Raw genomic sequence first — 56,532 nt, 5'->3', positions numbered from 1 at the left:
CCGCGGGAACAGGGCGACGGTCGATTCGGAGCCTGAAGTCACAATGGTCGTCCTTGAGGTAGGGGTGTGCGCAGCGCCGGGCCGGTACGGCGGACGGGGCACGGTGAGACACCACGCCCCGTCCGCTCCCCCCTGACCGGCCGAGCTGCTGCTACCAGCCGACGAGGCGGTCCAGCACCAGCGACGTGCTGGAGAAGTAGTCGCCGTAGCCGCCGCGGAAGAACAGCAGCGGGGTCTTGTCCGACTCGGCGCGCAGGGCGTGGACCCGCCCCACGGCCAGGTGGTGGTCGCCGATCTCCACGACCTCCCCCAGCTCACAGTCGATCCAGGCGACGACACCGTCGAGCACGGGGTTTCCCAACGGGGACGGCTGCCAGGAGCTGCCGGCGAACCGGTCGGCGCCCCTGGTCGCCATCGACCGGCACAGGACTTCCTGGTCGGCCGCCAGCGCGTTGACGCAGAAGCGGCCGGCCTCGCGGATCCTCGGGAACGTCCTCGAAGAGCGGTCCGCCAGAAACGCCACCAGGGGCGGTTCGAGGGAGACCGAGGTGAACGACCCGACGATCATCGCCTCGGGGCGGCCGTCCGGCATTCCCGCGGTGATCGCCACCACGCTGGTGGGGAAGTTCCCCAGCACCTTGCGGAAGTGGTTGTGGTCGTGGGGGGAGTCCGGGGAACCGGGGGAAGAGGGATGGGTGGCTTCCTCGGCGTGCATGTGCGTCCTCCTCACCCGCAGGAGCAGCGGATCAGATCATCACGCGCAGATGCGGGGGCAGTTCCACGCCCATCTGCGCCAGGGAGTTGGCGTGGTACGCCGACCCCGGAACATGGATCATGTGGGCGAGGCCGACGTGCGCGTCCCGCCAGTAGCGCTGCAGCGGGTTGCTGCGCCGGATCACGTTGCCCCCGGACCTGTTGAAGATCTCGTCGAGGGCGGAGACCGCCCGCCAGGCGCAGCGCACCTGGTTGCGCCGGATGTCCGAACGTTCCTCGAGCGACACCATCTCTCCAGCCGCGACCCGGTCGTAGACCCGGCTGATGCCGTCGATCAACTGCGCCCGGGAGGCGGCGATCTCCGCGGCGGCCTCGCCTGCCGCGTAGAGCACGTAAGGGTCGTCGCGGACCTGGACTCCGGTCACCGTGACCCGCTCGCGTTGCTGGGCCAGGTGGACGGCGAGGGCACCCTCGCAGATGCCGATGACGGCGGAGGTGATCCCGAGGGGGAACATCGAGGTGAACGGCAACTGGTAGAGGGCCTCGTTGACACCGTTGCTCGCCGCGGCCTGGCCGTCCGAGACCTCGTCCTGGTTGACGGTCCGGTAGGCGGGGATGAACGCGTCGTCGACCACCACGTCCTTGCTGCCGGTGCCGTTCAGGCCGACGACGTCCCAGGAGTCGTCGATGATCTCGTACGACGACCTGGGGAGAATCACGTGCAGGACGTTCGGCGGCGTGGCCGGCCTGCCCTTGCCGTCTCCGACGAGCGCGCCGAGGAAGACCCAGTCGCAGTGGTCGGTGCCCGAGGAGAAGGGCCAACGCCCGGTGAGCATGTACCCTCCCTCCACCGGCTCGGCGATCCCGTTGGGCATGTAGGGGGAGGCGATCCAGGTCTCCGGGTTCTCGCCCCAGATCTCCTGGGCGACCCGCGGGTCCATCTGCGCGGCTTCCCAGGGGTGCACCCCCACGACCCCGCAGACCCAGCCAGCGGCACCGTCATGACGGGCCACGGCCATGACGGCCTCGGCGAAGTCACGGGGATGGGCCGCGTAACCGCCGAACTTGGTGGGCTGCAACAGGCGCATCACCCCGGCGGAGCGCAGGAGACCGACGGTCTCGTCGCTCAGCTTGCCCAGTTTCTCGTTCCCGGCGGCCAGTTCCGCCAGCTTCGGACCGTAACTCTCGACTCTCTCTACGACGTCATGCGCCATGCCTCGCACCTTCCACTTCCTCGTCGGTCGCCTCCCGGCGGCGTGGAATATCCGTCATTGTCATTCCTTGTGCTGTCTGCGGGCCGGCGCGTCCCGCGAGGCGGGAACTGCGAGGCCTCCACCGCAGGAGCCGGTGCCGTGGTCCCGTGTCGGCGGCCCCGGCTCACTGCGGTCACGGCTCATCAGGGGCTGGAGCCCGATGCCTTGCGGGTCAGGAACTCCAGCACCACCCGTTCGAACTCGGTCTTCCGCTCGACCTGCACCCAGTGACCGCAGCGGGCGAACGTGTGCAGTTCGGCATCGGGCAGCCACCGGGCGGCAAAGTGCGCCTGGTCGTAGGGGAGCATGCGGTCGTCTCGTCCCCACAGCAGCAGGGTCGGGGTGGCGAAGGCCGCCGCCCTGGTCCACAGCGGTGTGTAGGAGGCGCGCCGCCTTGGATCGAACATCGAGCCGATGATCGCCCTGGTCCTGTCGATCACGCCCTCCCGCAGGGCGTTGTCCAGGCGCTCGTCGATGAGTTCGTCGGTGATCGTGCGGTGATCGCTGACCATCGTCTTCACCCATGCGATCATGCGCTCGCGTGTCGGATCGTCGAGGAACTCGAAGAGCCGGACGAACCCTTCGCTGGGGTCGGGATTGAACAGCCCGACGGACAGTCCGCCGGACCCCATGAGGGCCAGCCTGCGGACCCGCTCGGGATGCAAGGCCGCGAGTTCCGCCGCGACCGCGCCGCCCATGGAGTTGCCGACGAACAGCGCGGACTCGATGCCCAGTTCGTCCATGAAGCGGGCGATCCAGCGCGCCGCGACCACCGGGTAGACCTCGTCGAGGTCCGGCAGGCCACTTCCGCCGAACCCCGGAAGGTCGGGCGCGACCGTGCGGAACTGCTCGGCGAAGACGGGCAGGTTGTAGCGGAAGTTCGACCAGGCGCTGACGCCTGGCCCCGACCCGTGCAGCAGGATCAGCGGCTTACCGTCACCGGCCTCGTGGTAGGCGAAGGTGAGCCCGTCGACGTCCTTGGTGGCCCTCGTCGACTCGTGGGTGAGAGCGGTCATCGTCCGTCACCACTCACTTGGTCAGGCCCGCGGAAGGCGACGTGGACAGGAACTGTCCGCCCGGGCCGACGTCGAGGACATCGCCGTACCAGGTCTGCCCGAACTCCAGCTCGGGCAGCTTCCACTCAAGGGCCGCCCAGTCCGGGTCGAAGATGTGGTAGCCGCCGGAGTACAGCTCGATGCGGTGGCCGGAGCCGGGGTCGTGTACGTAGAGGTACATCGCCTGCCCGATCCCGTGCTTGCCCGGGCCGTGACCGTATGCGATGTCCAGGTCGCGGATCTCGTCGGCGGCCCTGAGCACGTCGTGGAAGTTCTCCACGTTGAAGGCGACGTGGTGGAACCGGCCGGGTTCGTCGTCAGCGCTCACGCCGATGGCCAGGTCGTGCACCTGCGGCGTCACCGACAGCCAGGACGCCAGGATGACGTCGGGCGCCTGCGGCAGCATGGCGAACTCACGCCGCCTGAACCCGAGGGAGCTGCGCAGCCAGTTCTCGGCCTCGTTGACGGTGCCGGCGCTCGTCTGCAGATTGATGTGGTCCAGGCGGCGGACGCCGAGCCCGCGGCGGCGCGAGCTGTTGCTCGGCAGCTTGGACCGCAGGGACTCCTCCGCGAGCGGCCGCTCGATGTCGTAGTAGAACTCGAAGGGGTGCTCACTGCCCGGGACGAGGAAGCGCACGGCCTCGCCGCGGCCGATCTCGTCGCCGGCGGCGAGCTCCACGGACTGCACGCCCTCGGACTCGAACTGCTTGTGGAACAGCTCGACGTCCTGCTTTCGCTTGACCCGGAACCCGTAGGAATTCACCCGGGCCTCGTCCTGCTGGGTGAGGACCAGCGAGTGGTGGACGAGCTCCTGGTATCCGCGCAGATAGGCGACGCCGCCCGACTGGGCGACCACCTCCATGCCGAGCACGTCCCGGAAGAACCAGAGGGACCGCTCGAGATCGGGGGTACCGAGGTTGATGCTGCCAGCGTAGGCGACCTGGGGACCGGGGTCGTATGCGGATTCGGGCATGTCTGTGCCTCCCTAACATGACAAGACAGCAATGAGTGACGAGTTCGTCCGGCTCGGCCGGACGGGACGGGCTGGGCCCGCGGGACGTCCGGGTGGCGGAACGTCAGGACTTCTGGCTCTGGAGTGTCAGCGCGATGTCGATCAGCATGTCCTCCTGGCCGCCGACCAGTTGGCGGCGGCCCGCCTCGACGAGGATCTCCCGGGTGTCCACCCCGTAGAGCCGCGCCGCGTTCTCGGCGTGGCGCAGGAAGCTGCCGTAGACCCCGGCGTAGCCGATGGTGAGGGTCTCCCGGTCGACTCGGACCGGGCGGTCCTGGAGCGGTCGTACGAGGTCGTCGGCGGCGTCCTCCAGCGTGAACAGGTCGCAGCCCGTCTTCCAGCCCTTGAGGTTGGCCACCGCGACGAAGGGCTCGATGGGAGCGTTGCCCGCGGCGGCGCCCTGTCCGGCCAGGGACGCGTCGACGCGGTACACGCCTTCCTCCACCGCGGCCACCGAGTTCGCCACCCCGAGCGAGAGGTTCTCGTGGGCGTGGATGCCGATCTGGGTGTCGTCGCCGAGGGCGTCGCGGTAGGCCCTGACCCGGTCGCGGATGTCGTCCGAGGTGAGCCGGCCGGCGGAGTCGGTGATGTAGACGCAGTGCGCCCCGTAGGACTCCATCAGCTGTGCCTGCCGGGCGAGTTCGGCCGGCGGGAGCATATGGCTCATCATCAGGAACCCGGAGACATCCATACCGAGTTCGCGTGCCTCGTTGATGTGCTGCGCCGCCACGTCGGCCTCGGTGCAGTGAGTGGCCACCCTCACCGAGCGCACACCGAGGTCGTAGGCCCTGCGGAGTTCGGTGATGGTACCGACGCCCGGCAGGAGCAAGGTGGTGATCACCGCGCGGGGGGCATTGGCGACGGCGGCCTCGATCCACTGCCAGTCAGTGTGGCTGCCGGGCCCGTAGTTGAGGCTCGCGCCGGCCAGTCCGTCGCCGTGGCTGACCTCGATCGCCGCGACTCCCGCCCGGTCGAGGGCGGCGACGATCCGGCCGACCTGCTCGGGCTCGATGCGGTGCCGGATGGCGTGCATCCCGTCGCGCAGGGTCACATCCTGGACGTAGATCTCGGTCATCGGGCCACCAGCTCCGCGTGTTCGACGATCCGCTCGGCGACGCGCATCGCGGCGGAGGTCATGATGTCGAGGTTGCCCGCGTAGGCGGGAAGGTAGTGCGCGGCTCCCTCGACCTCCAGGAACACCGACACCTTGGTGTCGACCGGGCCCGCGCCCTCGGGCAGGAGGGTGGCGGCCTCACCCGGTTCGATCGGGGTGAACTGGACCTTCTGCACCAGGCGGTAGCCCGGCACGTAGGTGGCCACCTCCGCCACCATCCGCTCGATCGACTGGCGGATCTCCTCCTGGTCGGCCTGGCCGACCAGGCAGAACACCGTGTCCCGCATGATGAGCGGCGGTTCGGCGGGGTTGAGGATGATGATCGCCTTGCCGCGGCGGGCGCCCCCCACCGTCTCGATGGCGTGCGCCGTGGTCTCGGTGAACTCGTCGATGTTCGCCCGGGTGCCGGGGCCGGCGGAGCGGGAGGCGACGGACGCGACGATCTCCGCGTACGGCACCTCGGTCACCCGGGACACGGCGGCCACGATCGGGATGGTGGCCTGTCCGCCGCAGGTGACCATGTTGATGTTGGGGGCGTCGAGATGTTCGCCGAGGTTGACCGGCGGGATCACGAAGGGACCGAGCGCCGCCGGCGTCAGGTCCACCAGCCGCCGACCGTGGGGCTCCAGCACGCGCGCGTTGGCGACGTGGGCGGCGGCGCTGGTGGCGTCGAGCACGATACGGACCCGCTCGAACTCCGGCATGCGGATCAGGCCCTCGACTCCTTCCGCCGTCGTGGCCACGCCGAGGCGGGCGGCGCGGGCAAGGCCGTCCGACTTCGGGTCGATGCCGACCATGGCCAGCACCTCGAGGTTCTTCGAGGCACGCTTGATCTTGATCAGGAGGTCGGTTCCGATGTTTCCGGATCCGATGATCGCCACTCCGACGTTGTCCGTCATCACTCTCCCTTCTTCGAGAAGCGGGCGGTGATGGTGCCGAGCGGCTCGATCGTCACCTCGAAGACGTCTCCGGGGTGCACCGGAACCATCGGCCCCAGTGCTCCGGACAGCACGAGGTCTCCGGCGCGCAGCGGTGAGCCGAACTCGATCGCGGTGGCAGCGAGCCAGCCGAGGGCGTTGAGCGGGTCTCCGAGGCAGTCTCGCCCGGTACCGTGGGACACGACCTTCCCGTCGCGTCGCATCGTCATGACCGTGTCCCCCGGCTCGAAGCCTCCCGGCGACCTTCCCTGCTCGCCGATCACGAAGACCCCGGAGGAGGCGTTGTCGGCCACCGTGTCGGTGATGCCGATCTTCCAGTCGGCGATGCGACTGTCGACGATCTCCACGGCCGGGTAGGCCAGTTCCACGGCGTCGCGCAGCTTGGAGAGGTCCTCGGCGCTGGTGAGGTCGCGGCTGAGCAGAAACGCGACCTCGGCCTCCGCCTGGGGCTGCAGCAGCCTGCCGTAGGGCACGACGTCACCGTCGGCGTAGCGCATGTCGTCGAAGAGGACACCGAAGTCGGGCCGGTCGACGCCCACCTGTGACTGCACGGCCGCGGAGGTCAGTCCGATCTTCCGCCCGATCAGCCGGGCACCGGCGGCCAGCCTGTGTTCTGTGACGATCTGCTGCACCCGGTAGGCGGTCGCGATGTCGGTCCCGCCGATGAGGTCGGTGATCGGCCCGCATGCCAGACCCGTGGCACTCGCGCGTTCCAGCCGCGCGGCAGCCGCCATCACGGCTTCCGTCTCGGATGTCATGAGCGCCCTCCGGTACCTGCGGTCCCGCTGAAGGTCGGCCTGCACGGCCGGCGGTTCACGGCCGGTGCCGCTGGTCGCGGGCTCGCGGTCATCACCGCTTCGTCCATCACGCACTCATCGTCCTGTGTCGGCCACCGCGGCGGACGCCATGTGTCCGCTGAGCGGGACAGAAGTGATCAGAGGGCGCGGACGCGAGCGCGGGGTGGACGTCGCCATCAGACGACGGGATATCTCGGCGGCTATCCACTTGACCCGGAACTTCAACTCGTCGACGCGGATACGTTCCTTGGGGCCGCACACCGAGATACCGGCGATCGCCTGGTCCATGACGAGGATGGGTGCAGCCACGCACGACACCGTGGACACGGCCTCGCCGATGTCGGTGGCGTATCCGGTGCTGCGGATCCTGGTGAGAGCGCCTTCCAGGCTCTGCGGCGTGGCGATGCTCGCGTCGGTACGGCGGCACAGGCCGCTCCAGAGGTACTCGTCCACCATGTCCCTCGGGGAGTACGCGAGGATCGCCTTGCCCACCGCGGTGCAGTGGGCCGGGAGACGGCCTCCCACCCGGGAGGGCAGGGTGCTGGCGAACGCCCCGCCGATCCGCTCCAGGTAGACGACGTCCTGCTGGTTGAGCACCGCCAGATGCACCACATGTCCCGTGGCCGCGCACAGTTCCTGCAACAAGGGCCTGGCGGCATCGCTCATCCGAGTGCGGTGCACGACCAGGCTGCCGATCTCGAACATGCGTAGTCCGAGCCGGTACTCATTGTCATACCTGCTCAACAGGCGTGCGTTGACCAGCTGCTGCAGTATGCGGTGCACGGAGGAGCGCGGGAGACCGCTGCGGGCGCTGATCTGCCCCAGATTGAGCGGTCCGGAGGACCGCTCGAAGACACCCAGGATCATGACGACCCTGTCGACCATGCTGGAGGGGGATTCGGACACGGTGACCTCCTGAGCATCCCTGGACGGCGGACCGTGCGGCGCCGGGCGTCGTCCAACGGGTCCCTCATGGGAAAGACTTCATCGGCTCTGCGTCGTCAGATCACTGCGGGCTCCGCGCGGAGCCCGCTCTTGGTCGGAGCGGCTCGCTCTGACTGGTCGGAGAGAGGTCGGCACTCGGTGACCGGTCCGCGGACGGTCGGCCGGAACGCGACGGGTGTGCCGGCCCGTCGGAGATCACACGGGTAACTCCCGGTCGGGGCATGCGAGGTGACCGCCGTCGGAGGTGAACTGGGCTCCGGTGCAGTGCGACGCCTCGTCCGAGGCGAGGAAGAGGGCCATGGCTGCGACCTCCTCGGGCCGGCCCATACGGGGCAGGGGCTTCCGGCCCACTGTGCGGGCCCGCCTCGCCGACCGGGGCTCACCGAGCGAGCGGGCCGGGGGTGTGTCGATGGCCCCCGGGTGCGGGGAGTTGACCCGGATTGACCCGTCTGCAGAGGGGAAACCAGAGCACAGATGCCGTAGAAGGCCCCGTGGACGCTGACGTCGAACAGCCCAAGATGGTCCTCGACCTCGAGCTCGTCCACCCTGCCCGGTCGTGAGAACGCGATCCCTGCGTTGCTGACCACGACGTCCAGGCGCCCGAACCTGTCGCGCACGGCGTCGGCGGCGGTCGAGGTGGAGACAGGTACCTTGCGGCGAGCGTGCGGTCGCCTCGCCGCGGTCATCCAGTGTGTCGCTGACGATCACCTCGGCGCCCTCGCGTGCGAACAGAGTCGCCTCACAGACGCTCCGGCCGCGCGCGGACCTGGTGATCAGTACCACCCTGCCGTGCAGTCTTCCTGTCATGATCGCCTCTCAAGCCATGGACGCGCCGCCGTTGACGCGGATCACGTGTCCGGTGACGCAGCGGCTCGCCTCGGACGCCAGATAGAGGACGGCACAGGCCGAGTCGACCGCCTCGGCGACCCTGCCCAGCGGAGTGGCGGTGGCCATCTTGTCCGCGAGTTCGTCGAACCCGTTCTGCTGGAACTCACCCGTCTCGTCCATGTGGCGCTCCCGGGTGATGCCGGTGTCCGTCCAGCCCGGAGCGATGCCGTTGACCCGGATGCCCCGAGGACCCAGTTCGACCGCGAAGGTACGGGTCAGAGCCTCGCCGCCCTTCTTCGCGGCGGCGTAGGAGCCGGTGCCGGGGGTGGAGAAGTCGATGATCGTGGAGAGGGTGTTGACGATGCTCGATCCCGGCCGCATCACACGGGCAGCGGCCTGGCTGCCGTAGAGAACGCTCTTGAGGTTGACCGACAGGACCCGGTCGAACTCGTCCGGTGGGACCTCCGTGAGCGGACGGCGGACCATGATGCCCGCGTTGTTGACCAGGACATCGAGCTGCCCGAACCCGGAGACGGTCTCGTCGACCAACGCGTTCACGGCGTCCGGATCGGCCACGTCCACCTGGCGTGCCACGGCTTTCCCGCCGTCCGCCTCGACGCCGGCCACGGTCTTCTCGGCGCCCTCCACATCGAGGTCGGCGACGACGACCCTGGCGCCTGCTGCGGCGAGCACGCCCGCCGCGGCCCGCCCGATGCCGCTCCCACCGCCCGTGACCACCGCCACCTTGCCGGTCAGCCGGAACATGTTCGCCAGGTCCATCTCGCTCCTCCCCCGCCGCGGTGCGGCGGTGCTGTGCTTGTGCGCGTCACTGGTCAACGGCTTACGGATACGCCTCTTTTCTTTCGCCAGTTGTGCTGGTGATGACGGTGGGGAGGTCCACCTTTCGACGACATGACCGTTCACCGGTCGCGGCATCGGCCGGACTCGGAGAGCGGGCGCCGGGACGCGGCTGCACGGGTGTCGTCGTCAGGGGGATGGACACGGGCGGCCGGGAACGAGAGAGGTGCACTGCGAAAGCGGCCGGCTGAGGCGGGTGGGATGATGGCGCTCCCACCGTCGCCGTTCGATCGGATCGTGATGCGTCGGGCCAGTGCGTGGGGTGTACTTCGGGCGGAGAACGGCCTGCGGTCCGCCGGGGGTTCATGACCGGCCTGGCCTGGGTTGTCGCTACGGGGCTGTACGCCGGTCGGGCCTCACGGCGGGTGCGCCTGGGGACACGCTGTCGGCCCGGCTACTTCGAAGAGGGGGCCGACCCGTCTTGGACGGCTCGTCATGTCGTACCAACCCCTACCCGTCCCACCTGCAGTCCGAGTCCGGCGGCGACGTGGGGAGCCACGCCCTCGGCAAGGCTGCGGTGTCCCTCGTCGCCCGGGTGAATGCCATCCACGAGATGTTCGGCCGGCATCAGATCCAGTCCCGGAACGAGCACGACGCGGTCGTCTCCGGTCGCCACGGCGAACCGGCCCACCGCCCCCTCCAGCGCCGCACGGAGATCGGCGAGACTCGCGCCGAAACGGTTGGGGACATCCTCCGCGTCCGGACGGACGATCGGACTCATCACGACGACGGGGACTTCCGGCAGCCCTGCGCGCAGGGCGGTGAGATAGAGCCGCATGGCCTCGGCGATCTGGGTGACGCTCGTCGGCAGCGACGAGTATGCGTTGGTCCCCCAGGCCAGGGCCACGGCCTCGGCCCCGGATGCGGCAACGACGTCGGCGGTCAGGATCTCGCCGCGCGCCGCGCCGGCGAAGCCGAGGTTGACCAGGTCCAGCCCGAGGGCGTCGGCGACACGTGAGGGCCACGCCAGGCCGGGCGCAGTGACCGACCAGCCCTGCGTGATGGAATCGCCGTACACGATCCATCGAGGGCCCCGCGGAGCATCTTCCAGCGGGCGGTCGCCCGCGAGTCCGACGATCCTCACCTCGGTCGTCTCCGGCAGGTAGACGCGTACGGCACTGTGCGGATCCCGCTCCGGCAACCGCACCGGCACCCTCCCACCCTCGGGCGGCAGGGGAACCTCCTGCGGCAAGCTCCCCGGGACCCGTACGACGAAGGTCTCGGGTACCACGGTGGGAGCCGGCACGGTGGTCCGCTCCCCCACCTCCACTGTCAGCTCGACCGTCGACACAGGGCCGGTGAAGGCCAGATGGACGCCGGCGGGCACGCGGGCGGCCCGCACGGTGTCGGCGGTCAGCTTCGCGCACCCGGCGACCGGCAGACGCGAGCAGTTGTCGGCCCACGACAGTCCCGGCAGGACACCACGGAGAAAGCGTTCCGGCTGAACCCGGATCATTCGGGGATCACCTCTCCATCGGGCAGCGAATGCGGATCCGTGCGTCACCACGGCCGCGGTATCCGCCTGCTCGGCCCCGGACGTCGGCCGGAGCATTGAACGCTTCTCTGCGAATCGTCTAACTTACTAAACGGATATGGCTATATTAACGAGGTGGCTCCGTCCAGCGTCAAGGAACCGTCACCACCTTTCACGACGCTCCTGCGGACCGGCCCCTCACCACTGAGGGAGGCACGATGGGCATCACGGAACTCACCCCGGACTACCGCGGTCTGATCGGACTGGAGGGCAAGCACGTACTCGTGCTCGGCGGGGGGCTGGGCATCGGCCGGCAGACCTGTCTCGCCGCGGCGAGCGTCGGCGCCAAGGTGTCCGTGGTCGACATGGACCAGGATCGGGCCAAGGCGGTCGCCGAGGAGGTCGACGGCCTGGCGCTCACCGGTGACGCGACCGACCGTGCAGCGGTCGAGCGGTTCGTCGGCGAGGCGGTGCGGCACTTCGGACCGATCCACGGGCTGGCCGACATCATCGGCATGTCCGACAACGGCCCGCTCAGCGAGGTGACCGACGAACTCTGGTACCGGGGACTCGACTTGAACCTCCGTCACGCCTTCCTCGCCCTGCAGATCGGCGCGAAGGCCATGACCGAGGGCGGTTCGATGGTGTTCGTCGGCTCCATCTCGGGCCTGCGGTCCGCCCCCGGCCACGCCGTGTACGGCGCCGCGAAGGCCGGCCTCGCGAACCTGGTCAGCACAGCCTCCCTCGAACTGGGCCCCGGCATCCGGGTCAACGTCGTCGCCCCCGGCCAGACAGCGACCCCTCGCGTGGCGGAGCGGCACCCCGAGCCCGACTACTACGACAAGGCCGCCGCACAGGTGCCGCTGGGAAGGGTGGGCAGGACGAGCGACATCGCGTCGGCCGTCCTGTTCTTCCTCACCGACCTGTCGGCGTGGATCACGGGCCAGACACTGGTGGTCGACGGAGGCGCGGGCAGGAGGTTCGCCTACACCAAGCTCTGACACATGCGGAAGCGGGGCGGGCGGAGCCGGGAATGCCAGGCCCGCCCGCCCCGCTGTCGCTCTCCCGCGTCACAGGTACGCTGCGATGGCCTTCTCGATCACCGTGCGCGGCTTGGCTCCGACGAGCGTCGTCACCACCTCACCCCGGGAGAACAGCAGGAGCGCGGGGATCGAGGAGACCCCGTGCTTCTGGGCCGCCTGCGGGCTCTCGTCGAGATTGACCTTCACGATGTCGAGGGTTCCGTCGTGCGCCTCGGCCATCGCGTCCAGGATGGGCCCCATCGCCCGGCACGGACCGCACCACGGGGCCCAGAAGTCCACGAGCACCGGCCGGCCGGACCCCTGGACGGCCTCGTCGAAGTCGTCGTCGTTGACCGCGCGAACAGTTGCTGTCACGATCACGCCCTCCTTCCTCCGCCTCGGCGCGGACCTAGCCGACGGCAGCGATCTTCTCGGTGATCGGCGTGGTCATCGTGCCGAAGACGAACTCCTTGGGCGTTCCGTGCCCGGCCACGGCGATGTTGATCGCGGCCGGATCGTTGAACGCCTGGACCGTCTGCGTGCGCTGCTCCTCCGGAGTGAGCTGGAACAGCCACTCCCACTCGGGCCGGACCAGGCCGCGCTCGCGGAAATCGATGAACGGCGCGATCACGTCGGAGATCCGGGGCCGGATGTTGTGCAGCAGGAACCGCTTCACGGCGTCCTTGCTCAGCCCCGCGTCCGAGAACCTCTTCGCCGTCTCCGGGGGCAGCAGGTAGAACAGACCGTCCTCGTTGCCCAGAAGGCCGGCCAAGGTGCTGGTCATGAAGCCGACCTGGGTGAGCGTCGGCGTGCGCGCCGCGATGGACCGGATGCGGCGGTCCGCCGGCCCGTGGTTGGAGCCGAGGTCCCACTCGCCCACCGTGTGGATCACCGTCACCGTGCTGTCGTCGGGGCGCAGGCCTTGGCCGACCTGGTACGGCTCCCAGGGGCTCTCGTCCTCGTTCTCCCCCAGCACCTGGATGTTCTTGCGCACGGTGCCGATCGTGTCGAGATCCATGCGCCCAGGGATCCATGCGCCGATGTTGCGCAGCGCGAGGGCGACCGCCCGCCCTATGCGGATGTTGACCCGGTTGTTCAGGCCCGGCCCGAGCGGGCTGCGCCCGCTGTTGATTCCGAGCTTCTTCACGAGGGGGCCGTTGACGAGGATCACGGGCGCGAAGGCCCCGGTCGACATCAGGACCGAGAGGTTCATGGGAGGGGGGCAGGCAGCGATGGCCTTGAGTGCGGCGATCACGACGGGCAGTTCCTCCGGACGGCACCCCGCCATGGCCGCGCTGACCGCGATCCGCTCCAGGGTTCCGTGGCCGTGCAGCGGGGGGACGGTGAGGACCAACTCGTCCCGGGGCCGCCCCTGGGCCTCGATGATCGCCTCCACCTTCGCCCTGGTCGGCGGGTTCAGCGGCAGACCGTCACCGAAGTCCTTCTCCAGGTAGAACGTGTTGAACGCCTCGACGGCCTCCGCCGCGTCGGCACCCTGGAAGGTGTACGTCTCCTGCCACTCCCGGTCCTCCTCCGGATCCTCGACGGCCACGGTGGCGTCGCCGGGGGACGTGACGAGGGCTTTGATGACGTCGTCCGCCGTCGGAAGGGTCTGCTCTGCCGCCTGCTCCGCCGTGAGTGCGGTGAAGACGCGGGGCACCACCACGTACTTCAACCCGGGGACGCCGAACACCTTGGCGCTCGTGCCGGTGTCCCGCTCGAAGCCCCGGGCCACGATCGTCACCTGTGGCACGCCCGCCTTCTCGGCCTGGGCGCCGTCGTGGATCAGCCACGAGGTGCAGGCACCGCAGTCCGCCGTGGCCCCGATGAGGGCGTCGCTCTCCTCGATGGCCCGCCTCAGCAGCTCGGGCTCGAAGCGGATGGAGCCGGCGTACAGGCGTATCTTGAGATCGGGGTACGTCTCCTTGATCTTCTCCGCCACCGCTCGCAGCGCGTTCTCGGCGTTGGGTTTGCTGTTGGACAGCAGGCCCAGCACCTTTCCGTTCAGTGTGTCCAGTCGCGGGGCCAGAGGGTTCGCCGCGGAATCCAGCTTGTTCGCGGTCGGGTTGACCACCTCGACGGTGGCCAGGTCTGCGCCGGCTTCGATCGTCACGGCCTCTCCTCAACGGGTGGAGTGCGGCGGGAATGTGCCGCCCTCCGGGAATCCATCAGTTCAGTTATCTGTATCAGTTATACGATTGGAGACTCCCGGTCCGTCAATACTCCCGCCGGAGATTGACGGCTCCCGCCTCCCCGACGTCAGGAGCGACATCACCGTGACCCCGGTGACGGCGGCGGCGACCACCAGCCAACCGGCCGCCCTCGGGCCTCCGGACTCGGTCAACTGCGCGGCCAGGTAGGGGGTGAGTCCGCCGCCGGCGACGGCCCCGGCGTTGTAGGCGAAGGACGCCGCCGTGTAACGGACCTCGGTCGGGAACGCCTGGGTCAACGTGACGTACATCGCCGGGGCCGCCGCGTAACCGAACGCCAGGGCCAGGACGTACAGGGCGCCCGCTCCGACGAGCGCCCAACCGCCGCCGGAGCTGATTGCCCGCATGCCGTAGAGGAGCGGGAAGATCAGGGCCGCCGCACCGCCGTAGCCCAGCAGCATCGCCGAGCCGCGTCCGAAGCGGTCGGTCCACCAGCCGCCCACGAGGAAGCCGGAGGCACCGAGGAACAGACAGACGGCTGACAGCCAGTACACCTTCAGGGCCGGCACGCCCAGGACGGACAGCAGGTAGACGCTCATGTAGTTGACCAGCACGCCGAGCACCATGGTGACGACGAGATTGAGCACCGCGGAAACCGTGATCATCCGCCAGTGACCGCGCAGGGCGGCGAGCACGGGCGACCGTTCGACCGCCTCGGCCGCGGCCAGGGACCGGAACTCCGGGGAGTCGTCGAGACGTACCCGGTACATCACCACCGCGAGCGTCATCAGGGCGGACAGCAGCAGCGGAACGCGCCAGCCCCAGTGCGCCATGTCCTTCGGGCCCAGCACCGTCACCAGCACACCGACGATCGCCGGGGAGACGGCGACGCCCAGGCTCGACCCCAGGGGTATCACCGCCTGGAACCGGCCCCGTTTGCGGCCGCCGTCGGACTCCGACACCAGCGTGGCGGCGCCGCCGATCTCCCCGCCTGCGCAGAAGCCCTGCACCATCCGGACAGCGATCAGCAGGACGGGGGCGGCGACCCCCGCCGTGCCGTACGTAGGCAGCAGCCCCATCACGGTCGTGGCACTGCCCATGCCGATGACGGTCACCAGCAGGGCGAAGCGCCGGCCGCGCCGGTCGCCGAGCCGACCGAAGAACAACGCGCCGAGGGGGCGGGCGAGATACCCCACCCCGTAGACGCCCAGCGAGGTGAGGATCCCTGTCGCCGGGTCGTCCGACGGGAAGAACAGGGGGGCCATGTAGACGACCAGGAAGCCGTAACAGGTGAAGTCGTAGAACTCGATGAACGTCCCGAGCATGCTCGCGGTCCCCACCCGCGCGGCGGTCGATCGGGCATTCCCGGTCTCGCGCGGCATGGCCGGGTTGGGTATGGCTTGCGACATCTTTGTCTCCGCCCGACGGTGTCGGATTGTCGGTGAACCGAGCGTGCGCAGGCCCGCCGTGTCACGGATGGACGACGACCTTGAAAGTCCCCGGTGGCCGGGAGGCGGCCGGCTCGAAGGCGCGTGGGGCTTCGTCGATGCCGAACCGGTGGGTGATCAGGGTGCGCGCGATCTCCGGCCGGTCCGCCAGCATCCGCGCCGAGCAGGCGCACTCGCGCGTGCCCGTGACGTCCTGCGCGTACGCCATGGAGGGCACGACCTGTGCCTCCTTGAGGAACGCGGCCTTGTAGGGCCAGGTGACGTCGGGCGTGAAGACGCCGACCGTCACCACGGTGCCGAGGGGGCGCACCAGCTCGATCGCCCGCGTCAGCCCGTTCTCGCTGCCGCTCGCCTCGACGACGACGTCGTACAGGCCCGATGGCTGGGTCGTACCGAGGCGTTCACCCGCCTCGGCCTGGAACGGATGCCTGGCCACCAGAGCGGCTTCCGGCGCTCCCATCCACAGGGCGGCGGCCGTGGCGAGGAGCCCGATGCTACCCGCCCCCACCACCGCGACCCGGGTGGCCGGTCCCGCCTCGCCCTTGCGGCAGGCGTGCCAGGCGACGGCGCCCGGCTCGACCAGCACGGCGTCGTCGGGCGACAGCCCGGCCGGCAGCGGTACCAGCGCCGACCGGGGTGCTCTGAAGTACTCCGCCATGCCTCCCGACACGGTCATGCCGAGGATGTCGCGGCCCGCCGCCCGGCACATGTTGTGCCGGCCGGCGCCGCACCACTCGCAGGTGTCGCACCGGGCCACGCCCTCCACGGCGACGGCCGTGCCGTCCGCCGTGGTCGCGGCGATCTCGTGCCCGATGATCTGTGTGCTGCCCCGCCTCAGGTACCTCAGGTCCGAGCCGCAGATGCCCACCACGGCCACCCGCACCAGCCCTCCCGCCCCGCCGGGCAGCTCGGTCTCGACGACCTCGACCCCCGGCGGCGCCCCGCGCACCGCCCTCATCGCGGTCCGCCCTCAGGCGAAGTCGTAGTCCTCGGGTTTGAACCTCGCCAGGAGTTCGTGGTACTCCTCCAGCCTCCAGGGCACGTTGACCTGCTGCCGTCCGAACTCGTTCACGTAGTAGTTGCGGTCCTTGGATCCCGGGTCGTACCAGATGAGGGAGAGCAACGCCTCGTCCAGCCGGCGGTTGTAGTCCTCGAAGACCTCGTCGCGGACGGTCAGATACCTGTGGCCCCCCTCGATGAGGGCGACGAGTGCTTCGGCCGTGTACCGGGCCCAGGTCTCCATCCACACGATCAGCGAGCCCGACCGGTTCTGCGAGTTGGGGCCGTACATGATGAACAGGTTCGGGAAGTCGGGCACCGTGATGCTGAGATAGGCGCGCGGCCCGCCGCCCCCGGGATCGCTCCACCGGTCCTCCAGCGTCTCCTCGCCCAGGCCGCGGTAGGTGGTCGGCCACAGGTACTTCTGGGTGGAGAACCCGGTGGCCGTGAAGACGAGGTCGTAGGGGCGCTCCTTGCCGTCCACGGTGCGGATGCCGGTCGGGGTGAACCGCTCGATCGTCTCCGTGACCAGCTCGACGTTGTCCTCGAGCAGCGAGGCGTACCAGTTGTTGTCGACGATGAGCCGGCGGGCCATGGGGGCGTGCCGGGGGATCAGCTTCTCCCACAGGTCGGGCCGGTTGCCCAACTTGGCCTTGATGTACTGAACGAGGCTCTCGCGATAGCCGTCGTTCGCCTCGTTGACCAGGCCTCCCGCGGCCTGCCACTCCGGGTCCGGCTCCTGGAGGACCTGACCGCCCAGCCGAAGGGTGGCGATCGAGTAGCAGTACCAGTTCCAGTAGTACGGCATCGTGTCCAGCAGCCAGCGGGTCTCGGGCGGGATGGGCTCGCCGTAGCGTTCCCGGGGGCTGATCCACTGCGGGGTGCGCTGGAAGACGCCCACGCTCCGGGCACGGCTGCGCACATGGGACAGCATCTGCACGCCGGTGGAGCCGTTGCCGATGATGGCGACGTCGCGGCCGTCGAGCAGCTCGTCGCCGGTGCACTCGGCGGTGTGCACGATCTCGCCCTGGAAGTCCTCGATGCCCGGGGTGTCGAGGCGCTTGGGTGTGGCGAACAGGCCGCTGGCGCTCACCACGGCGTTGGCGGTGAGCCGCCGCGGCCGACCGTCGACGACGGCGTCGATCGACCAGGTGCCCGTCGTCGCGTCGAAGACGGCTTCCTTCACGTCGCTGTCGAAGCTGATGTGCTCGAAGACGCCGTACTTCTTGGCCACGTGCTCCAGGTACTCACGCACTTCGCCGGCCCGCGCGAAGTACTCGGTCCACGGATAGTTCTTCTCGAAGAAGAACTGGTAGAGGAAGTTGGTGGTGTCCACCCGCACATCGGGATAGGCGTTGATGCTCCAGGTGCCGCCCAGTTCCGAGCGCCGCTCGTACACCGTGTAGGGGATGCCGAGGTGCTCCAGCTGGACGGCCACGGCGATGCCGCCGAAACCGGCGCCGATGACCGCCACGTGGAAGCCCTCGGGGAGGGCGGGCCTGGCCCCTGCCCACTGAGCCAGCCGGGGGTGGTCGTCGAAGGCGGCGAGGTCACGCCGGTACGCCCAGTCCCGGTCGGTGAGCTCCTCGTTGCGGAAGGCCTCGTACATACGGCGCAGCCGGGCGTCGTCCGGTTTCACCTCCGTGAAGTCGGTCGGCTTGTTGAGCAGGAACTCCGTCACCCTGTCCCGCAGGGTCGCCACCGCCTCCTCGGCCACGACGGTCTGGTTGAGCGCGCCGCCGTACATGGGGGTGGTCTTCAGCGGTAGTTCGAGCAGAGACTCGTCTTCGGTGGCCTGATACAGCGCGAGCCTGAGCGCGTTCAGGTCGGCGTCGTCCAGCGCGCGGTTGATGAACGCCGCGTCCACCTGCTGTGGCGCTTCCGTAGCGAGCCTGCCTTCCTCGGTCATGCGGCTCCTTCCCTGCCGGCGCGCCCGTACGTGCGGGCAACCATCCGTACATCAGGATCAATGAGTTAACTTAATCTACTCATGGAGTCGACTGCAAGATACATGCACTCCATGGTGGCGTCACCACCGTGCGACACCTCTGGCAGTCTTCCGAAAGGCGAAAACCGAACTCCCCATACAAAATGGGGAGTTCGGCCTACGCTTCGTACCCTCTCAGGCCGCCGCCGGCACGGCTGCCTGCCGTCCCAGCACTTCGCGCTCCTCCGACTTGACCGCCCGCAGCAGCACAACGATCATCGCGATCTTCCAGACGACGAACGCGACGGACGGGATCACGAGTGTGAACACACCGTCCCAGGCGAACGGACCGTCGGTCGCCACGTACACGAACACCCCGGGGAAGAAGGCGGCCGCCAGCACGAAGTTGAGCCAGCCGAACCACCGGGGGAAGATGGGCTCGGGCCGCCGGTCGACGAAGGACGAGACTCCGATCACCGCGACGTTGACGACGAAGATGACGGCGACGCCCACGTATGTGAGCCAGAACTGGTCACTGAGGAGCTGCATCAGCTCGGGATTCCGGCCCGGACGGTAAGCGGCCGTGGCCAGCACCGCGAGCGGGTAGACCCATCCCGTCGGCGCGACGACGGCCGTCGTCAGCTGGATCATCGACAGCAGACCCCAGCCACCCTCGATCCGGCGCATCTGCAGGCTCGTGATGACGGCGAACGGATAGAAGAACGGGGCGAAGACGCCCATCGTGACCACGGCCCACAGGATGCCGGTCCGGTGCTCCGTCAGGAAGTTGGCCACCTCCTGGGCGTTGTCCGACGGCGAGACGGGCGGCGAAAGATGCCCAAAGACCGAGAACGCGAGCGTGTTGGCTATCGCCACCACCACGCCGCACCAGACCGACATACGATAGAGCTTGAACTTCAGCTTTTCGTCCATGGGATCTCCCTTGATCCTTCGCATGTTCGGGTACTGCCTGGACGTCGCAGCCGATGAGGCCGAGAAAAGGGAGAGCCGACCGCGGCGCCGTTCACCTGGTTGCGGGCACTACGAAAAGACAGAGAAGCGCGGCTTGGTCAACACATCGAGGAAACCGCGTCGGCTCGTTTCCCTCCGACCCGTTCCACGCCTCCGTCGATGCGGAAGTCCGGCTGCGTCGTCATGGTGACGTCGTCCTCGCCTCGCATCGCGGCTCTCCTGGGGCCGGCAGCGTCCGATGGGCGCGGTGCCCGGTCGGCTGGATCCAACATCAGGAGAGTAGGTGGCGGCTGTCGCCCGTCGGCCGCCTGTACCGCTGACCGGGACACTACTTGCGGAGCGCGGCGTCAGGCGTCAGCCAAGAGCGGGCGCGTCATCGCAGGCGGAAATCCGCCAGGGCGGCCGGCCCGGTCAGGAGAAGAGGTCCACCACGGGCTTGTTGCGAAGGTCGTCCTTGAGGAGATAAGTGGCCGCGACCTTCATGTGGTTGCGCCAGTGCCGCTCGGCGCTCTCGGCGTCCCGAGCCTCGACCAGGGTCACAAGGCGCTTGTACGCCTTGATGGCGCGCTGGAAGCGCTCGGGCGACTCGGTCTTGTCGAAGTTCCGGGCGACGCGCAGTTCGAGGTGGGTCGCCACGATCTCCTGGAGGACCGCCCCCTGGACCGCCATGGTCTTGTTGCCCGAACGCTCCATGATCAGCTCGTGGAACCGGTAGGTGAGCCGCGACCACTGAGCCGGATCGGGCACGGCGTCGTCCTTCGACTCGACCGCGGACTGCAGCTCCGTCACCACCTCGCTGAGATCGGCGAGGTCCTGCTTGGTACGACGCTTGGCCAGCATGCGCGCGCACGCCGGCTCAGCGACCATCCGGGCTTCGTAGACGTCGTCGACGGTGGTCCCCTGCATCTGCAGGAGCAGTCCGACGTGTCGGGCCGCCACCGAGAAATCCGGCGCCATGACCTGAGCGCCACCCCGGCTGCCGCGACGGACACTGATGAGCATCTCGGCCTCGAGGATGCGGAATGCCTCTCGCAGGGTGGGCCGCGAGACACCGAACTGCTCCATGAGCTGCATTTCGGGCGGCAGGGTCTCGCCGGGGATGAGCTCACCCTGGACGATCCGGCGGCGCAGCTGCGCCGCAATCAGCTCCGCCGTCTTGGGCGCGCGGACAGTCTGACCGACTTGCGACCCCAGTGTGGCACTCATGGCAATGAGTGTACTTGATTAGGCAGTCTCATCACCCGCCTCCCCGCAAGGCCGTCCTGCCGCACCCCAGCCCTCCTGAACACTCCCGCTGAGCGGGATGACCTGGCACTCCACTCCCAAATCAGTTTACTAATTTATCCAATCGCTGCTAACGTCAAGATGCGTGAAGGGCATGATGATGTCGGTGGACGCGCGATGAGCCTCAGTCTCGACGAGGGACAGGAGGAACTGCGCCTGCTGGTGCGCGGATTCCTCTACGACAAGGCCGTTGGCCGCAGGCCGCCACCCTCCGGCACCCACCCGGAGAACTACGACCCGGCCCTCTGGCGACAGCTCTCCGGTGAGCTGGGCCTCACCGGTCTCGCCGTGCCCGAGCGATACGGTGGCGCCGGACTCGGTCCGGCCGAACTGGGTGTCGTTCTGGAGGAGATGGGCCGCACCCTCTGTCAGAGTCCCTTCTTCGCGACCGTCGCGCTGGCCGGCCAGGCTCTGGCGCGGTGCGGTGACGAGACGGCGCGGGAGCGGTGGCTTCCGGGTATCGCCTCGGGGGCGCTCACCGCCGCCCTGGCAACAGGTGAACCGAGTGCCCCATGGGACGGCGACGCCCTGGCGACCGTGGCCGAGCACCAGCGTGACGGCTGGGTGCTCTCCGGCACGAAAACGTACGTCGTCGACGGCCACACCGCCGACCTGCTGCTCGTGACCGCGCGGTGCCCCGACGGTCTCGGGGTCTTCGCCGTACCGGCGGACGCACCCGGTCTGACCCGCACCGTGCTGGACTCCCTGGACCCGACGCGGCCTCTGGCAAGGATCCGCCTCGGCGCCACCCCGGCGACAAGGATCAGTGACGGCGACGCCTGCGACCGGATCGCGGCCGTGTACGACCTCGTACGGGCGGCGCTCGCCGCCGAGCAGGTCGGAGGAGCCGCAGCGTGTCTCGACATGGCCGTCGACCATGCCACGACACGGGAGCAGTTCGGTCGGCCGATCGGTTCCTTCCAGGCGATCAAGCACAAGTGCGCGCAGCTCCTCGTCGAGGTGGAGTGCGCCCGGTCGGCGGCCAGGTTCGCCGGGTCCGTCGTGGGCACGCCCGGAACCGAGGCGGCGATCGCGGCGACCGTGGCCCGCGCCTACTGCTCCGAGGCGTTCACCCACGCGGCCAAGGAGAACATCCAGATCCACGGCGGGATCGGCTTCACCTGGGAGCACCGCGCGCACCTCTACCTGCGCCGGGCCAAGTCGTCCGAGCTGCTGTTCGGCACGCCGCGCGAGGAACGAGCCCGGCTCACCCGGCTCACCACGGCAGGAGGAGCCCGCCCATGACCACCCCTTCGGCACTCCCGCAGACCCCGGAGTCGCTCGACGCCTTCCGCACCCGGCTGCGGGACTTCCTCGCCTCTCACGGTCCCGGCCGGCGTCCACGGGATCCCGAGGAGCGCTTCGCCTGGACCCGCGCGTGGCAGGCCACACTCTTCGACCACGGCTTCGCCGGGCCCGGCTGGCCCAAGCAGTACGGCGGGATGGACCTGCCGTTCGCCCACCAGGTGGTGTACCAGGAGGAGCTGGCGCGCGCCCGGGTGCCCGGCCCCGTCGGGACGGGCCTGGGCATCGCCGCGCCGACGATCATCAAGTTCGGCAGCGACGAGCAGAAGCGGCGCTGGCTGCCCTCCATGCTGCGCGGGGACACCGTGTGGGCACAGGGCTATTCCGAGCCGGAGGCCGGCTCCGACCTGCCGAGCCTGCGCACCACCGCACGTCGGGAAGGCGACATGTACGTGGTCAATGGGCAAAAGGTGTGGACGAGTCACGCCTCCAGGGCCGACGTCTTCTTCACGCTGGTGCGCACGGGCACCCGAGAGTCACGGCAGCGCGGGATCACCTACCTCATCGTCGACGCGCACGCCCCGGGCGTGCAGGTGCGGCCGCTGCGCGATCTGACCGGGGGGCATCTGTTCGCAGAGGTGTTCTTCGACGACGTCCTGGTGCCGGTCGCCGACCGGGTCGGTGAGGAGAACGAGGGCTGGCCGCTGGTCCGCACCAGCCTGGGGCACGAACGCGCCGCGGGCGCCATGAACCAGGCCGCGATCTACCGGCGCGTCCTCAGCGAACTCCAGCAGCTCCTCGCCGAACGGCGCCTGCTGGACGACGCGGACGTGCGCGACCGGATGGCCGACTTCGAGATCCGGGTCCGGATCATGCGCTACAACGGGCAGCGCACCATCTCCGACATCCTCACCCATGGAGAGCCGGGCCCGGTCTCCTCCGTGGCGCGTCTGCACATCACCGCCTTCGAGCAGGACGTCCACGAGTTCGCCGTCGACGTGCTCGGCCCGGCCGGCCTACTGGGTCGAGACTCCGAGGAGGCGGTCCAGCGCGGCAGGTGGCTCTACGGCTTCCTGCGCACGCGCGCCTCCACCATCGGCGCGGGGACCGCCGAGATCCAGCGCAACACGCTCGCCGAGCAGGTCCTCGGCCTCCCCCGCGATCCCGGCATGCCCTCGGTCTGAGGTCGTCCGACGCGCCGCGGCGGTCCTCCTTCGGGCACTCCAGGACGCCGCCTCCCATGAACAGGAGAGACGATGAGGCTCGACACCAGCGCCGAACTCGACACCTTCCGCGCCGAGGTGCGCTCGTTCATCCACACCCACGCACCCGGCAGGAAGACCCACGCGGGAGTGCGGGCGCCCGCCGCCCGTCTCGTGCCCGAGTTGCGCTGCTGGATCGCCCGGCTCCATGACGCCGGCTATCTCGGCAGGTCGTGGCCGACGGAGTACGGGGGTCTCGCCGATCCGCGGCCCGAGTACGCCTTCGTCGTCGCCGAGGAACTGGCACGGGCCCGCGCCTGGGGGCAGATCGGTGCCGGCGCCCTGGCCTCGGGAGCCCTGCTGGCCCACGGGACCGAGGAGCAGAAGCGGCACTTCCTGCCCCGGCTGCGATCCGGGCAGGACCTGTGGTGCCAGCTGTTCAGCGAGCCGGAGGCGGGCAGCGACCTGGCGGGGCTGCGGACCCGGGCCCGCCAGGAGGGCGACCACTTCGTGGTGGACGGGCAGAAGGTATGGACGACCAACGCCCAGCACGCCGACGTCGGATACCTCCTCGCGCGTACTGACCCGGATGGGCCGAAGACCCGGGGCATCACCGCGTTCGCGCTGGACATGCGCTCGCCGGGGGTGGAGATCCGGCCGCTCAGGGAGATCACCGGGACCGCCGACTTCAACGAGGTGTTCCTGGACGGGGTGCGCGTCCCGGCCGACCGGGTGATCGGTGAGGTCGGCCAGGGGTGGCGTGTCGCCGGTGCGAGCCTGGCCCAGGAGCGCGGTTCGGTCGCCGCACGGAGCGCCGAAATGCTCAACGATCTGAACGGCCTGCTGGAGCTGGCGTCCGCGCCGGGTCCGGCCGGAGCCCCCGCCTCGGCGGACGCTGCCGTGCGGGCCCGGCTGGGCCGTCTGGCCGCGCGCGTGCACGTCGCCGACCTGATGAGCAAGGCCGTGCAGTCCCGCATGGCGGCGGGAACCGACGAGCCGACCGATCCGGCGATGGTCAAGGTCTTCTACAGCGAGACCAACCTCGACGCCGTCTCGCTCGGCGTCCAACTGCAAGGACTCGACGGCCTCCTGACCGAGGGCGACGACCGCGCCGTGGCCGGGGGCTACTGGCAGGACGCCCTCCTCTACGCACGGGCCTACACCATCGCCGGGGGCGCCAACGAGGTCCTGCGCACGACCATCGCCGAGCGGGCCCTGGGACTCCCCCGTGAGCCCCGTTCCTGATCCGGTCCGGCCGGGACAGCCACGTCGTACCGAAGAGTCACAGCTGAGAGAGGCGGAAACCGTGCTGAGCGTTGCCGAGTACGACACCTTGGCCGAGCAGGTCAGCAACTGGAAGCGGTGGGGCGCGGACGACCAGCTCGGGACCCTGAATTTCATCACCCCCGAGGTGGTCAGGAAGGGGACGGCCTCGGTGATCACGGGCGATAGCTTCTCCTTGTCCATGTCGCTGTCGCTGGACGGCCCGCAGAACGGTGTCGGAGTCCCGGGACGCATCAACCCGGTCCGGACCATGCTCGCGATCAACACGCGGATGGGCAACTCCCCGGACTCGGTCGCCTACAGCGACGACATCGTGGTGACCCCCACGCAGGCGGCGACGCACTGGGACGCGCTGTCCCACTGCAGCCACCGCGGCGTCATGTACAACGGCATACCGGCGAACGCGATCGACGCCTCCGGCGCCGCGAAGCTCGGCATCGAGGCGGCCGGCACCATCGTGTCGCGCGGCATCCTCCTGGACGTGGCCCGGTATGAGGGCGTCGACGTCCTTCCGGGCAGGTTCCCGGTGACGCGCGCCGTTCTGGAGGCCGTAGAGGAGGCTCAGGGGACACCGGTGGAGGAGGGCGACATCGTCCTCATCCGGACCGGGCAGGTGACGCACTTCCTGGCGGCGGACGTGCCGAGCTATCGGCGGCCGGTGCCCGCGCTCGACTACGACGCCCCCCTCTTCTTCCACGAACGGGGCGTTGCGGCGGCGGCCATCGACAACATGCCCATGGAACTGATCCCGGCGAACGTCGAGGACGTCATGCTGCCCGTCCACGTCCTGACCCTGGTGATGATGGGCATGATCCAGGGACAGAACTGGGTGCTCGAAGACCTCGCCGCGGCCTGCGCCCGGGACCGGCGCTACACCTTCCTGCTCAACGCGACGCCCGAGCGCTTCCTGCGGAGCACCGGCGGCCTGGTGAACCCCGTAGCCATCCGGTGACGTGCGGCACATGTCCGTGCGGAGGGCGATCGTACGGCGGGCGGTGCGGAGGGAGCCTGGCCACGGCTCCTGCCGCACCACTCGCCGTTCAGGCCCCGGCAACGGGTCCGGGGCGGACGGTCCGCCGTGCTAACTCCCCGACCACACGGGTTCCCTGCGCTCCACGAAGGCCCGCGCTCCTTCCTGCGCGTCCTGCGACGCGAACACGGCGTCGGACAGGGGGGCCTGCCTGCTCCACACCTCGTCCTGCGGCCATCCGGGTGCGGCGCTCGCCACCGCTTTCGCGCACTGCACAGCCAGGGGCGCGTTCTCGGCGATACGTGAGGCGAGCCGGAGCGCCGCTTTCAGCGCCTGTCCGTCGTCCACGACACGGTTGACCAGTCCCAGCCGCTCGGCCCTCCCGGCTTCGATGGGATCGCCGGTGAGCAGCAGTTCCATCGCGATGGAGCGAGGCAGGCGCTGGGGCAGCCTGATCATTCCACCGCCCCGTGCCACCAGACCGCGCTTGACCTCGGGCAGTCCAAAGCGCGCACTGTGCGATGCCACCACCATGTCGCAGGCAAGGGCGAGTTCGCAGCCGCCGCCGAGCGCCCAGCCCTCGACGGCGGCGATGATCGGCTTCTTCGGGGGTGCCTCCACGAGTCCGGCGAAGCCGCGGCCGGGCAGCGCCGGACGCTCTCCGAGCGCGAACCGCTTGAGGTCCATGCCCGCGCAGAAGGTCCCGCCGGCCCCGGTGAGCACGGCGACGGACAGCTCCGGTGAACCGTCCAGCCGGTCGACGGCCTCGGCGATCAGACGGGCCGCCGTCAGGGTCATCGCGTTCTTCTGCGTCGGCCTGTTGACCGTGACCACGAGGACCCGGTCGTGGCGGTCCACCAGGACCTCGGGCTCGGCGCTCATCGGGCACCCATGCGCAGGGCGCCGTCGAGGCGGACCGTCTCCCCGTTGATGTAGGGGTTGCGTACCAGCGTCAGCGCGAGATCGGCGTAGTCCGCGGCGTTCCCGAGGCGCTTGGGATGGGGGATGGTCTCGGCGATGCTCTGCCGGATGTCCTCGCGGAGCCTGGCGAGCATCGGGGTGTCGAAGGTCCCGGGCGCGATGGTGTTGACCCGGATCGCCCAGCCGGCGAGGTCGCGGGCGGCCACCAGGGTCATCGCGTGCACACCTCCCTTGGAGGCGGCGTACGAGGTCTGGCCGATCTGTCCCTCGAAGGCCGCCGCGGAGGCGGTCAGCACGATGGCTCCGCGGTCGCCGTCCTCAATGGTGTTGCCCGCCATGGCCGCGGCGGCCAGACGCAGGACGTTGTAGCTGCCGACGAGGTTGACCTCCAGGACCTGCCGGTAGCTGTTCAGTGGGGCGGGCGCACCTGACTTGTCGAGGATGCGCAACCGGTCTCCTCCGCGGCCCGCGCAGTGCACGACGGCCCGCAGGTTCCCGCTCTCCTGGGCCGCTTCCAGCGGAGCCCGCAGGCTGTCCTCGTCGGTGATGTCGGCGGGCACGAACCGGACTCCGCCTCCGATCGCGTCCGCCGTCTCGGCACCGGGCGAGCCGGGCAGGTCGGTGATGACCACCTTCGCCCCCGCCTCGGCGAACGCGGCCGCGGTGGCGGCTCCGAGTCCGGACGCACCGCCGGTGACGAGTGCGGAGATCGCGTCTAGTCGCATCTGTTCTCCGGGAGTTGGGCCGGCTCCAGGCCGGCATGTCGACACGCACATCATTCTCAGCTTCGGACTGACGCCTATCAGGCATCTCAGATGAAAGATCTGTCTCTTTCAACGGGAGCATCGACACTCGTCGACGGGCCTCCCCTTGGCTCTACCTGGACAGCGCCGATAGAATCAAGTAACTAATTTACCTCATAGGTCCCGCCTCTCAGTAGAAGGGCGCCATGACGAATCAGGCCCGCTCGCACCCAGCCGAACGCACCTTGCCTCCGCTGTCGGACTGGCTCCGTCGCGTGATGGACCTCGACCCGACCGCGACGGCGCTGACCTTCGCGGAGTCGAGCTTCCCCTGGTCGTACTTCGGCGACGCCACCCGTGACCTGGACCGGCTTCTGCGGAGTCATACGACCGCTCACCGGATCGGCCTCGTCCTGCGCAACAGGCCGGGCCAGTTGGCCGCGCTGCTGGCGACGATCGCCACCGGCCGACAAGTCATCACTCTCAGCCCGCACGTGGGCGAGTCAGGTCTCGGCGACGACATCCGCTCCCTGCGCCCGGACGTCGTCATCGCCGACGAGGAGGACTGGAACCGGGACGCCGTCCGCTGCGCGGCCGAGGACGTCGGCGCCGTACCCCTGCTCGTCACGCCGGAGTCGGGGTTGCGGCCCTGCCCGGCGTCCTGGGCACCGGCACCGGCCGGGCTGCCCATGGACGATGTGGCGGTGGTGATGATGACCAGCGGCACGACCGGCAAGCCCAAGCGCGTCTGTCTGGCCTATCCGCAGCTCACCGCCGCCTTCGAAGCCGCCGGAACGGAACTCGACGACAACACCGGGCCGCGCCTGCGGCGGGGCTCCTCCATCCTCTGGTCCTCACTCGCCCACATCAGCGGGCTCTACTTCGCGATCGCCCATGCCGTCGACGGGCGGTGCGTCGCCCTGATGGAGCGGTTCCACGTCGAGGAGTGGGCCGAGTTGGTGCGCCGGCTCCGGCCGCGGCAGCTGCGCCTGCCGCCGACCGCGATCCGTATGGTGCTGAGCGCGGACCTGCCCGTCGACACGTTCAGCGGCGTGCGGGCGATCGGTTCGGGCACTGCGCCCCTGCCGCCGGAGCTGGCCGAGGAGTTCGAGTCTCGGTACGGGGTGCCCGTCCTCACCACCTACGGCGCCACCGAGTTCGCCGGCGCGATCGCGGGCTGGTCGGTCGCCGATCACCGCCGATGGGCCGGTGTCAAGCGCGGCAGCGTGGGCCGCGCGCACCGCGGCATCGACTTGCGTATCGTCGATCGCGCCACACAGGAGGTCAAGGCGCCCGGCAGCATCGGACTGCTCGAGGTGCGCGGTCCTCAACTGCCCTCGACCGACGGGAGCTGGTTGCGCACGAACGACCTGGCCTCGCTGGACGAGGACGGTTTCCTGTTCATTCACGGCCGTGCGGACGACGCGATCAACCGTGGCGGCTTCAAGATTCCACCGAGCGTGATCGAGGACGCCCTCCACCAGCATCCGGCCGTGAGCGACGCGACCGCCGTCGGCCTTCCGGACGAACGCCTGGGTGAAGTGCCCGTCGCGGCGGTCACCTTGTGCGGTCAGGCCAGCACACAGGATCTGCTCGATCACCTGGCGGAGCGCCTGACGCGCTATCAGATGCCGGTGGACCTGAGGATTCTGGACCAGTTGCCGCGCACTCCCTCACTCAAGGTCGACCGGCCCCGGCTCCAGGAACTCTTCGCGGCCGGGAGGACGCCGGAAGACGCACCTGACAAGTCCGGCAGGCCGACCGGTGAACCGTCCCCCGATCCCGCTTGAGGCGACCCAGCCGCCGGGCAGCAGCCTGTCCACGAACCAAGGAGAGACCTTGACCACATTGACGGACAGGCCGGACTACGGCCTCCTCACCGATGAGGCCGTCGAGCGCTCACGCCGCCGCATCGGTGTTCCCCAGCGTCGCCTACCGCCGCACAACCTCGAGGTGACAGCCGACGGAATACGTCACTTCGCGCTCGGATACGGTGATGACAATCCTCTGTGGTGCGACCCGGCGCATGGCCCGACCACCCGGTGGCAGGGCACGATCGCGCCCCCGAACTTCCTGTACACCATGGGTGAGAACGCCATCGAGCCGGACGCAGGCGCCAAGGCGATCCTCAAGGGCGACCCGTTCGCCGGGCTCGGCGCCTACCAGGCGGTCATGGAGTTCGAGTACTACCGGCCGCTGCGTCTGGGTGACCGCTGCTCCTGTCTGCGAGCCCAGGTCGGTGTCCAGGTCAAGCCGAGTTCCTTCGGCGGCAGGGCCGCCCATGTGACCAACGACTTCCTGTTCGCCGACGGTGCGGGCAAGGTGACAGCGATCCAGCGCGGCACCTGGATTCACGCCGAACGGCACACCAGCAGGAAGCGGTCGGGTGAGAAGGAGGCCCTGACCCTCCCGCCCTACACCGCCGAGGAACTCGCCGAGATCGACGCCGCCTACGACGCCGAGGAGCGGCGGGGCGCGAACACCCGCTACTTCGAGGACGTCCGTGTCGGCGACGAGCTCCAGCCGCGGGTCAAGGGCCCGCTCACGGTGACCGACATGGTCGTCTGGCACGTGGGCTGGGGCATGCAGCTGACCCCACCAGGAGCCTTTGCCGTCGCCCGGCGGGTGCGGCGCAAGGCCCCTGGTCTGTACCCGCCCAACGCCCGGAACATCCCTGACACCGTGCAGCGGCTGCACTGGGAGCCCGAGCGCGCACGGGAACTCGGCATCCCCATGAGCTACGACTACGGCGGCATGCGCGAGACCTGGCTGACACACGCGCTCACGGACTGGATGGGCGACGACGGCTGGCTGTTCAGACTCCGATGCGAGCACCGCAAGTTCAACTACATCGGCGACACGACGTGGGTGCGCGGCACCGTGGTCGACAAGGTGCGGGTCGACGGTCGCAACGAGGTGCACATCGAGGTGTCCTGCCACAACCAGCGCGGGGAGGTCTCGACGCCCGGCCGGGCCGTGGTCCTGTTGCCGACGCGCGAGGCTCCGGTGCGGCTGCCGGACCCTCCGGCCGACAGCCTCACCGATCTGCTGGACGTGGAGATCGCACGGTTCGCCGGATGACCGGGCAGCCAGGCCCGGTCAGCGGAGCCTCCACCTGGGTTTGACGAAGTTCTCGCGTGAGACCTGCGGCTTACCGAGGGGATTACCGATCGTCGTGTAGTGCCAGCCGAGTGCCTGGGCCGTCTCCCGGTCCAGGCCGTGGGTCTCCCAGATCGCCCGGACGGTTCCCTGGACGGCCGCCGTGGGTTTGGCCGCGATGATCCGCGCCAGTTCGTCGGCCCGGTCCCACAGCTGCGGGTAGGGCACCAGTTCGGACACCAGCCCGATCTCGCGGGCACGCGCAGCCGACATCCGCTCGTCCAGCCCGAGCAGGGCCCACCGCAGCGCCTCACCCAGGGGGATGCGCCGGGCCAGCCCGATGGGCTCCAGCGCCGATGTCATGCCGTAGCTGACGTGCGGATCGAAGAAGGTGGCGTCCTCCGCGCTGATCACGATGTCGCAGTCGTTCAGCCAGTAGAAGGCGCCGCCGGCGACCATGCCGTGCACGGCGGCGACGACCGGCTTCCACACCTTGTTCTGTTTGGGGCTGAGGCCCCTCCCCGGGTCCTCCTGGCTCCAGACGTTCTCGGCGAGGTGGATCCGGTCCTCGACGTCCGTACCCGTGCAGAAGGCGCGCTCACCGGCGGCGCGCAGGACCACCACGTGGATGGCGTCCTCGTCGCGCACGTGTGTCCAGATGTCCCGGAACTCGTCCACCATGACCTGGTTGAACGCGTTGAGCTTGCGCGGACGGTTCAGTGTCACCGTCGCGACATGTTCGTCCACTTCGAACAGGACGGTCTCGTACTTGCGCGGTGCGGCGCTGGACTCCTGATCCGGCATCGTCGTTCCTCTCCCCCATCGGGTCCCCGAGCACGGGTTCTCCGGAAGCTGGTGTCCCATATAGATTAATCATTACACTCAATCAGAGGCCAGTGATCGCACCCAGTACGACCACGGAAGGACCGGTCGATGGTCGACTTCGAACTCACCGAGGAACAAGCCGCGCTGCGCGAGGTGTCGCGCGACCTGCTGGCCTCGGACTGCCCCCCGCAGACCGTCCGCTCGGTCCTCGACGCGCAACGGGACACGGACGACAAGCTGTGGGACCGCGGCACGCGCATGGGCTGGACGGGCCTGGCGGCCCCGGAGGACCAGGGAGGCGCGGGTCAGGGGCTGGCCGAGCTCTGCCTGGTGGCGGAGGAACTGGGGCGCGCGGCGGCGCCGGGCCCGTTCATGGAGACGGCACTGGCGTCCATGGCCGCCGCACGGGGATCCGGCCTCACCGGACCGGCCGCGGAGACCGGGGCGGGGCTGGCCGAGGGACGGCTCAAGGCGGGCTTCGTGCACGACGGCTCGCTCACCATACGCCGGGAGGGCCGCGGCCTCGTCCTGTCGGGCCGGGCCGTGGCCGTCCACGCCGCCGGATGCGCCGACTGGCTGCTGGTGACGCTCACCGGCGACGAGCCGTACGTCCTGTTGGTCCCGGCGTCCGCCGCCCGCGCCGAGCGGCGCACGACCCTGGACCTGACCCGTTCCTGGTACGACGTACTGTTCGACGACGTGGGTGTGGACACCGCGCAGGTGTTGTCCACCCGTCCCGACGACGCGCGCCGGTGGGTGGACGCGATGGTGGTGCTCACCACCGCCGACGCGCTGGGCGTGGGGGAACGGCTCCTAGAGATGACGGTCGACCATGTCACCGTCCGCGAACAGTTCGGCCGCCCCCTGGGCGGCTTCCAGGCCGTGAAGCACAAGGCGGCCGACATGCTGATCACCCTGCGCGGCCTGCGGGCCGCCACCTACTACGCGGCCATGGCCTTCGACGCGAGCCGCGACGACGCCACGATGGCGGCCGCCGCGGCCAAGGCCTTCGCGAGCGAGAGCCTCCCCGCTGTCGCCGGAGAGGCCCTTCAGCTGCACGGTGGCATCGGCTTCACCTGGGAGCACGACCTGCATCTGTACCTGCGCCGTGCGACGGTCGACTCTCTGGTCCACGGCACCGCCGCCCACCATCACGAACGAGTACTCGCGTATCTCGAAGACGCGAACCTCACCCGGCAAGCTGCTTGAGCAGAGCCATGTCCTCGACGCGCCGCTCGTGGGTGTCAGCGACCGGCGCGGCGTTCAGGCCCGTCACTCCGCTCTCGCGGAACGCGACCACCCGTTCGGCGACCAGACCTGGCGATCCCACCAGGGCCACCCCGTCGACCAGCTCTTGGGGTACCGCGGCGGCGGCCTCGGCCTTGCGACCGGTCTGGTACAGCTCCTCGATCCGTGCCGCCGGCCCCTCGAAGCCGTACCGGGAGACCAGGGCGTTGTAGAAGTTCCCGCCCCGGGCCCCCATACCGCCGACGTACAGCGCGATGTACTCGCGCACCCGCTGCCGGCCGGCCGCGAGTTCCTCCGCGTCGTCACTGACGAGGACCTTGACGTCGGCGACGACCCTGAGCGGGGGCAGCCCGGCCTCACGCCGGGCCCCACCGGCCGCCAGGGAGGGCCCGAAGACCTCCTTGGCGGCCTCCGGGAGATACAGCGTCGGCTGCCAGCCCTCACACAGCTCGGCCGCCAGCTCGACGCTCTTGGGGCCCAGGGCGGCTAGGACGATCGGGATGTCGGGCCGTACCGGGTGGTTGATCAGCCGCAGCGCGCGTCCGCCCCGCCCGGTGCCGCCGCGCTCGGCGGTCAGCGGCAGCTGGAAGTGGCGGCCCTCGTGCCGCAGGGGCTCTCGCCGCCAGACGGTCCGGCAGATCTCGACCACCTCCCGCACCCGGGCCAGCGGGGAGGTGTACGGCAGCCCGTGGAACCCCTCCACCACCTGGGGCCCGGACGCACCGATGCCCAGCTCGAACCGGCCGTCCGACACGAAGTCGAGTCCGGCGGCGGTCATCGCCAGGAGGGCGGGGCTGCGCGAGTACACGTTGAGGATGCTCGACGCGAGGCGCATCCGCTCGGTGCGGGCGGCCAGGTAGCCGAGCTGGCTCACCGAGTCGAAGGTGTACGCCTCGGGCAGCAGCGTCGAGTCCACCCCTGCCGCCTCGAAGTCACCCAGCCGGCGGGCGGCTTCGGCGAAGCCGCCCGAGTAGCTCATCAGCAGTCCCACGTCCATGGGGAGCGTCTCCTTCTCTGCCGGGCGGCGCACCGGCACCCGATCACGGCTGTATGTGCTGTACGGACCTCACGGGCGGGCCTCGCCGACGGATTCGCCGATGGACTCGCCCGTGGCCCGCAGCCGGTCGCGCAGTTCGAATTTGCGGACCTTTCCCGACGGCGCCCGCGGCAGGTCTGCGACGACCTCGATGCGCTCGGGCGCCTTCTGCGGCGCCACCCGGTGCCGGGCGAACAGCTCCCGCACCTCCTCGATGTCGAGCGTGCCGCTGTCGAGGACCACGAAGGCGGCCACGCGTTCGCCGTACCGGGGGTCGGGTTCGGCGACGACGGCGGCGTGCCGCACCCGGGGATGGGTGGCGAGGATGTCCTCGACCTCCTTGGAGGCAATGTTCTCCCCGCCGCGGATGATGATGTCCTTGATGCGGTCGGTGATGGTCAGGTGACCCTCCTCGTCCAGCCGTCCGACGTCGCCGGTACGGAACCAGCCGCCGGGCAGGAACGCCCACTCGTCGTACGCGGGATCGCGGTAGCCGACGAACTGGCTCGGGCCGCGGGTCACGACCTCCCCCGCCTCCCCCACCGGCAGCGGGCGCAGCCGCTCGTCGACGATCCGCACCTCGTCGCCGAAGCGGACGAGGCCGTCGGTCAGGGAGCGCTGCCGCGCGGAGGCGTCGAGCGGCGAGGTCGCGCAGCGCGGGTGTTCGGTGCTGCCGTAGGCCCGGGCCACGACGATGCCGACGGCGTCGGCCCTGGCGACCAGGGCGGGGGGCACGTTGGCGGCACCGATCTGCACGAAGCGCAGGCTGGAGATGTCGTGGCCGGTTTCCGCGGCGGCCGTCAGGAGCGCCTCCACGTGCAGCGGTGTGCCACTGGTGATGGTGCACCGGAACTTCTCGACGAGTTCCACGGCCCGAGCCGGGTTCCAGCGGTCCATGTGCACCGTGTCGGTGCCTGAGACGATCCCGCTGCACGCGGCAAGCAGCCCCGCTACATGGCCGGAGGGCCAGGGGATCAGGCGGGTGTCGTCCGATCCGGCCTCGTTCATCAGGTCGCCCTTGCGCAGCTCGTGCAGCAGAGTGTTGTGGGTGTGCTGCACGCCCTTGGGGACACCGGTCGTCCCAGAGGTGTAGATCACCGCGCAGACGTCGTCGGCGTGCACGCCCTGGGGCGCCGGTGCCTCCACCGTGTCGGCGAGCAGCTCGTTCCAGGGGACCGCCTCCGTCGCCACCCGCTCACCGATCACGACGACCTGTTCGAGTGAGGGCCCGGCGTCGAGGCGGGCCAGGCGGTCGACGAAGTCGATGGATCGCCAGCGGTCGGGCAGGATCAGCACCTTGGCCCCGGCGTCCCGCAGGATGACACCGACCTCGGCAGAGCCGTAGATGTGGGTGATGGGCAGCACGACCGCGCCGGCGAGCCATGCCCCGAAGTACGAGACCACCAGCTCCAGACGGTTGGGGACCTGCACGGCGACCACGTCACCGGGCCGCACCCCGAGTCGGCACAACCCGGCCGCCGCGCGCCTGCCGAGGGCGAGCGCCTCCGCCAGGGTGACAGTGGTCGTCGCCTCCGAGGCGAACACGAACCGGGTCCCGGGAACGCGTCGGCCGGCGTCCTCCAGTGCCTCGGCCATGGTGAGCGAGGAGTAGTGGCCCTCCCGGTACCAGCGCTCCCGCAGCACTGCCAGGTCCTGCTGCCGCTGCTCCGGTGTCACGCCCACTGCCGTCCCCTCCGCTGTCCGTGTTCCGGTCATGTCAGTCGGCCAGCTCGAACACGGTGGCGTTGGCGGTGCCGCCGCCCTCGCACATGGTCTGCAGGCCGAACCGGATGCCCTCGCGGCGCATGTGGTGCAGCAGCCGGGTGGCGAGGATGGCGCCGGACGCACCGAGGGGGTGCCCCACCGCGATGGCGCCGCCGAGCGGGTTGAGCCGGTCCGGGTCGGCCTTCACCTCCGTCTGCCAGGCGAGTGGGACCGGCGCGAAAGCCTCGTTGACCTCGAAGGCGCCGATGTCGCCGATCGACAGGCCGGCCCGGTCGAGCACCTTGCGGGTGGCGGGGATGGGCGCGGTCAGCATCAGCACCGGGTCGTCCCCGACGACGGCGCCCGCGCGGATCGTCGCCAGCGGCCGCAGACCGTGCGCGCGGGCCAGTTCGGCGGTCGTGATGAGCAGGGCGGCGGCTCCGTCGGAGATCTGGGATGCGTTGCCCGCGTGGATGACACCGTCCTCCCGGAACGACGGCTTGAGTTTCGCCAGGGTCTCGGGGGAGGTGCCACGACGCAGCCCCTCGTCCTGCTTCAGATCCGGCGCGGCGGGAACAGTGGCCAGTTGCTCGTCGAAGACGCCCGCGTCGATGGCGGCGGCGGCCAGTTCGTGCGAGCGGGAGGCGTACTCGTCGAGCCGGTGCCGGCTCAGTCCCCACTTGCGGGCGATCATCTCCGCCCCGGGGCCCTGCTCCAGCCGGTCGGTCTCGTACCGGTCCAGTACGGTCTGCCCGTAGGGGAATCCGGTCTGGCGGGCGGCCCCGAGCGGGACGCGCGACATGGTCTCGACGCCGCCCGCGATCACCCAGTCATAGGCACCGGCGACCACGGCGTGCGTCGCCGACTCGATGGCCTGCTGGCTGGAGCCGCAGGCCCGGTTGAAGGTGACCCCGGGAATGCTCTCCGGCCAGCCCGCCGCGAGGGTGGTGAACCGGGCGATGTTGCTGGACTGGTCCCCGAGTTGGGTCACACAGCCCCACATCACGTCGTCGACGTACTCCGGCGGGATCCCGTTGCGCTCGACGAGCGCGCGCAGGACCACGGCCGACAGATCCACCGGATGGACCTCGCTCAGTGATCCGTTGCGCTTCCCGATCGGAGTGCGTACCGCGTCCACGATCACTGCCTGACGTGCCGTCATCTCTCCTCGCTCCCACTTCGCAGGTTTCGCTTCCCGGCGTGCCTCGGTCCGGCGGGCCGTGTGCACGGGTCTTCGGATCGGGTGTTCAGCGCGCCTCGCCGTCGTGGCCCGATGCCGTCCGCCATCGCACGAGGGCGTCGGCCACCGATGGCGCGGGGGCCTGCGCCGTCGGCTGCTCGCGGGCGAACCGCCGGCCGCCCAGCGTGGGCCGCCACCCGGGCCTGCCGTCCGGCGCGGGAACCAGAGCCTCTCTGGCGCGCAGGTGCGCATGTCCGGCCGCTTCCGCCAGGTCCAGTACCGGGGTCAGACAGGCGTCCGTTCCCGCAGCGGCGGCCGCCCATTCGTCCCGGGTGCGCCGCAGCACGGCCTGCTCGATGTCCTGGCGCAGTTCGGGCCACCGGTCGGGGTCCTCACGAGTACGGGTCCAGGCTGGGTCGAGGTCCAGCAGTTCGACCAGGGCGGCGAAGAACGGCGCTTCAAGGGCGCCGACCGCGACGTGCCGACCGTCGGCGCACCGGTAGACGTCGTAATAGGGCGCCCCGGTGTCCAGCCGGTTGGTGCCGGCCGCGTCCGACCACGTACCTCTGGACCGGTACTCGTGGAGCATGGTGGTGAGGTAGGTCGTGCCGTCCACGATGGCCACGTCGAGCACCTGGCCCGCGCCCGTCCGGCCGCGCTCGTGCAGCGCGGCCAGCACAGCCGTCACGAGGTACATGCCGCCTGCTCCGAAGTCCCCCAGCAGGTTGGCGGGCGGGACGGGTATGTGGTCGCGCCGGGCGGCGTGGTGCAACGCACCGGTGATCGCTATGTAGTTGATGTCGTGCCCGGCCGCGGGCGCGAGCGGGCCGTGCTGCCCCCACCCGGTCATGCGGGCGTAGATCAGCCGCGGGTTGAGCTGACGGACGTCGTCCGGGCCCAGTCCCAGCCGTTCCATGACGCCGGGGCGGAAGCCCTCGATCAGGACGTCGCAGTTCTCGGCGAGCCGCAGCGCCTGCTCGCGGCCCTCGGCCGACTTGACGTCGAGTTCGACGACGGGACGGTTCTCGGCCAGCGCGGGCCTGACGGCGCGCGGTCTGGTGACGGCCAGTACGTCGGCACCCAGGTCGGCCAGCAGCATGCCCGCGAACGGCCCGGGCCCGAGGCCCAGGAATTCCAGGACCCGCAGATCGCCGAGGGGTGGAACCGGTGACATCGGTCCTCCTATGATGACTCGACACCATAGGGTATATCAGTTAACGGATTTAGATAATGGCTTAGGGAGCGGTGGATGCCGTACAGCTTCTACGAGGACGATCACGCAGCGTTCCGCCAGACCGTCCGCAGGCTGGTGGAACGGTCGGTGCTTCCCCACCTGGAGGAGTGGGAGGAGGCCCGCCTCATCGACCGCTCCGTCTGGAAGGACGCCGCGGCGGCGGGCGTGCTGGGACTGCGTGTCCCCGAGCGGTTCGGCGGGGCCGGTGCGGACGACTACCGCTTCCGGTGCGTGATCCAAGAGGAACTGGCCGAGGTCGGTGCGGCCTCGCTGGCCTCCGGCTTCGCCATCAACGAGGACATCGTCGGCTCGTACCTGGTCCGGTTCGGCACCGAGGAGCAGCAGCAAAGGTGGCTGCCCGGCATGGCGACGGGCGACGTGGTCACCTCGATCGCGATGACCGAGCCGGGCGGCGGCAGCGATCTGCGCGGGATGCGCACCACAGCACGCCGGGACGGCACGGACTGGGTGCTGAACGGCGCCAAGACCTTCATCACCAGCGGTTCCAGCTCCGACCTGGTCATCGTGGCCGCCCGCAGCGGGGAAGCGGACGGCCGCGCCCGTCTCTCCCTGTTTCTCGTGCCGTCCACCGCCAAGGGGTTCGAACGGGGACGGAAGCTCAAGAAGCTGGGCCTGCACGCCCAGGACACCGCGGAGCTCTTCATCGACGACCTGCGCCTGCCCGCCGGTGCCTTGCTCGGTGAGGAGGGAGCAGGCTTCCGTCAGCTCACCGCCCAACTGCCGCTGGAACGGCTGTCGATCGCCTGGCGTGCCGTCGTGGCCGCGGAGGCGGCCTTGCGCTGGACGCTGGAGTACACGCGGGAGCGCAAGGTGTTCGGGCGGCGGCTCGTCGACCTGCAGAACACCCGGTTCCGCCTGGCCGAGCTGACCACGGAGGTCGAGGTGACCCGTGGCTATCTGGAGCGCTGCATCCTCGACCTCAACGAGGGGACACTCGACGCGGTCACCGGGGCCAAGGCCAAGTGGTGGGCCACCGAGTTGCAGAACCGGGTCGTCGCCGCCTGTCTTCAACTGCACGGCGGATACGGCTACATGGACGAGTACCGGATCTCACGCGCGTACGCCGACGCACGGGTGCAGACACTCGTCGGCGGAACGACCGAGATCATGAAGGACATCATCGGCCGCGACCTGGCCGGACCGAAGCCCGGCAGGGGCACCTGAGCAGGTACCCCCACGCGCGGGCTCGCCCTCGGACGGCGTGGCGCGGGCCTACGAGACCTCGGAGCCAGGCTTCTCCTTGAACTGGTGCCCGAGGAAGGCGCCTGTCCACGCCATCAGGTCCGCGGGCACGTAGTAGCCCTTCTCGTCGTTGATGGCTTCCCAGTTCGCCACGACGTCCTCGATGGTGGCCGGGCCGTCGGGATGCACATAGCCGGGCGTCGAGCCAATGAAGAAGCGCGCGAAGCGTCCGGCGCCCGCCGCGTAGATCTCGCCGTTGACCGGGCAGCTCTCGTGCGCGAGGTAGGCGACGAGCGGCGACACGGCCTCGGAGGGCATGCCGGCCTGCCGGGCGGCCGCGGCGTCGTCGTCCTCGATGCCGCCCATCCGGGTCAGCGCGGCCGGGGCGATCAGGTTCACCTTGATTCCGTGGGGCTCACCGGCCAGCTTGGCGCTCCGGGCCAGACCGACCACACCGCCCTTGGCCGCCGCGTACGACAGGTTGTTGTCGAGGCCGAACAGACCGGCGGACGTCGTCAGCACCACACGCCCGTAGCCCTGCTCCACGAAGTGCGGCCAGGCGGCCCGCATTGTGTTGAACGAACCGAGCAGGTGGACGGCGAGATGACGTTCGAGGTTGTCGAGGTCGACGTCGGGCAAACCGGCCCACCTGATGATGCCGGCGTTGTTGACGACGATGTCGACGCGGCCGAAGGCGTTCAGCGCGGAGTCGACGATCGCCCTGCCGCCCGTCTCGGTGGAGACGTCGTTGGTGTCGGCCACGGCCTGGCCGCCGGCCGCCACAATCGCGTCCACCACCTTCTGGGCGGGGCCGGCGTCCGACCCCTCGCCCTCCATCGTTCCACCGAGGTCGTTGACGACGACCTTCGCTCCCCGCTCGGCCAGCAAGCGGGCATGGGCGCGCCCGATCCCCCGCCCCGCGCCGGTGACGACGGCGACACGTCCTTCGAAGCTCAACTCACTCATGGGTGACTCCTGTCGTACTGCGCTCTCCTACGAACCGCTGGCGACGGAATCGGCCCACCGGTCCTGATCAACAACGAAATCGATGTCCCGGCCGCGAAGCGCGGCGGGAAGCGAAAAGGGACGGGCCGCGGTGCGCGGAGAACGTGGACGAGCGGCGCGCAGGTCTCCGGGCTGCCCCTGTCCTCCTCGCGAAAACGGTCTGTTATTCCTCGATGCGGATGGCGAGTGCCGGGCACACGGCCGCCGCGTTGCGGACGTCGTCCGCCAGTTCCTGCGGCGGATTCTCGTTCAGCAGGATGACGATGCCGTCCTCCTCCCGCTGGTCGAAAACCTCCGGGGAGGCGGCCACACACTGTCCGGCGGCGCAGCACTTCTCCTCGTCGATGAGGACCTTCATGTCATTTCTCCCAGTCGTTCAGGGGGTGGGGACTGCGGCGTGGAGGGCGTCCACGACGTTCTGGCGGCGCAGGCGGGTCTGCTTGGGCATGTTCCAGCCGAGCACCCCGGTCACCACGCCGTCGCTGGTGTACCGGGCGACGAACCGGCGGGCCGCCACGTCGCCTTCGACGATCTCGACGTCCGCGTCGGCGGGCAGCAGCCCGTGGACCTGGAGCTTGGCGTCGAACTGGTCGGTCCAGAAGTAGGGCACGGGCACGTACGGCTGGTCCTCGCCGAGAATGGCTCCGGCGACGGCCGCGGCCTGCTCGGTGGCGTTCGTCCGGTTCTCCAGACGGATCAGGCGGCCGTAGCTCTCGTGGTGGAACCTCGCCACGTCACCGACCGCGTAGATGCCGTCCGCCGCACGGCACCGGGAGTCGCACACGACACCGTTGTCCAGGGTCAGGCCGCTGTCCGCGAGCCACCCGGTCGCCGGGATCGCGCCGATGGCGACCACGACGACGTCGGCCGGGAGGCTCTCTCCGGTACTCAGCTCCACTCCGGTGACCCGACCGCCCTCGCTGCTCAGACCCGAGACGCCGGCCCCGAGACGCAGCCGTACCCCACGCTCGGCGTGCAGGTCCGCCAGCAGCCCGGACACCATCGGGCCCACCTGCAGGGCCAGCGGAGCGGCCAGGGGGCCGGTGAGAGTGACGTCCAGCCCCAGCGTGCGTCCGGTGGCCGCGATCTCCGACCCGAGCACGCCCTCGCCGACCACGACCAGTCGGGCACCGGGACGCAGTTCCGCCTTCAGTGCCAGCGCGTCGTCGAGGCTGCGCAGCACGTGCACACCGGCCAGGCCGTCCTGTCCGGGCAGCTCGCGCGCCCGGACACCGGTGGCGACCACGACCGCGTCGGCGCTCAGTGCCCGACCGGAGGCCGTCCGCACGGTTCGCGTCGCCACGTCCAGGGCGGTGGCCTCGTCGCCGAGCACGAAGTCGGCGTTCAGTCCCGCAAGGACGTCCGTCGTCCGCAGAGTCGCCCGTTGCGGTTCCCATACGCCGGAGAGGACCTGCTTGGACAGCGGCGGCCGGTCGTACGGGGCGTGCGACTCGTCGCCGAGAACATCGATCTCACCGGCGTAGCCCTTGCGGCGCAGCGCCTCCACCGTGGTGAGTCCGGCCGCGGACGCACCCACCACCAGGACCCTGCCGGGGGCGGTCATGCGCTCACTCCGGCTGCCACCGGCCGAACCGACGGCCGGTCGGCGTCGGCCGGGCCGTGCTCGATCCTCATACCTGACTCCGCTTCTGCTTGGGTGCGGTCTTGCACCCACAATAATATACCGATCGGTCGAAACAACGAGCGGGGTAGGGCAGGGCCCGAGCCCCGGATCAGCCCGTATCCCACCGGCGGCCGGTCGCCGTTCCAGGACCCGCGACGGTCACACGAGGTAACGCCCACCGTTGGTGCTGAGGGTCTGGCCGGTGACGTATCCGGCCTCGTCGGAGGCAAGGTAGGCAACCGCGTGGGCGACATCCTCGGGCTGTCCGGCCCGCTTCATCGGCATCGTCGCCGCCACCGCCTCCACGTCGACCGGCCCCTGACGCACCAGCGGAGTGTCGATGAAGCCCGGAGGCACATGGTTGACCGTGATGCCCTTGTCCGCGTACTCGATGGCCAGCGCGCGGGTCATGCCGATGACCCCGCCCTTGGACGCCGCGTAGTGGGCCATGGCCGGCGCCCCGGTCTGCGCGGACGAGGAGGAGATGTTGATGATCCGCCCCCACCCCGCCTCCAGCATGTCGGGCACCAACTCTCTGGTCACCAGGAACGGCCCCTTGAGGTTGATGCCGATCATGCGGTCCCAGGCGTCCTCGCCGATGGTCGTGAACGGCTGATAGGCCGTGATCCCCGCATTGTTGACGAGGATCCCGACCGGCCCCAGTTCTTCGCGGGTCCGGCCGGCCGCCGCGGCCACGGCGGCGGCGTCGGCCGCGTCTGCGCCTACGGCGATGGCGGTTCCGCCCGCCTCCTGGATGGTGGCGGCGGTCTTCTCGGCTCCCTCGAGATTCAGGTCCCACACGGCGACCGCCGCGCCCCGGGCCGCCAGCACTCTGGCGACCGCCTCCCCGATACCCCGGGCGCCGCCGGTTACGACGGCGACTCTTCCTTCCAGTGACATGTGCGCTCCTCATCATGCTTGGCGCCGCGCATCCGCTCCCGTCCGCGCGACCGGCGATTCAACTCCGTGCGCCCCGTCGAACACCCGGCAGGGCGGTGGTGTCCCGTGTCAGTCGGGCAGGGCCTCGCGGGCGGCGGCCCGGGCCGCTGTCGCGGCCGGGAAGCCCGCGTAACCGCTGGCGTGGTAGATAACCTCGGCGAGTTCGTCCCGGGTCAGGCCGTTGGAGAGGCCGATCCGGAAGTGGGTCTTAAGCTCGGACTCGGCACCCAGCGCGATGAGAATTCCCAGGGTGACCAGGCTTCGGTCGCGCGGACTGAGCCCGTCCCGGGCCCACAGGGAGCCCCAGACACTGGTCAGCCCGATCTCGACGAGTTCTTCGCCGAGACGTCCATCCCGCAGATCGATGTCGCCGTCGGGAAACACGCCGGGCAGCGCGTCTCGCATGGCCTTGAGTCCGGCACCGCGCAGGTCGGTGGGTTCTTCAGGTTTCCTGGTCGTCATGTGCGACTCCTGTTGGCACGTCACTGTGTCCCCGAGCGAAAGTTAGAACAATCGGTCGGTATAATCAACGATCGAGGGGCAGTGACCATGTCGACCAGCAACGACACGGACGCGGCAGACCAATAAGGGGCCGACTCCCGCCCCAGCCCGCCTCCTGACGACACACCCATTGATCGAGCCAGACCCCTGGCCTACTCTCACTCAATATTCGATCGATCGGTCGAACTATCAAACTCGGGTTCACGCGGGCGGAGCAGCCCCCTGTGCATGTGGAGGGCAGATGAGCAAGACGACGAAGACGGCGGCCGCGGCACCCGGAGGTCCGGCCGATGCGGCCGACCTGCTGGACGTCGTGGTCGTGGGCGCCGGTGTCACCGGCATCTACCAGCTGTACCGGGCCCGCGAGGCAGGGTTTTCGGTGAAGCTACTGGAGGCGGGTACCGGCGTCGGCGGCGTGTGGTATTGGAACCGCTACCCGGAGGCGCGCTTCGACTCGGAGAGCTACACCTACGGCTACCTCTTCTCCAAGGAGCTGTGGGAGGAGTGGGAATGGTCGGAGCAGTACGCGGGCCAGCCGGAGATCGAGCGCTACTTCAACCACGTCGTCGACCGCTTCGGCCTGCGCCGCGACATCGTCTTCGGCGCCCGCGTGACCTCGGCCGTGTACGAGGAGGACTCCGCCACCTGGACCGTGTCGGCCTCGGACGGAACGACGGTCCGCGCCCGCTTCCTCGTCGCCACCACCGGTAACCTCTCGGTGCCCTTCATCCCGAACATTCCCGGCCGCGAGGACTTCCAGGGGGACCAGCACCACACCAGCCGGTGGCCCAAGACGCCCATCGACTTCACCGGCAAGCGAGTGGCGCTCATCGGCACTGGCTCCAGCGGTGTGCAGGTCGTTCCCGCCATCGCCGATGACGTGGCCTACCTGACGGTGTACCAGATGAAGGCAGACTGGGTGACACCGTTGAACAACAGGCCGATCTCCCCGGAGGAGCAGGCCCAGCTGAAGGCGGACTACGAGCAGATCCGCGATGCCCTGAACACGTCGCCGAGCGGCTTCCTGCACAAGATCAACCCGCAGCACGGTGCGGACGTCAGCGCGGAGGAACGGCAGGAGTTCTACGAGAAGATCTGGAACAGCCCGGGCTTCACCAAACTCACCGAGCACTACCGCGACATGACGTACAACCCCACCGTGAACGCCGAGTGGTGCGCGTTCATGGCCGGGAAGATCCGCACCATCGTGAAGGACCCCGAGACGGCGGAGAAGCTGATCCCCAAGGACGGCGGGTACGGCGCGCGCCGCCCCCCGTTCGGGACCGGCTACTACGAGGCTTACAACAAGCCGAACGTGTCACTCGTCTCGCTGCCCGAGGAGCCCATCGTCCGCATCACCGAGTCCGGGATCGAGACGAGCAAGGGCCTGCGTGAGTTCGACATCATCATCTGGGGCACGGGGTACGACTTCGGCACGGGGGCGCTCAACCGGCTCGGTGTGCGCGGGCGCAAGGGCCTGGCTCTGGAGGAGTACTGGGCCGACGGCCCCCGCACCTATCTCGGGGTCGCCACCGCCGGCTTCCCCAACTTCTTCTTCCCCGGCGGTCCGCACGGCGCGCTCGGCAACAATCCCCGGTATGCGGGCGACCAGGTGGACTTCACCCACGACGCGCTGATGCACGCCCGTGACCACGGCTACGACGTGATCGAGGTCAAGGCGTCCGCGGAGAAGGAGTGGACCGACCTGATGAACAACAGCGACAACCTGTCGATCTTCCAGAAGGCCAGCTACTTCTACGGAGCCAACATCCCCGGCAAGGCCGTCAGCCAGCTGCTGAACCCCACCGGGCGCTGGAAGCTCCAGGAACTGATCCGAGAGGTCGAGGAGAACGACTTCAACACCTTCGAGCTCTCCAAGGCGGGCGTCCCGGCCGACGCGTGAGACGACAGCGGCGCTCGGCCGACCAGGGGCCGACCGAGCGCCGCTCCGCTCAGTGACGAACTCGGTTGCAGATCACGGCAGGAAGGTGGTGACCCTCCGCTGGAAGCGCCACTCACCGTCGCGCCGCCTCAGTACGTCGTCGTAGCGGCCCACCAGCCGGACCGCCCAGCCCGAGTCGTCGCGCTGGAAGAAGGCGAGGTTGCTGACGGCCGTCGCCTCGTCCTCGGTCGCGGAGGTGATGACGGTGTTGCCCACGAGGTGCAGCTGGGGCCGGGTCGGCGAGAAGCCGGCGTACCCGGCCCGTATCGCCTCGTGCCCCTCGAAGGTGCCGACGCCGGTGATCTCGGCGGCCCCGTCGGGCCAGAACAACTCGACCAGGTCGTCGACCCGGTCGGCGTCCAGTGCGTGTGCGTAGGCGGCGATGGCAGCCTGCACGTGGGCGGCGACCGAGGCCTCGGTGGATGTGGTCATTGCGACTCCCGGATACGTGGTGGGTCAGGCCTGGTAGGTGGTGGTCCTGCGGTGGAGGCGCCATGTCCGGTCCGACCGACGGAGAGTGTCGACGTACCGTCCGGTGATCTGCGCCGTCCAGCCCGAATCACCCCTCTGGAGGAAGACGACGTCGCTTACCGCCGTCGCCTCGTTCTCACCGGCCGACGTGACCACCGTGTTGCTCACCAGGTGGAGCTGAGGCCGCGTGGGCTCCCAGCCCTTGAACGCCTGACGGAGGGCGTCGCGCCCCTCGATGGGCTCGAGCCCCGGCACCTCCAGGACAGCGTCGGACGTGTAGAGGGCGGCGACCTCGTCGGTGCGGCCGGCGTCCTGCGCCTGCGTGTGCGCGCCGAGGGTGGCGCGGACGCCCGCGACGACCTCCGCGTGCAGGGATTCGCTCATTCAATGCTCCAAGTGCTGCCAGGTACGTACAGATTCTGGTCTATCTCATTTCGACCGTCCAGTCTATTACTGGCAAAGAAATGCCTCCAAGGTCAGATGAGATTTAATAAAATGTTTCATTGACCAAGCGGTACATAGTCAATAGCATGACGGCGACAGTCGACAGGGACGTCGGCAGAGGAGGCATTTATCGTGACGAAGCGTTGGAAGCAGCGGCCGCCGGGTTCGACGTGGGGCGAGTGGGGCGAGGACGACGAACTCGGCCGCATCAACCTGCTCACTGCCGAGAAGGTCCTCCAGGGCGTGCGCGAGGTCGAGCACGGGATCACCTTCAGCCTGAGCCTGCCGCTCGACTACCCGGGCGGATCGGCCATGAACCAGCGGCGTTACCCGCCGATCCTCCGGCCGACCGAGGACCTGGCACACAAACAGGACGTGTTCTACAACGTCGTGGCGAGCGAGCAGATCAGCCCGGATCTGATCGACGTGTGGTCGGACGACGTGGTCACCCTGTGGCTGCAGTACTCCACCCAGTGGGACTCCCTCGCCCACCAGGGCGCCGAGTTCGACGCCGACGGCGACGGCGTCGCGGAGCCGGTCTACTACAACGGTTACCGGCCCGGCACCGACCTCGTCGGCCCTCAGGAGGACGCCAAGGGCGACAACAGCGGCAGCATTTCCTTCGCCCGCCACCTCGGGCTGGAGCACATGGCGGAGCACGGCGTTCAGGGCAGGGGCGTCCTGATCGACATCGCCCACCACCTGGGCACCGGCTACCAGCCCGTCACCTACAAGCAGCTCCAGGAGATCATGGCGGCGGACAACGTCGTCGTCGAACCCGGCGACATGCTCCTGCTGCACACCGGATTCGCCACCCAGATCCTCGCCTGGGAGAAGAACCCCGACCCCGTGGCAATCCACCAGACCGCCCCCTACCTCGACGCCGACGACCCCGACCTGCTGCAGTGGATCACCGACTCGCAGATCTCGGCGCTGATCGCGGACAACTACGCGGTCGAGGGCGTGGGCGTGACACAGGCCCAGGGCCCGCACACCCTGCTCCCCATCCACCACCTGTGTCTGTTCAAGCTCGGCGTCCCGCTCGGTGAGCTGTGGTACCTCAACGACCTGGCCGCCTGGCTGCGTGCGCACCGCCGCAGCCGCTTCCTGCTCACGGCTCCCCCGCTCAACCTCCCCGGCACACAGGGCAGCCCACTGACCCCTGTCGCCACCGTCTGACGGTACGGAGGCACAGGGCCGGTCGCCCGTTCCACGCTCCGCGATGCCCCAGAACCCCGGTTCCGGGGCATCGGCGTGTGCGCAGGTCACACCGCCTGCACTCAGAGGGTCATTCGCCGCTTCCGCGCTGCGCGCCCCGACCGGACCACGGTCACCAAGAAGCGCGCTGTCGGTGTCCGAGCCCCGCGGAGCCCCGCGTCACGCCTCCCGGGAGGAGGGGGGAACCGGCTCGGGACTGGCCGTCTTCCGTTTGGCGAGGAACTCGCTCATGCGCTCCTCCAGGTCGTCGAACCGATAGCCGGGGCTGGCGAAGCCCAGGAACAGGGTCGCGCAGTACTCACGGGAGAGATACTCGGCGTCCCATCCCCCGCCCGGCTTGATCCACTGATAGGTGTGATTGTGCATGTTCAGGAACTGGAGAGTAGCGAGTCTGGGATCCACCTTGCGGAACGATCCGTCCTCCATCGCGGCGACGAGCAGTCGCTGGACGACATCCTCGAACTCGCGGCGTTGAGTCATCAGTCGCGAACGATTGTCCCCCCGCAGGTTGCGGTAGTCGTGCTCATAGACCCAGACGTGGTCCAGCCGGGCCAGAATGTTCTCCAGGAGCGTTTGGGACAGCATGCGAAGCCGCAGCACCGGATCCTCGTCCAGCGCGGCGATCCGGTGCACGTTGGTGAGCATGGGGCCCATCACCCGGTCCTGGATCTCGACGAGGAGACGCTCCTTCGAGCCGATGTAGTAGTACAGCGCACCCCTGGCCAGCCCGGCGACAGCACCCACTTCCGCGATGCCGGTGGCGGCGTACCCCTTCTTGGCGAACAGCGCGGCCGCCTTGTCGATGATCTCCTGCCGCTTGATCTCGTAGCCCGGCCCGTGCCCTGGTGGTCTTGGCATAGCTCAACATTTTAGGGGCCTCAGCCCACACCACAGGACCGGTTCGGGATCTTGGAGTCCAACGAGGCCGGCAACGGTCCGGGTGGCCCCTCAACCGTGCGACAGCCGAGCCCCTGGGCCGCTTTGGATCATTCAGTCTATTTTGGACTCAAGCATCCAATGACAGGATCTGTAATCGCCTCATTCCGGGCATGGCGATATTCCATATCTCACCGGTCCTGTCATGCGGGTCCTACCGGTCAGCCAGGCCGAGTCCGGACATCGAAAGAGATGCCCCCGGGAAATGTATCCGGGGGCATCTCTGCTCAGACCGCGGCGATACGGCGCAGGGCGTCCGCGATCGCGTCCTTCGAGGGCAGCCACACGCGCTCCAGTGAGGGCGCGTACGGAGCGGGCACCGAGGGCGGCGCCACGCGCGTGACGGGGGCGTCAAGATGCCAGAATCCCTCATCGACGGCGAGCGCGGACAGCTCGGCGCCCACCCCGAAGTCCCGTACCGCCTCATGGGCGATGACCAGGCGGTTCGTCTTGGCCAGGGAGGCCAGGACGGTCTCGCGGTCCAGCGGGGCCACCGTGCGCAGGTCGACCACCTCGACGCTGATGTCTTCCGCGGCGAGTTGCTCGGCGGCTGCGAGGCAGTCCTGGACCATCCGGGACCAGGACACGAGAGTGATGTCGGTGCCCTCGCGGACAACCTTGGCCTTGCCCAACGGGACCAGGTGATCGGGTGCGGGGCGGGGGCCCTTGAAGCCGTACTGGAGGCGGTTCTCGACAAACACGACCGGGTTGGGGTCCTGGATGGCGGCCCGGAGCATGCCGTAGGTATCGGCCGGATTGGACGGCATCACCACGGTCAGCCCGGGAATGTGGGCGAGCAGGGCTTCCAGGCTCTGCGAGTGCTGACTGCCGGAGGACCGGCCCGCGCCGAACTGGGTCCGTACGACGAGCGGCATGGAGGCGCGCCCGCCTGTCATGAAGCGCAGCTTGGCGGCCTGGTTGAGCAGCATGTCGAGGCACACGCCGATGAAGTCCATGTACATGATCTCCACCACGGGTTTCATTCCGGCCATGGCCGCCCCGACCGCCGTGCCGAGAATCGCGCTCTCGCTGATCGGGGTGTCGCGGACCCGGCCGGGGAAGGCCTGGGTGAGGCCCCGGGTGAGTCCGAAGACGTTGCCGCCCGCTCCGACGTCGATCCCGGCCACGAACACCGAGGGATCCGCGGCGAGTTCGTGCTCCAGCGCGAGGCGCACGGCGTCCATCGAGCGGAAGATCTCCGCGTCGGCCGGGAGGGGAGCGGGTTCGGGCACTGCCGTGCGCGGGGCCGAGACGAAGTCGTGGAGGGTCTCGGGAGCGGGCTCGGGCAGACTCCTCGCCCACTGCACGGCCGCGTCGATCTCCTTGTCGATCTCCTCGTCCACCGCGTCGGCCCGCGCCTCGGTCACCCCTGCCGCCGCAAGGTGACGACGGGCCACGAGCAGCGGGTCCCGCTCCTTGGCGGCAGCGACCTCCTCCGGGCTGCGGTAACGCTCGGGGTCGCCCTCGTAGTGGCCGTGCCAGCGGTAGGTCTCGGCCTCGACCAGAACGGGGCCGCCGCCCTGCCGGATCCGCTCCACCACGTCGGTCATGATTCCAGCGACGGCGAGGATGTCGTTGCCGTCCACATGCGCGTAACCGATGCCGTATCCCGCGGCGCGGGCCGACAGCGGGGCACGGTGCTGCTCTGCGGCGGGCGAGAACTCGGAGTAGTGGTTGTTCTCGCAGAGGAAGACGACCGGCAGGTCCCATACGGCGGCCAGGTTGACCGCTTCGTGGAACATGCCCTGTGCGACCGCTCCGTCGCCGAAGAAAGCCACCACGACATCCCCGGCGGCACGCAGCTTGGCCGCCGTGGCCACCCCCGCGGCGATGGGCAGTCCGGCGCCGACGATGCCGTTGGCCCCGTAGATGCCGAGACCGGGATCGGCGATGTGCATGGAGCCGCCGCGGCCGTGACAGGTGCCGGCGTCCTTGCCCATCAACTCGGCCATCATCGACGCCGTGTCCAGCCCCTTGGCCAGCACATGGCCGTGGCCGCGGTGCGTGGAGGTGATTCCGTCACTGTCGCGAAGCGGCCAGCAGGCTCCGACAGCACTGGCCTCCTGCCCGATCGACAGATGCAGGAAGCCCGGAATCTCAGTGTTCTTGTACAGGTCCGACGCCCGCCGTTCGAACCGACGGATGCGACTCATCCGCCGGTACATTTCCAGCAGTTGTCCCGCATGCGCGGATTCCACGCCGGCTATCTGCGGTGCCACAGTCATGTGCGTCCTCGCTACACTCACGCAGGCGACCCGTCGGAGGCACCGCCTGGACCGTCTTTTTAATGTACTGGTTGGTCTAGCAAAATGGAGGCAGCATTCATCGCGTCGCTTTCCGCCCTCGGCCAACGTCCGAGCCGTGTGAATGCGGAGCCGACGCGGTGTCACAAGAGAGGGAGAGAGTCGAATGCCACGACCGCCGGGGCACGGTCCCGACTTCGAGGTCAGGCGCCAGAAGATCATCGACACGGCCGCCGACATGTTCGCCCGCCAGGGCTACGCGGCGACCTCCGTGAACGACCTGGGCCGGGCGGTCGGGCTCGCCAAGGGAGCGCTGTACTACTACATCGGCTCCAAGGAAAACCTGCTGATCGAGATCCAGTCGCGGGTGATGCTGCCACTCCTCAACCGGGCACGGCAGGTCGCGGAGCTGGACGAGGCACCGCTGCTGCGCCTGCGTCTGCTCTCGGAGTCCTTGCTGACGATCATCTTCCACAGGCTCGACCACATCTGGGTCTACGAGCACGACTACCGCAGTCTCAGCGGCGATGAACTGCGCACCCTGCTCCGGCAGCGGTTCGAGTTCGAGCAGTTCGTCTCGCGCCTCCTCGCCGAGGCCGCCGAGCAGGACAGCATGCGCTCGATCGAACCCGCCCTGGCCACGCTGCAGTTCTTGAACCTGCACAATCACACCTACCAATGGGTGCGGACCGACGGACCGTGGGATCCGACCTTCCTCTCGCGTGAGTACTGCGCCACCCTGTTCCGCGGGTTCGGGGTGGCCGAGAGCGTCCTGCGATGCGTCGAGGAGCGAGCCGAAGCGTTCAGGCGCGAGCGGCCGGATCTCTCGCTCGACCCCGAAGCCGACTGGGTGCCCGCCCCTGTGCTGGACTGATTCGTTTCCGCGGCGGACCGTACGTCGCGGAAACGTACCCGGCCGGGCCTCACGCTCGCTGGACCAGGGCCCTGGCGATGACATTGCGCTGGATCTCGTTCGTGCCCTCGCCGATCTCCAGGATCTTCGCGTCGGCGTAGAAGCGTGATATCTCCGACTCGCGGACGTAGCCGTAGCCGCCGTGGATCTGCACCGCCGCCGAGGCCGCGCGGTTGGCGACTTCGGAGGCGTACAGCTTCGCCATGGCCGCCTCCGTCGCGTGCGGGCGCCCCTGATCGGCGAGCCACGCGGCCCGGTAGACCATCCAGCGGGCAGCCTGGAACTCGGTGCCGATGTCGGCGATCTTGTGCGCCACCGCCTGGAAGGCGGAGAGGGGGCGCCCGAACTGCTCGCGGTCCTTGGCGTGCTGGACCGCGAGTGCGAGCGCTGCCTTCGCCAGCGACATGCCCAGGGCGGCCACACTGATACGGCCCTTGTCGAGCACGGACAGGAACTGGCGCAGTCCCCCGCCCTCCTCACCGATCACATGGTCCTCGGGGACGAAGCAGTCGGTGAAGACGAGTTCACGGGTGTCCATGGCGTGCCAGCCGAGCTTCTTCAGCTTGCGCCCGACGGTGTAGCCGGGCGTGTCCGTCGGGACGTAGAAGGTCGCGAACCGCTTGCGTCCCTCGTCCTCGCGGCCGGTCACCGCAAGCAGCGTCACACCCTGGCTGATGTCCGTGCCCGCGTTGGTGATGAACATCTTGGTGCCGTTGATCACCCAGCCCCCCTCCACGCGGCGGGCACTGGTGGTGATGCCGGCCGCGTCGGAGCCGGCGTCGGGCTCGGTCAGACCGAACGCTCCGATGGCCTCGCCCCGCGCCAGCGGGGCCAGCCAGCGGTGCTTCTGCTCCTCGGTGCCGTAGGCGAGCATCGGCAGAGTGGCGATGGTTGAGTGCGCGTTCCAGGATGAGGCCACGGACTGATCGGCGGCGCCCAGTTCCTCCATCACGGCCACGTAGGACACCATGTCGGATCCGGCGCCGTCGTACTCCTCGGGCACCAGCATGCCCATCAGGCCGAGCTCCCCCAGCTTGGTGAAGATGTGTGTGGGGAACTGCTCGTTCTCCGACCATTCGGCCGCGTGCGGGGCGATCTCACGGGCCGCGAACTCGCGGACCATCCCCTGCAACGCCTGCGTCTCTTCAGGCAGGTCGAAATCCATGTCACAGTCCCTTCGGAGTCAGCAGAACCTTGAGGTGGGAGGCCCGGTCCGCGGCCAGGTCGGCGAACACCCCGGCACCGTCGTCCAGCGAGAACCGCCCGGTGGCCAGAGGTGAGGCGTCCAGGCGCCCGGTGCTCATCAGGTCGATGACCCGGGGGATGTCGAAGTTGTAGCCGAGCGTGCCGAGAACGGCGCGCTCGTAGAAGACGAGCTGTCCCATGTCGATCTCGACGTTGCCGTGGCCGACGCCCGCGAGGACGACCCGGCCGCCGCGCCGGACGGTGGCGACCGCCTGTGCCGCGAGCGCCGCCACGCCGGTCGCGTCGACCACCACATCGGGGCCGATGCGGCCGGTGCGCAGGAACACCTCCCGGCGTACGTCGGTCTCGCGTGGGTCGAACGTCTCCGTGACACCGGTCTCCAGCAGCCTTTCCCGGCGCTCCTTCAGCGGCTCGCTCACATACAGCCCGGCCGCTCCCGCCAGACGGGCCGCGAGGACGACGGCGAAGCCGATCGGTCCGCCTCCGACGACCAGAACGTTGTCGCCCGGTTTCACCTCTGCCCGGCGCACCGCGTGGAGGCCGACGGCCAGTGGTTCGGCCAGCGCCGCCATCTCGTCGGTGACGTTGTCGGGCAGCCTGGTCAGCCCGGCGAGCGGCACGGTGACGCGCTCGGCGAACGCCCCGGGGGACGCCAGCCCCACCGAGCCGCTCTTGGGACAGATGTGGTACTCGCCGCGGGCGCACCAGTAGCAGACACCGCAGCGCCACACGGGGTCGGCGGTCACCCGGTCACCGACCGCGATGCCGGGTACCTCGCTGCCCAGGGCGAGCACGGTTCCGCTGAACTCGTGCCCGAGGGCGAGAGGCGGCTGGGCGCCGGTGAGCGGGTGCGGCCCATTGCGGATCATGTGCGGACCTTCGAGGAACTCGTGCAGGTCGGTGCCGCACACCCCGCACCATGAGACGTCCACGACCGCCTCGTGCGGCTGCGGTTCCGGCGGGTCCGGCACCTCCTCCAGCCGCAGGTCGCGGGCGCCGTGCCAGCGCAGTGCCTTCATGTCGTGGGCCCCTTCGTGTCGTCGCGGTCCGTGTCGCCGCCGTCTGGAACGGGGTCCCCGAACCTCGCCTTTCCCGGGCCGTGTTCGAGGAAGGAGCGGAGTCCGGTGGCCGCGTCCGCCGTGCCGAATACTCCTGTGAACAGGGACCGCTCCAGAGCGAGGCCGGTGGACACGGCCGCGTCGCCGCCGTGGTCCACCGCCTCCTTGATCGCTTCCAGAGCAGCCGCCGGGCCCGCGGCGAGCCGCTTGGCGTAGGCCAGCGCGTCGGGGTACACCGACTCCGGCGGGACGACCTCGTCCACGAGTCCGATGCGCAGCGCCTCCTGTGCGTCCACCCGGCGGCCGGTCATCAGCAGGTTCTTCGCCCGCGCCGGACCCACCAGGCGCGTCAGTCGCTGGGTGCCGCCGGAGCCCGGAATGATGCCGAGCTGGACCTCAGGCTGCCCCAGCAGCACGTCGTCGGCTGTCACCCGGTAGTCGGCGCACAGCGCCAGTTCGAGTCCGCCGCCGAGCGCGTATCCCGTCAGCGCCGCCACGACCGGCATCGGCAGACGGGCGATCTCGTCGAAGGTCCGCTGGAGGGCCCGGTTCCAGCGGCGCACCTCTTCCGGTCCCATCGCGGCCAGAGCCTTGATGTCCGCCCCTGCGGCGAAGAGTCGCTCACCGCCGTAGAGCACCACGGCCCGCACGTCCTGGGCATCCGTCAGCTCGCGGGCGGCGGCAGCCAGTTCCCGCCGCTGTGCGGAGTCGAACGCGTTCATCGGCGGATTGGCCAGGTGGAGCGTGACAACCGGGCCGTCGGCCTCAAGACGGATACGTGGCACAGAGGCCCTCCTCTCCCCCGGCAATCGCCTCCGCAGGACGGTTGTCGGTGGCTGCGGGGCGTCGTAAAGTGCGGCTACAAGTTTTATAGACCAATGGGTACACGAAAACTTTGTAGCGGGCAACCGACCGGTCGGGACAATGCCGGTCACCGAACGAGAGAGTCGCCGTGCACAATTTCGCGAGCATCCTCGACTACCACTCGGCCCAACGGCCCGACGCCGTGGCCGTCGTGCAGGACGAACGGCGCCTGACCGTGCGCGAACTGCACACAAGGGTCAACCAGCTGGCAGCCGGCCTGTCCGAGCTGGGCGTGGGCCGGGGGGACATCGTCGCGCTCCTGCTGTACAACAGGCCGGAATTCCTGGAACTGGTGTATGCCGTCAACCGAATCGGAGCGGTGTTCCTGCCGCTGAACTACCGGCTGTCCGAGGAGGAATGGCAGTACATCCTCGACCACGCGGGCGCCAGGGTGATCGTGACCGAGCCGGAGTTCGCCCCGGCCGTGGACCGGATCGCCACAGGTCTGCGCGGCCTGGAACACCGGATCCAGGTGGACCCCGAATTCCCCGCGGCGCCGTGGACGGACTACGAGGGCCTGTTGGCCCGGCATCCACATTCCGAGGTGGAGCCGGTGGACGTCGCGCCCGGCGACCTGCAGCGGCTCATGTACACCTCCGGCACCACCTCACGGCCGAAGGGTGTGTGCATCACCTACGGGAACGCGCAGGCCAAGAACCTTGCCCACATCGTGCACTTCGGCCTGACCGCCGCTGACACCACGCTGGTCTGCGGCCCGCTGTACCACGTGGGGGGCCTGGACATGCCGGCGCTGGGAGTGCTGTACGCGGGCGGAAAAGTGGTCCTGCAGCGCAGGTTCGACGCCGAAGGCGTCCTCGGGGCGATCCAGGATCAGCACGTCACCAACCTGTGGCTCGCTCCCGCGATGGTCAACGCCGTCCTGGAGGTGCCCGGCCGCGAGGCCTACGACACCACCTCGGTCCGCTTCATGCTCGGTGGCGGGGAGAAGACTCCGGAGCCCGTACTGAGGCGCATCATGACCGCCTTCCCCAACGCCTGGTTCGCCGATGCGTACGGACTCACCGAGACGGTCTCGGGCGACACCTTCCTCGACCGCGAGCACGCCGTCTCCAAACTCGGTTCGGTGGGCCGTCCCGTCCCGCACACGCGGGTCCGGATCGTCGACGACGCAGGCAGGGCGGTACCGGCGGGCGAGCTGGGCGAGATCACCCTGCGGGGCCCGAAGGTCTTCGCGGGCTACTGGCGCGACGAGAAAGCGACAGCGGCGGCGCTCAGGGACGGCTGGTTCCACACCGGCGACATCGGACACGTCGACCAGGACGGCTTCCTCTACATCGACGACCGCAAGAAGGACATGATCGTCTCCGGCGGAGAGAACATCGCCACCCCCGAGGTGGAACGCGTCCTCTACGAACACCCGGCCATCCTGGAGGCCGCCGTGGTCGGGCTCCCCCACATCCGATGGGGGGAAGTCCCCCGGGCCTTCGTCGTCTTCCGCCCCGGCATGAGAGCAGGGACGGACGAGCTGCATGAGTTCTGCCGGGCACGCCTGGCCAAGTTCAAGGTGCCGACCCGTTTCGACATCGTCGACGAACTCCCCCGCACCCCCTCCGGGAAAGTCCTCAAGCGGAACCTGCGCGACCTGCCGACGGAGCTCCGGGCATGACCAACGTGACAGAAGAACTGCGTCTTGACGGCAGGACGGCATGGGTGACCGGAGCCGGAAAGGGTCTCGGCCGCGCCATGGCGGTGGCTCTGTCCCAGGCCGGAGCGACCCTGGCCGTGACGGCACGCACCGCCTCGGACCTGGAACAACTGGCGTCCGAGCTCTCCGACCTCCACGGCGGCAAGGTGCTGGTCCTGCCCGGTTCCGTGTCCGACCCGGCCACCGTGCGGACCTCGGTCGAGCGGGTCACCGAGTGGACGGGCCGACTCGACGTCGTGGTCAACTGCGCCGGGGTGAGCCCCCATTTCACCCGGAGCGAGCGGGTCACCGACGAGGCATGGCAGCAGGTCATCGACGTCAACCTCGCCGGCACCTTCTACTGCTGCCGCGAAGCCAGCAAGGTGATGCTGGAGCAGAAGAGGGGCTCGATCGTCAACGTCTCCTCGGTCCACGCGAGCACCGGGTTCGAGCGGATCGCCGCCTACGCCGCAAGCAAAGGCGGAGTCGAGGCGCTCACCAAGGCTCTCGCCGTGGAGTGGGCCGATCGCGGGGTACGCGTCAACACCCTCGCCCCCGGCTACTTCCGCACCGACCTCAGCTCTGGTCTGCTGGACAGCCGCTGGGGCGAACGGATCGTCGGCGGCACCCCCCTGGGCCGGGTCGGCGAAGCCGACGAGTTGGGGGGCGCGGCGGTGTTCCTCGCCTCGGACGCCTCCCGCTTCATGACCGGGACGACCGTGACGGTGGACGGCGGCTGGACCGCCTGGTAGCGCACGGCGAACAGCCGAACCTTGTTTCCGGCCGGCGATCCACACCGCCTCGGCCGGGGGCGCGGCACGCGGGCGAAGCGCCGCAGC

General features: G+C 69.4%; 51 protein-coding genes and 1 pseudogene (1 of these 52 only partly in view). 14 read left to right on the top strand and 38 right to left on the bottom strand.

From position 1 onward, the window contains the following. The 12 genes and pseudogenes from AB0959_RS14445 to AB0959_RS14390 all read right to left on the bottom strand — a co-directional run. Window positions 1–42, bottom strand: partial view of an Nramp family divalent metal transporter gene (locus AB0959_RS14445; RefSeq protein ID WP_366826720.1) — the start only. It extends 1,212 nt beyond the left edge of the window; only the first 42 of its 1,254 coding nucleotides appear in the window; the start codon lies at window positions 40–42; the stop codon falls past the left edge of the window. A 109-nt stretch (window positions 43–151) separates the two neighbouring features. Continuing rightward, on the bottom strand, window positions 152–715 hold the full coding sequence (locus AB0959_RS14440; RefSeq protein WP_366826719.1) for a flavin reductase family protein: 564 nt from the start codon (window positions 713–715) through the stop codon (window positions 152–154). Between the two features lie 31 nt (window positions 716–746). Next, on the bottom strand, window positions 747–1,928 hold the full coding sequence (locus AB0959_RS14435) for a hydroxylase (RefSeq protein ID WP_366826718.1): 1,182 nt from the start codon (window positions 1,926–1,928) through the stop codon (window positions 747–749). Between the two features lie 182 nt (window positions 1,929–2,110). Further along, window positions 2,111–2,983, bottom strand: coding sequence for an alpha/beta fold hydrolase (locus AB0959_RS14430; protein ID WP_366826717.1), 873 nt, complete (start codon window positions 2,981–2,983; stop codon window positions 2,111–2,113). Window positions 2,984–2,996: 13 nt separating this feature from the next. After that, window positions 2,997–3,995: a VOC family protein gene (locus AB0959_RS14425; RefSeq protein ID WP_366826716.1), complete on the bottom strand. Its 999-nt coding sequence runs from the start codon at window positions 3,993–3,995 to the stop codon at window positions 2,997–2,999. A gap of 103 nt (window positions 3,996–4,098) precedes the next feature. Then, window positions 4,099–5,109 carry a 4-hydroxy-2-oxovalerate aldolase gene (gene dmpG, locus AB0959_RS14420; protein ID WP_366826715.1) on the bottom strand — a complete coding sequence of 337 codons (1,011 nt, stop codon included), beginning with the start codon at window positions 5,107–5,109 and terminating at the stop codon, window positions 4,099–4,101. After that, the gene (locus AB0959_RS14415; RefSeq protein ID WP_366826714.1) at window positions 5,106–6,047 is read right to left on the bottom strand and encodes an acetaldehyde dehydrogenase (acetylating); all 942 of its coding nucleotides are present in this window, start codon (window positions 6,045–6,047) and stop codon (window positions 5,106–5,108) included. Before AB0959_RS14415 ends, dmpG begins: the two co-directional genes overlap by 4 nt. Further along, a complete protein-coding gene (locus AB0959_RS14410) occupies window positions 6,047–6,844 on the bottom strand; it encodes a fumarylacetoacetate hydrolase family protein (protein ID WP_366826713.1) in 798 nt (265 codons plus the stop codon). Before AB0959_RS14410 ends, AB0959_RS14415 begins: the two co-directional genes overlap by 1 nt. 114 nt (window positions 6,845–6,958) lie before the next feature. Beyond that, window positions 6,959–7,789, bottom strand: coding sequence for an IclR family transcriptional regulator (locus tag AB0959_RS14405; protein ID WP_366826712.1), 831 nt, complete (start codon window positions 7,787–7,789; stop codon window positions 6,959–6,961). Between the two features lie 482 nt (window positions 7,790–8,271). Further along, window positions 8,272–8,514: pseudogene (locus tag AB0959_RS14400) on the bottom strand (SDR family oxidoreductase); the annotation flags it as partial. 130 nt (window positions 8,515–8,644) lie between these two features. Continuing rightward, window positions 8,645–9,436: an SDR family oxidoreductase gene (locus AB0959_RS14395; protein WP_366826711.1), complete on the bottom strand. Its 792-nt coding sequence runs from the start codon at window positions 9,434–9,436 to the stop codon at window positions 8,645–8,647. A 511-nt stretch (window positions 9,437–9,947) separates the two neighbouring features. Further along, on the bottom strand, window positions 9,948–10,970 hold the full coding sequence (locus AB0959_RS14390) for a GDSL-type esterase/lipase family protein (protein WP_366826710.1): 1,023 nt from the start codon (window positions 10,968–10,970) through the stop codon (window positions 9,948–9,950). Window positions 10,971–11,206: 236 nt separating this feature from the next. On the opposite strand from AB0959_RS14390, the gene AB0959_RS14385 reads away from it, so the two are divergent. Continuing rightward, entirely contained in the window at window positions 11,207–11,989 is a 783-nt protein-coding gene (locus AB0959_RS14385) for an SDR family oxidoreductase (RefSeq protein ID WP_366826709.1), read from the top strand. 69 nt (window positions 11,990–12,058) lie between these two features. Here the strand turns inward: AB0959_RS14385 and trxA are convergent, their stop codons facing one another. The 7 genes from trxA to AB0959_RS14350 all read right to left on the bottom strand — a co-directional run bounded on the left by trxA (window position 12,059) and on the right by AB0959_RS14350 (window position 20,712). Then, window positions 12,059–12,385, bottom strand: coding sequence for a thioredoxin (gene trxA, locus AB0959_RS14380; protein WP_366826708.1), 327 nt, complete (start codon window positions 12,383–12,385; stop codon window positions 12,059–12,061). Window positions 12,386–12,419: 34 nt separating this feature from the next. Then, on the bottom strand, window positions 12,420–14,123 hold the full coding sequence (locus AB0959_RS14375; protein ID WP_366826707.1) for a hypothetical protein: 1,704 nt from the start codon (window positions 14,121–14,123) through the stop codon (window positions 12,420–12,422). Window positions 14,124–14,183: 60 nt separating this feature from the next. After that, window positions 14,184–15,569 carry an MFS transporter gene (locus tag AB0959_RS14370; protein ID WP_366826706.1) on the bottom strand — a complete coding sequence of 462 codons (1,386 nt, stop codon included), beginning with the start codon at window positions 15,567–15,569 and terminating at the stop codon, window positions 14,184–14,186. Between the two features lie 61 nt (window positions 15,570–15,630). After that, window positions 15,631–16,566 carry an alcohol dehydrogenase catalytic domain-containing protein gene (locus tag AB0959_RS14365; RefSeq protein WP_366826705.1) on the bottom strand — a complete coding sequence of 312 codons (936 nt, stop codon included), beginning with the start codon at window positions 16,564–16,566 and terminating at the stop codon, window positions 15,631–15,633. A 12-nt stretch (window positions 16,567–16,578) separates the two neighbouring features. Further along, the gene (locus AB0959_RS14360) at window positions 16,579–18,516 is read right to left on the bottom strand and encodes an NAD(P)/FAD-dependent oxidoreductase (RefSeq protein WP_366826704.1); all 1,938 of its coding nucleotides are present in this window, start codon (window positions 18,514–18,516) and stop codon (window positions 16,579–16,581) included. A 213-nt stretch (window positions 18,517–18,729) separates the two neighbouring features. Continuing rightward, window positions 18,730–19,467 (bottom strand): hypothetical protein, encoded by a 738-nt coding sequence (locus AB0959_RS14355; protein WP_366826703.1) that lies wholly within the window; start codon window positions 19,465–19,467, stop codon window positions 18,730–18,732. 450 nt (window positions 19,468–19,917) lie between these two features. Further along, window positions 19,918–20,712: an FCD domain-containing protein gene (locus tag AB0959_RS14350; protein ID WP_366826702.1), complete on the bottom strand. Its 795-nt coding sequence runs from the start codon at window positions 20,710–20,712 to the stop codon at window positions 19,918–19,920. A 195-nt stretch (window positions 20,713–20,907) separates the two neighbouring features. Between AB0959_RS14350 and AB0959_RS14345 the strand changes: the two genes are divergently transcribed. The 4 genes from AB0959_RS14345 (at window position 20,908) to AB0959_RS14330 (ending at window position 25,473) form a co-directional block, all read left to right on the top strand. Beyond that, the gene (locus AB0959_RS14345) at window positions 20,908–22,035 is read left to right on the top strand and encodes an acyl-CoA dehydrogenase family protein (RefSeq protein ID WP_366826701.1); all 1,128 of its coding nucleotides are present in this window, start codon (window positions 20,908–20,910) and stop codon (window positions 22,033–22,035) included. After that, complete coding sequence (locus AB0959_RS14340; RefSeq protein WP_366826700.1) at window positions 22,032–23,219, top strand: acyl-CoA dehydrogenase family protein; 1,188 nt, start codon at window positions 22,032–22,034, stop codon at window positions 23,217–23,219. Before AB0959_RS14345 ends, AB0959_RS14340 begins: the two co-directional genes overlap by 4 nt. A 72-nt stretch (window positions 23,220–23,291) precedes the next feature. Then, window positions 23,292–24,482, top strand: a complete 1,191-nt coding sequence (locus tag AB0959_RS14335; RefSeq protein ID WP_366826699.1) for an acyl-CoA dehydrogenase family protein — start codon at window positions 23,292–23,294, stop codon at window positions 24,480–24,482. Between the two features lie 64 nt (window positions 24,483–24,546). Further along, on the top strand, window positions 24,547–25,473 hold the full coding sequence (locus AB0959_RS14330; protein WP_366826867.1) for a cyclase family protein: 927 nt from the start codon (window positions 24,547–24,549) through the stop codon (window positions 25,471–25,473). A 129-nt stretch (window positions 25,474–25,602) separates the two neighbouring features. Here AB0959_RS14330 and AB0959_RS14325 read toward each other — a convergent pair whose 3' ends face one another. Continuing rightward, window positions 25,603–26,373: a crotonase/enoyl-CoA hydratase family protein gene (locus AB0959_RS14325; protein WP_366826698.1), complete on the bottom strand. Its 771-nt coding sequence runs from the start codon at window positions 26,371–26,373 to the stop codon at window positions 25,603–25,605. After that, a complete protein-coding gene (locus tag AB0959_RS14320; protein ID WP_366826697.1) occupies window positions 26,370–27,137 on the bottom strand; it encodes an SDR family NAD(P)-dependent oxidoreductase in 768 nt (255 codons plus the stop codon). Before AB0959_RS14320 ends, AB0959_RS14325 begins: the two co-directional genes overlap by 4 nt. 224 nt (window positions 27,138–27,361) lie before the next feature. Between AB0959_RS14320 and AB0959_RS14315 the strand changes: the two genes are divergently transcribed. Beyond that, window positions 27,362–28,945 carry a class I adenylate-forming enzyme family protein gene (locus AB0959_RS14315; RefSeq protein ID WP_366826696.1) on the top strand — a complete coding sequence of 528 codons (1,584 nt, stop codon included), beginning with the start codon at window positions 27,362–27,364 and terminating at the stop codon, window positions 28,943–28,945. Window positions 28,946–28,994: 49 nt separating this feature from the next. Next, window positions 28,995–30,236 carry a MaoC family dehydratase N-terminal domain-containing protein gene (locus AB0959_RS14310; RefSeq protein WP_366826695.1) on the top strand — a complete coding sequence of 414 codons (1,242 nt, stop codon included), beginning with the start codon at window positions 28,995–28,997 and terminating at the stop codon, window positions 30,234–30,236. A gap of 18 nt (window positions 30,237–30,254) precedes the next feature. On the opposite strand, the gene AB0959_RS14305 is transcribed toward AB0959_RS14310, so the two are convergent. Then, on the bottom strand, window positions 30,255–31,058 hold the full coding sequence (locus AB0959_RS14305) for an enoyl-CoA hydratase/isomerase family protein (RefSeq protein ID WP_366826694.1): 804 nt from the start codon (window positions 31,056–31,058) through the stop codon (window positions 30,255–30,257). 129 nt (window positions 31,059–31,187) lie between these two features. Here AB0959_RS14305 and AB0959_RS14300 point away from each other — a divergent pair, with 129 nt between their 5' ends. After that, on the top strand, window positions 31,188–32,288 hold the full coding sequence (locus AB0959_RS14300) for an acyl-CoA dehydrogenase family protein (RefSeq protein ID WP_366826693.1): 1,101 nt from the start codon (window positions 31,188–31,190) through the stop codon (window positions 32,286–32,288). On the opposite strand, the gene AB0959_RS14295 is transcribed toward AB0959_RS14300, so the two are convergent. From AB0959_RS14295 to AB0959_RS14280, 4 genes are all read right to left on the bottom strand, one after another. After that, window positions 32,269–33,324, bottom strand: a complete 1,056-nt coding sequence (locus AB0959_RS14295) for an LLM class F420-dependent oxidoreductase (RefSeq protein WP_366826692.1) — start codon at window positions 33,322–33,324, stop codon at window positions 32,269–32,271. The genes AB0959_RS14300 and AB0959_RS14295 overlap by 20 nt on opposite strands. A gap of 69 nt (window positions 33,325–33,393) precedes the next feature. Further along, a complete protein-coding gene (locus AB0959_RS14290) occupies window positions 33,394–35,046 on the bottom strand; it encodes an AMP-binding protein (protein ID WP_366826691.1) in 1,653 nt (550 codons plus the stop codon). A gap of 34 nt (window positions 35,047–35,080) precedes the next feature. Then, entirely contained in the window at window positions 35,081–36,229 is a 1,149-nt protein-coding gene (locus AB0959_RS14285) for a thiolase family protein (RefSeq protein WP_366826690.1), read from the bottom strand. An 85-nt stretch (window positions 36,230–36,314) separates the two neighbouring features. Next, complete coding sequence (locus tag AB0959_RS14280; protein ID WP_366826689.1) at window positions 36,315–37,421, bottom strand: CaiB/BaiF CoA-transferase family protein; 1,107 nt, start codon at window positions 37,419–37,421, stop codon at window positions 36,315–36,317. A gap of 75 nt (window positions 37,422–37,496) precedes the next feature. On the opposite strand from AB0959_RS14280, the gene AB0959_RS14275 reads away from it, so the two are divergent. Beyond that, window positions 37,497–38,666 (top strand): acyl-CoA dehydrogenase family protein, encoded by a 1,170-nt coding sequence (locus tag AB0959_RS14275; RefSeq protein ID WP_366826688.1) that lies wholly within the window; start codon window positions 37,497–37,499, stop codon window positions 38,664–38,666. A 48-nt stretch (window positions 38,667–38,714) separates the two neighbouring features. Here the strand turns inward: AB0959_RS14275 and AB0959_RS14270 are convergent, their stop codons facing one another. From AB0959_RS14270 to AB0959_RS14250, 5 genes are all read right to left on the bottom strand, one after another. Then, window positions 38,715–39,650, bottom strand: coding sequence for an SDR family NAD(P)-dependent oxidoreductase (locus AB0959_RS14270; protein ID WP_366826687.1), 936 nt, complete (start codon window positions 39,648–39,650; stop codon window positions 38,715–38,717). A 202-nt stretch (window positions 39,651–39,852) separates the two neighbouring features. After that, window positions 39,853–40,047 (bottom strand): ferredoxin, encoded by a 195-nt coding sequence (locus AB0959_RS14265; protein ID WP_366826686.1) that lies wholly within the window; start codon window positions 40,045–40,047, stop codon window positions 39,853–39,855. A gap of 18 nt (window positions 40,048–40,065) precedes the next feature. Continuing rightward, the gene (locus AB0959_RS14260; protein ID WP_366826685.1) at window positions 40,066–41,253 is read right to left on the bottom strand and encodes an FAD-dependent oxidoreductase; all 1,188 of its coding nucleotides are present in this window, start codon (window positions 41,251–41,253) and stop codon (window positions 40,066–40,068) included. Window positions 41,254–41,472: 219 nt separating this feature from the next. Beyond that, window positions 41,473–42,213, bottom strand: coding sequence for a 3-oxoacyl-ACP reductase family protein (locus AB0959_RS14255; protein ID WP_366826684.1), 741 nt, complete (start codon window positions 42,211–42,213; stop codon window positions 41,473–41,475). Window positions 42,214–42,321: 108 nt separating this feature from the next. After that, window positions 42,322–42,714 carry a carboxymuconolactone decarboxylase family protein gene (locus AB0959_RS14250; protein ID WP_366826683.1) on the bottom strand — a complete coding sequence of 131 codons (393 nt, stop codon included), beginning with the start codon at window positions 42,712–42,714 and terminating at the stop codon, window positions 42,322–42,324. A 280-nt stretch (window positions 42,715–42,994) separates the two neighbouring features. Between AB0959_RS14250 and AB0959_RS14245 the strand changes: the two genes are divergently transcribed. Next, window positions 42,995–44,656 carry an NAD(P)/FAD-dependent oxidoreductase gene (locus tag AB0959_RS14245; protein WP_366826682.1) on the top strand — a complete coding sequence of 554 codons (1,662 nt, stop codon included), beginning with the start codon at window positions 42,995–42,997 and terminating at the stop codon, window positions 44,654–44,656. A 72-nt stretch (window positions 44,657–44,728) separates the two neighbouring features. Here the strand turns inward: AB0959_RS14245 and AB0959_RS14240 are convergent, their stop codons facing one another. Both AB0959_RS14240 and AB0959_RS14235 read right to left on the bottom strand, forming a co-directional pair. After that, a complete protein-coding gene (locus tag AB0959_RS14240) occupies window positions 44,729–45,127 on the bottom strand; it encodes a nuclear transport factor 2 family protein (protein WP_366826681.1) in 399 nt (132 codons plus the stop codon). 24 nt (window positions 45,128–45,151) lie between these two features. Next, window positions 45,152–45,550: a nuclear transport factor 2 family protein gene (locus AB0959_RS14235; protein ID WP_366826680.1), complete on the bottom strand. Its 399-nt coding sequence runs from the start codon at window positions 45,548–45,550 to the stop codon at window positions 45,152–45,154. 192 nt (window positions 45,551–45,742) lie between these two features. On the opposite strand from AB0959_RS14235, the gene AB0959_RS14230 reads away from it, so the two are divergent. After that, window positions 45,743–46,789 (top strand): cyclase family protein, encoded by a 1,047-nt coding sequence (locus AB0959_RS14230; protein WP_366826679.1) that lies wholly within the window; start codon window positions 45,743–45,745, stop codon window positions 46,787–46,789. A gap of 198 nt (window positions 46,790–46,987) precedes the next feature. Here AB0959_RS14230 and AB0959_RS14225 read toward each other — a convergent pair whose 3' ends face one another. Together AB0959_RS14225 and AB0959_RS14220 are read right to left on the bottom strand one after the other, a co-directional pair. Next, entirely contained in the window at window positions 46,988–47,686 is a 699-nt protein-coding gene (locus AB0959_RS14225) for a TetR/AcrR family transcriptional regulator (RefSeq protein ID WP_366826678.1), read from the bottom strand. Between the two features lie 305 nt (window positions 47,687–47,991). Then, a complete protein-coding gene (locus tag AB0959_RS14220; RefSeq protein ID WP_366826677.1) occupies window positions 47,992–49,917 on the bottom strand; it encodes a dehydrogenase E1 component subunit alpha/beta in 1,926 nt (641 codons plus the stop codon). Between the two features lie 256 nt (window positions 49,918–50,173). Between AB0959_RS14220 and AB0959_RS14215 the strand changes: the two genes are divergently transcribed. After that, on the top strand, window positions 50,174–50,881 hold the full coding sequence (locus tag AB0959_RS14215; protein WP_366826676.1) for a TetR/AcrR family transcriptional regulator: 708 nt from the start codon (window positions 50,174–50,176) through the stop codon (window positions 50,879–50,881). A 49-nt stretch (window positions 50,882–50,930) separates the two neighbouring features. Here the strand turns inward: AB0959_RS14215 and AB0959_RS14210 are convergent, their stop codons facing one another. The 3 genes from AB0959_RS14210 to AB0959_RS14200 are packed head-to-tail and all read right to left on the bottom strand — an operon-like array spanning window position 50,931 to window position 53,969. After that, on the bottom strand, window positions 50,931–52,085 hold the full coding sequence (locus AB0959_RS14210; protein WP_366826675.1) for an acyl-CoA dehydrogenase family protein: 1,155 nt from the start codon (window positions 52,083–52,085) through the stop codon (window positions 50,931–50,933). Between the two features lies 1 nt (window position 52,086). Beyond that, window positions 52,087–53,145: an alcohol dehydrogenase catalytic domain-containing protein gene (locus AB0959_RS14205; protein ID WP_366826674.1), complete on the bottom strand. Its 1,059-nt coding sequence runs from the start codon at window positions 53,143–53,145 to the stop codon at window positions 52,087–52,089. Further along, window positions 53,142–53,969 (bottom strand): enoyl-CoA hydratase/isomerase family protein, encoded by an 828-nt coding sequence (locus AB0959_RS14200; protein WP_366826673.1) that lies wholly within the window; start codon window positions 53,967–53,969, stop codon window positions 53,142–53,144. The genes AB0959_RS14205 and AB0959_RS14200 overlap by 4 nt, the downstream gene beginning before the upstream one ends. A 167-nt stretch (window positions 53,970–54,136) precedes the next feature. Between AB0959_RS14200 and AB0959_RS14195 the strand changes: the two genes are divergently transcribed. Together AB0959_RS14195 and AB0959_RS14190 are read left to right on the top strand one after the other, a co-directional pair. Beyond that, the gene (locus tag AB0959_RS14195; protein WP_366826672.1) at window positions 54,137–55,675 is read left to right on the top strand and encodes a long-chain fatty acid--CoA ligase; all 1,539 of its coding nucleotides are present in this window, start codon (window positions 54,137–54,139) and stop codon (window positions 55,673–55,675) included. Next, complete coding sequence (locus AB0959_RS14190) at window positions 55,672–56,445, top strand: SDR family oxidoreductase (protein WP_366826671.1); 774 nt, start codon at window positions 55,672–55,674, stop codon at window positions 56,443–56,445. Before AB0959_RS14195 ends, AB0959_RS14190 begins: the two co-directional genes overlap by 4 nt. Window positions 56,446–56,532 lie beyond the last annotated feature (87 nt).

This window comes from Streptomyces sp. NPDC046862 (assembly GCF_040704615.1).
Lineage (GTDB): Bacteria > Actinomycetota > Actinomycetes > Streptomycetales > Streptomycetaceae > Streptomyces.
Note: the sequence above shows the minus strand (reverse complement) of the source record. Positions and strands in the feature narration are given on the sequence as shown.

Bases quoted from the DNA above. Each gene is read 5' to 3' on its own strand.
- AB0959_RS14440 (WP_366826719.1), bottom strand. From the start codon at position 715: ATGCACGCCGAGGAAGCCACCCATCCCTCTTCCCCCGGTTCCCCGGAC.
- AB0959_RS14435 (WP_366826718.1), bottom strand. From the start codon at position 1,928: ATGGCGCATGACGTCGTAGAGAGAGTCGAGAGTTACGGTCCGAAGCTG.
- AB0959_RS14430 (WP_366826717.1), bottom strand. From the start codon at position 2,983: ATGACCGCTCTCACCCACGAGTCGACGAGGGCCACCAAGGACGTCGAC.
- AB0959_RS14425 (WP_366826716.1), bottom strand. From the start codon at position 3,995: ATGCCCGAATCCGCATACGACCCCGGTCCCCAGGTCGCCTACGCTGGC.
- dmpG (WP_366826715.1), bottom strand. From the start codon at position 5,109: ATGACCGAGATCTACGTCCAGGATGTGACCCTGCGCGACGGGATGCAC.
- AB0959_RS14415 (WP_366826714.1), bottom strand. From the start codon at position 6,047: ATGACGGACAACGTCGGAGTGGCGATCATCGGATCCGGAAACATCGGA.
- AB0959_RS14410 (WP_366826713.1), bottom strand. From the start codon at position 6,844: ATGACATCCGAGACGGAAGCCGTGATGGCGGCTGCCGCGCGGCTGGAA.
- AB0959_RS14395 (WP_366826711.1), bottom strand. From the start codon at position 9,436: ATGGACCTGGCGAACATGTTCCGGCTGACCGGCAAGGTGGCGGTGGTC.
- AB0959_RS14390 (WP_366826710.1), bottom strand. From the start codon at position 10,970: ATGATCCGGGTTCAGCCGGAACGCTTTCTCCGTGGTGTCCTGCCGGGA.
- AB0959_RS14385 (WP_366826709.1), top strand. From the start codon at position 11,207: ATGGGCATCACGGAACTCACCCCGGACTACCGCGGTCTGATCGGACTG.
- AB0959_RS14370 (WP_366826706.1), bottom strand. From the start codon at position 15,569: ATGTCGCAAGCCATACCCAACCCGGCCATGCCGCGCGAGACCGGGAAT.
- AB0959_RS14365 (WP_366826705.1), bottom strand. From the start codon at position 16,566: ATGAGGGCGGTGCGCGGGGCGCCGCCGGGGGTCGAGGTCGTCGAGACC.
- AB0959_RS14360 (WP_366826704.1), bottom strand. From the start codon at position 18,516: ATGACCGAGGAAGGCAGGCTCGCTACGGAAGCGCCACAGCAGGTGGAC.
- AB0959_RS14355 (WP_366826703.1), bottom strand. From the start codon at position 19,467: ATGGACGAAAAGCTGAAGTTCAAGCTCTATCGTATGTCGGTCTGGTGC.
- AB0959_RS14350 (WP_366826702.1), bottom strand. From the start codon at position 20,712: ATGAGTGCCACACTGGGGTCGCAAGTCGGTCAGACTGTCCGCGCGCCC.
- AB0959_RS14345 (WP_366826701.1), top strand. From the start codon at position 20,908: ATGAGCCTCAGTCTCGACGAGGGACAGGAGGAACTGCGCCTGCTGGTG.
- AB0959_RS14340 (WP_366826700.1), top strand. From the start codon at position 22,032: ATGACCACCCCTTCGGCACTCCCGCAGACCCCGGAGTCGCTCGACGCC.
- AB0959_RS14335 (WP_366826699.1), top strand. From the start codon at position 23,292: ATGAGGCTCGACACCAGCGCCGAACTCGACACCTTCCGCGCCGAGGTG.
- AB0959_RS14325 (WP_366826698.1), bottom strand. From the start codon at position 26,373: ATGAGCGCCGAGCCCGAGGTCCTGGTGGACCGCCACGACCGGGTCCTC.
- AB0959_RS14320 (WP_366826697.1), bottom strand. From the start codon at position 27,137: ATGCGACTAGACGCGATCTCCGCACTCGTCACCGGCGGTGCGTCCGGA.
- AB0959_RS14315 (WP_366826696.1), top strand. From the start codon at position 27,362: ATGACGAATCAGGCCCGCTCGCACCCAGCCGAACGCACCTTGCCTCCG.
- AB0959_RS14305 (WP_366826694.1), bottom strand. From the start codon at position 31,058: ATGCCGGATCAGGAGTCCAGCGCCGCACCGCGCAAGTACGAGACCGTC.
- AB0959_RS14300 (WP_366826693.1), top strand. From the start codon at position 31,188: ATGGTCGACTTCGAACTCACCGAGGAACAAGCCGCGCTGCGCGAGGTG.
- AB0959_RS14295 (WP_366826692.1), bottom strand. From the start codon at position 33,324: ATGGACGTGGGACTGCTGATGAGCTACTCGGGCGGCTTCGCCGAAGCC.
- AB0959_RS14285 (WP_366826690.1), bottom strand. From the start codon at position 36,229: ATGACGGCACGTCAGGCAGTGATCGTGGACGCGGTACGCACTCCGATC.
- AB0959_RS14280 (WP_366826689.1), bottom strand. From the start codon at position 37,421: ATGTCACCGGTTCCACCCCTCGGCGATCTGCGGGTCCTGGAATTCCTG.
- AB0959_RS14275 (WP_366826688.1), top strand. From the start codon at position 37,497: ATGCCGTACAGCTTCTACGAGGACGATCACGCAGCGTTCCGCCAGACC.
- AB0959_RS14270 (WP_366826687.1), bottom strand. From the start codon at position 39,650: ATGAGTGAGTTGAGCTTCGAAGGACGTGTCGCCGTCGTCACCGGCGCG.
- AB0959_RS14265 (WP_366826686.1), bottom strand. From the start codon at position 40,047: ATGAAGGTCCTCATCGACGAGGAGAAGTGCTGCGCCGCCGGACAGTGT.
- AB0959_RS14260 (WP_366826685.1), bottom strand. From the start codon at position 41,253: ATGACCGCCCCCGGCAGGGTCCTGGTGGTGGGTGCGTCCGCGGCCGGA.
- AB0959_RS14255 (WP_366826684.1), bottom strand. From the start codon at position 42,213: ATGTCACTGGAAGGAAGAGTCGCCGTCGTAACCGGCGGCGCCCGGGGT.
- AB0959_RS14250 (WP_366826683.1), bottom strand. From the start codon at position 42,714: ATGACGACCAGGAAACCTGAAGAACCCACCGACCTGCGCGGTGCCGGA.
- AB0959_RS14245 (WP_366826682.1), top strand. From the start codon at position 42,995: ATGAGCAAGACGACGAAGACGGCGGCCGCGGCACCCGGAGGTCCGGCC.
- AB0959_RS14240 (WP_366826681.1), bottom strand. From the start codon at position 45,127: ATGACCACATCCACCGAGGCCTCGGTCGCCGCCCACGTGCAGGCTGCC.
- AB0959_RS14235 (WP_366826680.1), bottom strand. From the start codon at position 45,550: ATGAGCGAATCCCTGCACGCGGAGGTCGTCGCGGGCGTCCGCGCCACC.
- AB0959_RS14225 (WP_366826678.1), bottom strand. From the start codon at position 47,686: ATGCCAAGACCACCAGGGCACGGGCCGGGCTACGAGATCAAGCGGCAG.
- AB0959_RS14220 (WP_366826677.1), bottom strand. From the start codon at position 49,917: ATGAGTCGCATCCGTCGGTTCGAACGGCGGGCGTCGGACCTGTACAAG.
- AB0959_RS14215 (WP_366826676.1), top strand. From the start codon at position 50,174: ATGCCACGACCGCCGGGGCACGGTCCCGACTTCGAGGTCAGGCGCCAG.
- AB0959_RS14210 (WP_366826675.1), bottom strand. From the start codon at position 52,085: ATGGATTTCGACCTGCCTGAAGAGACGCAGGCGTTGCAGGGGATGGTC.
- AB0959_RS14205 (WP_366826674.1), bottom strand. From the start codon at position 53,145: ATGAAGGCACTGCGCTGGCACGGCGCCCGCGACCTGCGGCTGGAGGAG.
- AB0959_RS14190 (WP_366826671.1), top strand. From the start codon at position 55,672: ATGACCAACGTGACAGAAGAACTGCGTCTTGACGGCAGGACGGCATGG.